52 protein-coding genes (2 of these 52 cut by a window edge) are annotated in these 56,250 nt (G+C 70.0%); 25 read left to right on the forward strand and 27 right to left on the reverse strand.

What is annotated here, in order from left to right:
- A protein-coding gene (locus tag OG972_RS21350; RefSeq protein ID WP_266983802.1) for a hypothetical protein crosses the window boundary here: on the forward strand, nt 1-51 show its end. The gene continues 855 nt to the left of window position 1, outside the view; the window shows 51 of its 906 coding nt (coding positions 856-906); the start codon falls outside the window, past its left edge; the stop codon is at nt 49-51.
- Nucleotides 52-97: 46 nt separating this feature from the next.
- Entirely contained in the window at nt 98-442 is a 345-nt protein-coding gene (locus OG972_RS21355) for a rhodanese-like domain-containing protein (protein ID WP_266983804.1), read from the forward strand.
- A gap of 52 nt (nt 443-494) precedes the next feature.
- Here OG972_RS21355 and OG972_RS21360 read toward each other — a convergent pair whose 3' ends face one another.
- From OG972_RS21360 to paaA, 6 genes are all read right to left on the reverse strand, one after another.
- Nucleotides 495-1,682 carry an acyl-CoA dehydrogenase family protein gene (locus OG972_RS21360; RefSeq protein ID WP_266983806.1) on the reverse strand — a complete coding sequence of 396 codons (1,188 nt, stop codon included), beginning with the start codon at nt 1,680-1,682 and terminating at the stop codon, nt 495-497.
- Between the two features lie 188 nt (nt 1,683-1,870).
- The gene (locus OG972_RS21365) at nt 1,871-2,929 is read right to left on the reverse strand and encodes a 2Fe-2S iron-sulfur cluster-binding protein (RefSeq protein ID WP_266983808.1); all 1,059 of its coding nucleotides are present in this window, start codon (nt 2,927-2,929) and stop codon (nt 1,871-1,873) included.
- The gene (gene paaD, locus OG972_RS21370; RefSeq protein ID WP_266983810.1) at nt 2,930-3,436 is read right to left on the reverse strand and encodes a 1,2-phenylacetyl-CoA epoxidase subunit PaaD; all 507 of its coding nucleotides are present in this window, start codon (nt 3,434-3,436) and stop codon (nt 2,930-2,932) included. It lies immediately after the preceding gene.
- On the reverse strand, nt 3,430-4,131 hold the full coding sequence (gene paaC / locus OG972_RS21375; RefSeq protein WP_266983812.1) for a 1,2-phenylacetyl-CoA epoxidase subunit PaaC: 702 nt from the start codon (nt 4,129-4,131) through the stop codon (nt 3,430-3,432). Before paaC ends, paaD begins: the two co-directional genes overlap by 7 nt.
- Entirely contained in the window at nt 4,128-4,418 is a 291-nt protein-coding gene (gene paaB / locus OG972_RS21380; protein WP_030972485.1) for a 1,2-phenylacetyl-CoA epoxidase subunit PaaB, read from the reverse strand. The genes paaC and paaB overlap by 4 nt, the downstream gene beginning before the upstream one ends.
- Nucleotides 4,415-5,530 (reverse strand): 1,2-phenylacetyl-CoA epoxidase subunit PaaA, encoded by a 1,116-nt coding sequence (gene paaA, locus OG972_RS21385; protein ID WP_266983814.1) that lies wholly within the window; start codon nt 5,528-5,530, stop codon nt 4,415-4,417. Before paaA ends, paaB begins: the two co-directional genes overlap by 4 nt.
- Before the next feature lie 115 nt (nt 5,531-5,645).
- On the opposite strand from paaA, the gene OG972_RS21390 reads away from it, so the two are divergent.
- Genes OG972_RS21390 through OG972_RS21400 form a run of 3 tightly spaced genes read left to right on the forward strand, consistent with a single transcriptional unit; the run spans nt 5,646 to nt 8,427 of the window.
- Nucleotides 5,646-6,422 (forward strand): DUF5819 family protein, encoded by a 777-nt coding sequence (locus OG972_RS21390; RefSeq protein WP_266983816.1) that lies wholly within the window; start codon nt 5,646-5,648, stop codon nt 6,420-6,422.
- Nucleotides 6,419-7,696: an HTTM domain-containing protein gene (locus OG972_RS21395; protein WP_266983818.1), complete on the forward strand. Its 1,278-nt coding sequence runs from the start codon at nt 6,419-6,421 to the stop codon at nt 7,694-7,696. The genes OG972_RS21390 and OG972_RS21395 overlap by 4 nt, the downstream gene beginning before the upstream one ends.
- Entirely contained in the window at nt 7,693-8,427 is a 735-nt protein-coding gene (locus OG972_RS21400; protein WP_266983820.1) for a TrmH family RNA methyltransferase, read from the forward strand. The genes OG972_RS21395 and OG972_RS21400 overlap by 4 nt, the downstream gene beginning before the upstream one ends.
- A 188-nt stretch (nt 8,428-8,615) precedes the next feature.
- Here the strand turns inward: OG972_RS21400 and paaN are convergent, their stop codons facing one another.
- A complete protein-coding gene (gene paaN, locus OG972_RS21405) occupies nt 8,616-10,316 on the reverse strand; it encodes a phenylacetic acid degradation protein PaaN (RefSeq protein ID WP_266983822.1) in 1,701 nt (566 codons plus the stop codon).
- 123 nt (nt 10,317-10,439) lie between these two features.
- Between paaN and OG972_RS21410 the strand changes: the two genes are divergently transcribed.
- Both OG972_RS21410 and OG972_RS21415 read left to right on the forward strand, forming a co-directional pair.
- Nucleotides 10,440-11,033, forward strand: coding sequence for a TetR/AcrR family transcriptional regulator (locus OG972_RS21410; protein WP_266983824.1), 594 nt, complete (start codon nt 10,440-10,442; stop codon nt 11,031-11,033).
- Nucleotides 11,034-11,074: 41 nt separating this feature from the next.
- Nucleotides 11,075-11,863, forward strand: a complete 789-nt coding sequence (locus OG972_RS21415; RefSeq protein ID WP_266983826.1) for a S9 family peptidase — start codon at nt 11,075-11,077, stop codon at nt 11,861-11,863.
- 6 nt (nt 11,864-11,869) lie between these two features.
- On the opposite strand, the gene OG972_RS21420 is transcribed toward OG972_RS21415, so the two are convergent.
- Entirely contained in the window at nt 11,870-12,391 is a 522-nt protein-coding gene (locus OG972_RS21420; RefSeq protein ID WP_266983828.1) for an Lrp/AsnC family transcriptional regulator, read from the reverse strand.
- A 248-nt stretch (nt 12,392-12,639) separates the two neighbouring features.
- On the opposite strand from OG972_RS21420, the gene pdhA (OG972_RS21425) reads away from it, so the two are divergent.
- From pdhA (OG972_RS21425) to OG972_RS21440, 4 genes are all read left to right on the forward strand, one after another.
- Nucleotides 12,640-13,812 carry a pyruvate dehydrogenase (acetyl-transferring) E1 component subunit alpha gene (gene pdhA / locus OG972_RS21425; RefSeq protein ID WP_266983830.1) on the forward strand — a complete coding sequence of 391 codons (1,173 nt, stop codon included), beginning with the start codon at nt 12,640-12,642 and terminating at the stop codon, nt 13,810-13,812.
- Nucleotides 13,809-14,840 carry an alpha-ketoacid dehydrogenase subunit beta gene (locus OG972_RS21430; RefSeq protein WP_266983832.1) on the forward strand — a complete coding sequence of 344 codons (1,032 nt, stop codon included), beginning with the start codon at nt 13,809-13,811 and terminating at the stop codon, nt 14,838-14,840. The genes pdhA (OG972_RS21425) and OG972_RS21430 overlap by 4 nt, the downstream gene beginning before the upstream one ends.
- Complete coding sequence (locus OG972_RS21435; RefSeq protein WP_266983834.1) at nt 14,840-16,210, forward strand: dihydrolipoamide acetyltransferase family protein; 1,371 nt, start codon at nt 14,840-14,842, stop codon at nt 16,208-16,210. Before OG972_RS21430 ends, OG972_RS21435 begins: the two co-directional genes overlap by 1 nt.
- An 84-nt stretch (nt 16,211-16,294) precedes the next feature.
- Complete coding sequence (locus OG972_RS21440; RefSeq protein ID WP_266983836.1) at nt 16,295-17,143, forward strand: NTP transferase domain-containing protein; 849 nt, start codon at nt 16,295-16,297, stop codon at nt 17,141-17,143.
- A 110-nt stretch (nt 17,144-17,253) separates the two neighbouring features.
- On the opposite strand, the gene OG972_RS21445 is transcribed toward OG972_RS21440, so the two are convergent.
- Complete coding sequence (locus tag OG972_RS21445) at nt 17,254-17,577, reverse strand: hypothetical protein (protein WP_266991055.1); 324 nt, start codon at nt 17,575-17,577, stop codon at nt 17,254-17,256.
- Here OG972_RS21445 and OG972_RS21450 point away from each other — a divergent pair.
- The 3 genes from OG972_RS21450 to OG972_RS21460 are packed head-to-tail and all read left to right on the forward strand — an operon-like array spanning nt 17,473 to nt 21,325.
- On the forward strand, nt 17,473-19,194 hold the full coding sequence (locus tag OG972_RS21450) for a molybdopterin-binding protein (protein ID WP_266983838.1): 1,722 nt from the start codon (nt 17,473-17,475) through the stop codon (nt 19,192-19,194). The genes OG972_RS21445 and OG972_RS21450 overlap by 105 nt on opposite strands.
- The gene (locus OG972_RS21455) at nt 19,152-20,282 is read left to right on the forward strand and encodes a TrkA family potassium uptake protein (RefSeq protein ID WP_266983840.1); all 1,131 of its coding nucleotides are present in this window, start codon (nt 19,152-19,154) and stop codon (nt 20,280-20,282) included. Before OG972_RS21450 ends, OG972_RS21455 begins: the two co-directional genes overlap by 43 nt.
- A 56-nt stretch (nt 20,283-20,338) precedes the next feature.
- Nucleotides 20,339-21,325, forward strand: coding sequence for an NAD(P)H-quinone oxidoreductase (locus OG972_RS21460; RefSeq protein WP_266983842.1), 987 nt, complete (start codon nt 20,339-20,341; stop codon nt 21,323-21,325).
- A 91-nt stretch (nt 21,326-21,416) separates the two neighbouring features.
- Here the strand turns inward: OG972_RS21460 and OG972_RS21465 are convergent, their stop codons facing one another.
- The 5 genes from OG972_RS21465 to OG972_RS21485 form a co-directional block, all read right to left on the reverse strand.
- Nucleotides 21,417-21,965, reverse strand: a complete 549-nt coding sequence (locus OG972_RS21465) for a bacterial proteasome activator family protein (RefSeq protein ID WP_323135886.1) — start codon at nt 21,963-21,965, stop codon at nt 21,417-21,419.
- A gap of 132 nt (nt 21,966-22,097) precedes the next feature.
- Nucleotides 22,098-24,965, reverse strand: a complete 2,868-nt coding sequence (locus OG972_RS21470) for an FtsX-like permease family protein (RefSeq protein WP_266983844.1) — start codon at nt 24,963-24,965, stop codon at nt 22,098-22,100.
- Nucleotides 24,962-25,753, reverse strand: coding sequence for an ABC transporter ATP-binding protein (locus OG972_RS21475; RefSeq protein WP_266983846.1), 792 nt, complete (start codon nt 25,751-25,753; stop codon nt 24,962-24,964). Before OG972_RS21475 ends, OG972_RS21470 begins: the two co-directional genes overlap by 4 nt.
- Nucleotides 25,754-25,853: 100 nt before the next feature.
- Nucleotides 25,854-26,471 carry a PadR family transcriptional regulator gene (locus OG972_RS21480; protein WP_266983848.1) on the reverse strand — a complete coding sequence of 206 codons (618 nt, stop codon included), beginning with the start codon at nt 26,469-26,471 and terminating at the stop codon, nt 25,854-25,856.
- Nucleotides 26,472-26,531: 60 nt separating this feature from the next.
- A complete protein-coding gene (locus tag OG972_RS21485; protein WP_266983850.1) occupies nt 26,532-26,894 on the reverse strand; it encodes a hypothetical protein in 363 nt (120 codons plus the stop codon).
- Between OG972_RS21485 and OG972_RS21490 the strand changes: the two genes are divergently transcribed.
- Entirely contained in the window at nt 26,893-27,060 is a 168-nt protein-coding gene (locus tag OG972_RS21490; RefSeq protein ID WP_266983852.1) for a hypothetical protein, read from the forward strand. The two genes, OG972_RS21485 and OG972_RS21490, sit on opposite strands and share 2 nt — an antisense overlap.
- Before the next feature lie 412 nt (nt 27,061-27,472).
- Here OG972_RS21490 and OG972_RS21495 read toward each other — a convergent pair whose 3' ends face one another.
- Entirely contained in the window at nt 27,473-29,110 is a 1,638-nt protein-coding gene (locus tag OG972_RS21495) for a protein kinase (protein WP_266983854.1), read from the reverse strand.
- Between the two features lie 302 nt (nt 29,111-29,412).
- Between OG972_RS21495 and OG972_RS21500 the strand changes: the two genes are divergently transcribed.
- Nucleotides 29,413-30,978, forward strand: coding sequence for a protein kinase (locus tag OG972_RS21500; protein WP_266983856.1), 1,566 nt, complete (start codon nt 29,413-29,415; stop codon nt 30,976-30,978).
- Between the two features lie 23 nt (nt 30,979-31,001).
- Here the strand turns inward: OG972_RS21500 and OG972_RS21505 are convergent, their stop codons facing one another.
- The 3 genes from OG972_RS21505 to OG972_RS21515 all read right to left on the reverse strand — a co-directional run bounded on the left by OG972_RS21505 (nt 31,002) and on the right by OG972_RS21515 (nt 33,278).
- Complete coding sequence (locus tag OG972_RS21505) at nt 31,002-31,985, reverse strand: phosphotransferase (protein WP_266990638.1); 984 nt, start codon at nt 31,983-31,985, stop codon at nt 31,002-31,004.
- A gap of 63 nt (nt 31,986-32,048) precedes the next feature.
- Entirely contained in the window at nt 32,049-32,477 is a 429-nt protein-coding gene (locus tag OG972_RS21510; protein ID WP_266983858.1) for a pyridoxamine 5'-phosphate oxidase family protein, read from the reverse strand.
- A 141-nt stretch (nt 32,478-32,618) separates the two neighbouring features.
- On the reverse strand, nt 32,619-33,278 hold the full coding sequence (locus tag OG972_RS21515; protein ID WP_266983859.1) for a response regulator transcription factor: 660 nt from the start codon (nt 33,276-33,278) through the stop codon (nt 32,619-32,621).
- 338 nt (nt 33,279-33,616) lie between these two features.
- On the opposite strand from OG972_RS21515, the gene pdhA (OG972_RS21520) reads away from it, so the two are divergent.
- The 3 genes from pdhA (OG972_RS21520) to OG972_RS21530 are packed head-to-tail and all read left to right on the forward strand — an operon-like array spanning nt 33,617 to nt 37,166.
- Entirely contained in the window at nt 33,617-34,765 is a 1,149-nt protein-coding gene (gene pdhA, locus OG972_RS21520; protein ID WP_266983861.1) for a pyruvate dehydrogenase (acetyl-transferring) E1 component subunit alpha, read from the forward strand.
- A 2-nt stretch (nt 34,766-34,767) separates the two neighbouring features.
- Nucleotides 34,768-35,748 (forward strand): alpha-ketoacid dehydrogenase subunit beta, encoded by a 981-nt coding sequence (locus tag OG972_RS21525; protein WP_266983862.1) that lies wholly within the window; start codon nt 34,768-34,770, stop codon nt 35,746-35,748.
- Between the two features lie 11 nt (nt 35,749-35,759).
- On the forward strand, nt 35,760-37,166 hold the full coding sequence (locus tag OG972_RS21530) for a dihydrolipoamide acetyltransferase family protein (RefSeq protein ID WP_266983863.1): 1,407 nt from the start codon (nt 35,760-35,762) through the stop codon (nt 37,164-37,166).
- A gap of 77 nt (nt 37,167-37,243) precedes the next feature.
- Here OG972_RS21530 and OG972_RS21535 read toward each other — a convergent pair whose 3' ends face one another.
- Both OG972_RS21535 and OG972_RS21540 read right to left on the reverse strand, forming a co-directional pair.
- On the reverse strand, nt 37,244-39,253 hold the full coding sequence (locus OG972_RS21535) for a PA14 domain-containing protein (protein WP_266983864.1): 2,010 nt from the start codon (nt 39,251-39,253) through the stop codon (nt 37,244-37,246).
- 118 nt (nt 39,254-39,371) lie between these two features.
- Nucleotides 39,372-40,271 carry a D-alanyl-D-alanine carboxypeptidase family protein gene (locus tag OG972_RS21540; RefSeq protein WP_266983866.1) on the reverse strand — a complete coding sequence of 300 codons (900 nt, stop codon included), beginning with the start codon at nt 40,269-40,271 and terminating at the stop codon, nt 39,372-39,374.
- Between the two features lie 172 nt (nt 40,272-40,443).
- On the opposite strand from OG972_RS21540, the gene OG972_RS21545 reads away from it, so the two are divergent.
- Both OG972_RS21545 and OG972_RS21550 read left to right on the forward strand, forming a co-directional pair.
- Nucleotides 40,444-41,118 (forward strand): GntR family transcriptional regulator, encoded by a 675-nt coding sequence (locus OG972_RS21545; RefSeq protein ID WP_266983868.1) that lies wholly within the window; start codon nt 40,444-40,446, stop codon nt 41,116-41,118.
- A complete protein-coding gene (locus OG972_RS21550) occupies nt 41,115-42,425 on the forward strand; it encodes a nitrate/nitrite transporter (protein ID WP_266983870.1) in 1,311 nt (436 codons plus the stop codon). The genes OG972_RS21545 and OG972_RS21550 overlap by 4 nt, the downstream gene beginning before the upstream one ends.
- Nucleotides 42,426-42,497: 72 nt before the next feature.
- Here OG972_RS21550 and OG972_RS21555 read toward each other — a convergent pair whose 3' ends face one another.
- Nucleotides 42,498-43,322 (reverse strand): maleylpyruvate isomerase family mycothiol-dependent enzyme, encoded by an 825-nt coding sequence (locus tag OG972_RS21555; protein ID WP_266983872.1) that lies wholly within the window; start codon nt 43,320-43,322, stop codon nt 42,498-42,500.
- Between the two features lie 182 nt (nt 43,323-43,504).
- On the opposite strand from OG972_RS21555, the gene OG972_RS21560 reads away from it, so the two are divergent.
- The gene (locus OG972_RS21560) at nt 43,505-44,305 is read left to right on the forward strand and encodes a carbon-nitrogen family hydrolase (protein ID WP_266983873.1); all 801 of its coding nucleotides are present in this window, start codon (nt 43,505-43,507) and stop codon (nt 44,303-44,305) included.
- 66 nt (nt 44,306-44,371) lie between these two features.
- Here OG972_RS21560 and OG972_RS21565 read toward each other — a convergent pair whose 3' ends face one another.
- Nucleotides 44,372-44,863, reverse strand: coding sequence for an LURP-one-related/scramblase family protein (locus OG972_RS21565; RefSeq protein WP_266983875.1), 492 nt, complete (start codon nt 44,861-44,863; stop codon nt 44,372-44,374).
- Between the two features lie 64 nt (nt 44,864-44,927).
- On the opposite strand from OG972_RS21565, the gene OG972_RS21570 reads away from it, so the two are divergent.
- Complete coding sequence (locus tag OG972_RS21570; RefSeq protein ID WP_266983877.1) at nt 44,928-46,745, forward strand: NHL domain-containing thioredoxin family protein; 1,818 nt, start codon at nt 44,928-44,930, stop codon at nt 46,743-46,745.
- Nucleotides 46,746-46,758: 13 nt separating this feature from the next.
- Here OG972_RS21570 and OG972_RS21575 read toward each other — a convergent pair whose 3' ends face one another.
- From OG972_RS21575 to OG972_RS21595, 5 genes are all read right to left on the reverse strand, one after another.
- Nucleotides 46,759-47,451, reverse strand: coding sequence for a DUF4232 domain-containing protein (locus tag OG972_RS21575; protein WP_266983879.1), 693 nt, complete (start codon nt 47,449-47,451; stop codon nt 46,759-46,761).
- Between the two features lie 208 nt (nt 47,452-47,659).
- On the reverse strand, nt 47,660-50,533 hold the full coding sequence (locus OG972_RS21580) for a BTAD domain-containing putative transcriptional regulator (protein WP_266983880.1): 2,874 nt from the start codon (nt 50,531-50,533) through the stop codon (nt 47,660-47,662).
- A 96-nt stretch (nt 50,534-50,629) separates the two neighbouring features.
- Nucleotides 50,630-50,851, reverse strand: a complete 222-nt coding sequence (locus OG972_RS21585; RefSeq protein WP_266983881.1) for a DUF6458 family protein — start codon at nt 50,849-50,851, stop codon at nt 50,630-50,632.
- 88 nt (nt 50,852-50,939) lie between these two features.
- Nucleotides 50,940-52,238, reverse strand: coding sequence for a M18 family aminopeptidase (locus OG972_RS21590; RefSeq protein WP_266983882.1), 1,299 nt, complete (start codon nt 52,236-52,238; stop codon nt 50,940-50,942).
- Nucleotides 52,239-52,692: 454 nt separating this feature from the next.
- Nucleotides 52,693-54,519, reverse strand: coding sequence for an acyl-CoA dehydrogenase (locus OG972_RS21595; RefSeq protein ID WP_266983883.1), 1,827 nt, complete (start codon nt 54,517-54,519; stop codon nt 52,693-52,695).
- 172 nt (nt 54,520-54,691) lie between these two features.
- Between OG972_RS21595 and OG972_RS21600 the strand changes: the two genes are divergently transcribed.
- Nucleotides 54,692-55,132, forward strand: coding sequence for an SseB family protein (locus OG972_RS21600; protein WP_037701899.1), 441 nt, complete (start codon nt 54,692-54,694; stop codon nt 55,130-55,132).
- Nucleotides 55,133-55,311: 179 nt separating this feature from the next.
- Nucleotides 55,312-56,250 carry the 5' portion of a pirin family protein gene (locus OG972_RS21605; protein WP_266983884.1) on the forward strand. 24 nt of this gene lie beyond the right edge of the window, so 939 of the gene's 963 nt are visible here — the first part of the coding sequence; it begins with the start codon at nt 55,312-55,314; its stop codon lies off the right edge, out of view.

Consider the following 56,250-nt stretch of genomic DNA (forward strand, 5'->3'; position numbering starts at 1 on the left):
CTGGGTGAGGTCGCGCAGCGAGAGGCAGAGTTGGCAGGCCTGGTGCAGTAGCGTTTCGGGTAAGTCCGGAGCGTATGTACGAGAGAAGGCATGACCCATGAATTTCGCCCCGCTGCCCTCGGTGGATGTCGCGGCGGTGCCGTCGGACGGCCTTGTGCTGGACGTCCGGGAGAACGACGAATGGGCGGCAGGGCACGTCGATGGTGCCCTGCACATTCCGATGAGTGACTTCGTCGGCCGCTTCGGTGAGCTGACCGAGGCGGCGGAGGACGGCCGACGCGTGCATGTGATGTGCCGGGTCGGTGGCCGGTCCGCCCAGGTCACCCAGTACCTGGTGCAGCAGGGCATCGACGCCGTGAACGTCGACGGCGGGATGCTCGCCTGGGACGGCGCCGGGCGCCCGATGGTCACGGACAACGGCAACCCGGCCTTCGTTCTCTGATCCGGCCGGGATCCTCCCGCGCTCCGGTGGGCACCGGAGCGCGCAGGGGGTCTCAGCCGAGGGGATGGGCGGCCAGCAGGTCGCCCAGTGCCTCCTCATGCATCGCTGCGGGGCCGAGCGACAGCTCGATCTGCTTCGCCCAGGCGTGGAAGCGGTGCAGCGGGTAGTCGGTGTCCGCGCCGAAGCCGCCGTGCAGATGCTGGGCGGTCTGCACGACCCGACGGACCCCGTCCGACGCCCAGATCTTCGCCACCGCGACATCGCCCGCGACGGGCAGCGTTCCCGGCGCACCGGTGGAGATCCGCCAGGCCGCCTGCCAGAGGGTCACTTCCATGGCCCGCAGATCGATGTACCGGTCCGCGGACTGGACGGCGACGGACTGAAACGTCGCGACGGGATGCCCGAACTGCTCGCGCTTCCCGGTGTATTCACTTGTCATGGCGAGCACGGCCTCGCCGAGACCCAGTGCGAGCGCGCAGGTTCCGGTGGTGAGCAGGGTGCGCAGCCACTCCCAGGCACCCGGAGTACTGATCAGCGCGCTGTCCTCGATCCGTACCGTGTCCAGCCGGACCTCGGCGAACAACTCACCGCTCGTGGAGACCTGTTCGGCGAGTGCGACGCCCTCGGCCGTGCGGCGGGCCAGCGCCAGCACGGCCAGGCCCTCGTCCGTGTGGGCGGGCACCGCAATCCAGTCCGCGGACTGGGCCCACGGCACCCCCGACTGCACTCCGTCGAGCACCCAGCCCGCGCTTCCGCCGTCCTCGCTGCTGGACCGGTCATGGTCCTGGCCGGCCTTTCCCGCAAGGTCCCGGCGGGCGGTGACGGCGAGCTCGGCCGGATCGTGGCCGGTGCGGCCGTTGGCTCCGACGGTGAGGACCAGCTCGCCCCGGCCGACGCGGGGCAGCAGCTCGGCTGCCAGGCCGGGGTCACCGTGCTGTTGGATCGTCATCGCGACCGCGCAGGTCTCCAGCAGCGGCACCCGGGCAAGCACCTTTGCCGATTCGCGCAGGACCAGGCAGAGCGCGACCGTGTCGAGCCCGGCCCCGCCGTGTTCCGGTGCCAGCGTCAGGCTCAGCAGGTCGCCTGCGGCCAGCCCCGTCCACACGGACCGGTCGAAGTCCTCGGCCACCGCTCCCGGAGTGAGCGCGGGGCTGGGCACACCGTCGGGCTCGACGCCCGAGAAGACCGCCCTTGCCGCCTCGACGGCTGCCTGCTGCTCCTCGGTGAAGGTGAAGTCCACTGCACTGACCTCCTGCGAACCGCTGTGCTCGTACCCGCACCTGACGGATCGTCAAGATAGAACAGGTTCTATGAGAAGGGAACAGGGAAAGGGCGCGGCGGTCCGCAGGATCCCGGAGATCCGAGGAGGACCGGGGGAGTTCCGAGGAGATCCGGTCGAAGCCGGTCGAATCCGTGGGATCCGAGGGGTCAGCGGTCGAAGTCGAGTTCCACCTCCGGTGTGAGCGGATGCGACTGGCAGGCGAGCACATAGCCCGCCCCCGTCTCGTCCGGCTCCAGCGCGAAGTTGCGGTTCATCCGGACCTCGCCCGAGACCAGGAACGCCCTGCACGTCCCGCACACCCCTCCCTTACACGCGTACGGCGCGTCGGAGCGGCTGCGCAAGACGGTTTCCAGCAGCGATTCGCCGTCCTGGACCGGCCAGTTGCCCGAGCGCCCGTCCAGTGTTGCGGTGAGCGTGCTGTGTGCGGGCGCCTCGATCCGCGTGCGGGCGGGAGCGGCCGGGCCGTCGTCGACGTGGAAGATCTCCTGGTGGATGCGGGCCCGGTCGACGCCGAGGCCGTGCAGCGCATCCTCTGCTGCCCGGACCAGGCCGAACGGCCCACAGAGATACCAGCCGTCCACCTCTCCCACCGACAGGAGCGCGGGCAGCAGCCCGGTCAGCCGCTTCCGGTCGAGCCGGCCGGACGGGAGACCCGCCTGCTGCTCCTCACGGGAGAGCACCGTCACCAGCTGGAAGCGGTCCGGGTAGCGGTCCTTCAGGTCGGCGACCTCGTCCAGGAACATCGTCGAGGCAGCCGTCCGGTCGCTCCGGATCAGACAGAACCGGGCCTCGGGCTCACGGGCCAGCAGAGTCGACGCGATCGACAGCACCGGGGTGATGCCGCTGCCGCCGACGATCGCCGCGTAGCGACCGGCGCGGGGGGTGAGCACGAAGCGTCCCATCGGGGGCATCGCCTCGACCTGGTCACCGACGGCGAGTTCTTTGAGGGCGTACGTGGAGAACGCACCGCCGTCGACCAGACGGATACCCACCTGCAGCTCGGGATCGGCTGGGGCATCGGCGGCCGGGGTGCAGATCGAGTACGAACGCCGGATCTCTTCGCCGTGAACCGTGTAGCGCACATTGAGGTGCTGGCCGGGCTTGTGGCGGAAAGTCTCGCGCAGCTCGGGGGGCACCGCGAAGGTCACGGCCACCGAGTCGTCGGTCAGCTGCTCGATCGCGCGGACCCGGAGCGGATGGAACATCTACAACTCCTTGAAGTGGTCGAACGGTTCACGGCAACTCGCGCAGCGGCGCAGCGCCTTGCAGGCGGTGGAGGAGAACCGGCTCAGCAGCTCCGTGTCCGTGGAGCCGCAGTGCGGGCAGCGCACCGCGAGGGTGAGCGGCACCGGTCCGCCGGACCCGGTGGCGGCATCATGCGGGCGCGGGGGTGCTATGCCGAACTCGGCGAGTTTGCGCCGCCCCTCCGCGCTGATGTCGTCGGTCGACCAGGCCGGTGCGAGCACAGTGACCACGGAGACCTCCGGTATGCCGTGATCGTGCAGCACCTGCTCGATATCGGCCGACATGGTCTCGATCGCGGGACAGCCGGTGTACGTCGGGGTGAGGCGGACGGTGACCTTGCCCGGGGCGAGCACCTCCACTCCGCGGAGCACACCCAGCTCCTCCAGGGTGAGCACAGGCAGCTCGGGATCGGGCACGGACCCGGCGAGCCTGCGCACCTCCTCTTCCAGCAGCGTGCCGGTCACCATGACGCCCCCGGGTGGCTGCGGTGCAGATGCTGCATCTCGGCGAGCATCCGCCCGAAAGGTTCCGTGTGGATGCCCTGCCGCCCTGCCCCGGCCGTCCAGGCACCGGACCCCGGGCCGGTCGGCACCGTCAGCGTCGCCTGCTGCAGGACACCGGTGACGGTGGCCAGCCAGTCGGTGTGCAGCGACGGCCAGTCGATCTCCACTCCCTCGACCGGCTGGAACAGTTCACCGGTGAACCGCCACAGCGCATCCACCCCGCGCTGCATCCGCTGGTGGCTCTCCTCCGTGCCGTCGCCCAACCGCAGCGTCCAGTGCGTGGCGTGGTCCTGGTGGTACGCGACCTCCTTGACGGCCTTCGCGGCCAGCCCGGCGAAGTCGCCCCCACCGGCCGCCAGCTGCTCGTACAGCCCCCGCTGGTAGACGGAGAAGTACAGCTGGCGGGCGATGGTGTGGGCGAAGTCGCCGTTGGGCTGCTCGACCAGCTGGACGTTGCGGAAGGCGCGCTCCTCGCGCAGGAATGCCAGCTCGTCCTCGTCCCCGGCGAGCGAGAGCAGCACCCGGGCCTGTCCCAGGAGGTCCAGGGCGATGTTGGCGAGGGCCACCTCCTCCTCCAGCACGGGCGCGTGGCCCGCCCACTCCCCCAGTCGGTGCGACAGCACCAGCGCGTCGTCGCCGAGGGCGAGGGCCGCGGTCACAGGTGCTTCACCCCTTCCGGGATCTCGTAGAACGTGGGGTGCCGGTAGGGCTTGTCGCCCGCCGGCTCGAAGAACGAGTCCTTCTCGTCCGGCGAGGAGGCCGTGATCTCCGTGGATGGAACCACCCAGATGGAGACGCCCTCGGAACGGCGTGTGTACAGGTCACGGGCGTTGCGCAGGGCCATCTCGGCGTCCGGGGCGTGCAGGCTGCCCGCGTGGGTGTGGGAGAGACCGCGCCGCGAGCGCACGAACACCTCCCAGAGCGGCCAGTCGGTCGAGCTGCTCATGCCGTCGCCTCCGCGTTCGGTGGGGTGTGCATTTCTGCCTGGTGCATTTCCGTGTGGGGTGCTTCTGTGATGTGGGCCGGTGCGTGGGCGTGGCGCGTCGGTGCGGGGTGCTTGAGCGCGTACGAAGCCGCCGCGTCCCGGACCCAGGCGCCCTCTTCGTGTGCCCGGCGCCGCTGTGTGAGGCGCTGTTCGTTGCACGGGCCGTTGCCCTTCAGGACCTCCTGGAACTCCGTCCAGTCGATCGCCCCGAAGTCGTGGTGTCCGCGCTCCTCATTCCACCGGAGGTCCGGGTCCGGGAGGGTGAGCCCCAGCGCCTCGGCCTGCGGGACACAGATGTCGACGAACCGCTGCCGCAGCTCGTCGTTGGAGTGCCGCTTGATCTTCCAGGTCATCGACTGCGCCGAGTGCGCCGATGCGTCGTCCGGCGGGCCGAACATCATCAGGGACGGCCACCACCAGCGGTTCACCGCATCCTGTGCCATCGCGCGCTGCCCCGGCGTCCCGCGGCCGAGGGTGAGCAGCAGCTCGTACCCCTGGCGCTGGTGGAAGGACTCCTCCTTGCAGATGCGGACCATGGCCCGTGCGTACGGACCGTACGAGCAGCGGCAGAGGGGCACCTGGTTGGTGATCGCGGCGCCGTCCACCAGCCAGCCGATCGCGCCGACATCCGCCCAGGTCAGCGTGGGGTAATTGAAGATTGACGAATACCTCTGGCGGCCCGCGTGGAGCTTGTCGAGCATTTCCTCGCGGCTCGTCCCCAGCGTCTCCGCCGCGCTGTAGAGGTACAGCCCGTGTCCCGCCTCGTCCTGCACCTTGGCCATCAGGATCGCCTTGCGGCGCAGCGAGGGTGCGCGGCTGATCCAGTTGGCCTCGGGCTGCATCCCGATGATTTCGGAATGGGCGTGCTGGGCCATTTGCCTGACCAGCGAGGCCCGGTACGCGTCCGGCATCCAGTCGCGCGGCTCGATGCGCTCGTCGGCCGCCACCGCGGCGTCGAAGGCTGCCTGCTGAGCCACGTCCGCCCCCGCGGGCCCGTCGGGCCCCCCTGCTGTCGCCTGCGCGGTGCCTCGCGCCTGGCCCTGCGTTGTCTGGTCCGCAGTCACTGCCGCCATCCCGGGCTCCCTACCGACCGATCGTTCGGTTCAATGACTTCAATGGTGAGTCGGTGGCCCGTAGGGTGTCAACCCTGTGGATAACTGACCGGGGATCGACGGGGATCGGGGCGGGATGGATTCGTACGACGACAGGGGCGTCGGAGACGGGAACGGGAGCGGTGGTCCGGGGGGGGATCCGGGTTCGGACCAGCCCCTCCGTGCGACACCACCCGCTGAATTCGCCGGAGCTCCCGCGCCGGTGCGTTCCGGTATCGCCGGGCTGTCCCTTTCGTACCAGATCGTTGCCGCGATCGCGTTGTCGGTCATCGGGATGATCACCTGCACCCATCTGGCCATGGTGTTTCTGCACGTCGCCCCGTCCAACACCCTGACCAAGCAGCACGGCAAAGCGGTCGACGACTGGGTCTATCCCGAGTTCGAGCAGAACTGGAAGCTCTTCGCTCCCAATCCGCTCCAGCAGAACGTCGCCGTGCACGTACGGGCCGAGATAGCCGGTCCCGACGGTCGTCGCACCACTGGGTGGATGAGTCTCTCGGTCGAGGACGGCAGAGGGATACGGGGCAATCTCCTCCCCAGCCACATCCACCAGAACCAGCTCCGCCGCGCCTGGGACTTCTATCTCAACTCCCACGACATCCAGAACCGCCCGAACGGCCTGCGCGGCAATCTCTCCGAGCGCTACATCCGCCGCATCGTGATGCTGCGCCTCGGCGAGCACGACTACGGCGGCACCGTCGAGCGCATCCAGGTCCGCTCCGAGGTGCGTTCCGTCTCCGCGCCGCCGTGGAGCACGGAGAAGATCAGCACCAAGCCGAATTACCGGGTGTTGCCGTGGTGGACCGTCACCCCCGCCGACCTCCCCGAGAACACCAAGGAGGCGGTCAAGTGAGTACGGCTTCCCCCGGCCGCAAGCTCGCCCGCGGCGTCCAGCGCATCACCTCCTCGGCCCTCGGCCCGTATCAGAGCGCCGTGATCCGGATCGGTTTCTCCGCCACGTACCTGCTGTTCCTGCTGCGCGAGCTGCCGCACCGCCATGAGATGTACGGCCCCGACGCCCCATGGCGCTGGGACATGGCGAAGCAGCTCATATCGGGCAATGAGTCCCTCTCGGTGCTCATGTGGTCGGACAGCACGGTCTGGTTCGAAACCGTCTATGCGGTCGTCCTGCTTTCCGCCGCACTGCTGATGGTCGGCTGGCACACCCGCGCGATGTCCGTCCTGTTCATGGTCGGTGTGCTCTCGCTGCAGAACCGCAGCATTTTCCTGGGCGACGGCGGCGACAACGTCGTCCATCTGATGGCGATCTACCTTGTGCTGACGCGCTGCGGGCAGGTCTGGTCGCTGGATGCGCGCCGTGCGGCGCGGGCACGCCGTACGGAGGCCGAGTCGAAGTCTGAGCGGGAGCCGGGGACGCGGTCGCAGGAGGTGGGAGGCGCCCGCCCGGCCTCGAATGTCGCCGGGACGATTCTGTGGCTTGTGCTCGGCCTGGTCCTTGTTGTGGCTACGGCGACGGACGGCCTCGGTGGCACCTGGTGGCTGCCGACTCTCTTCTGGGTGCTGTGGATCGGGCACGGTGTCTGGTGGGCCGTGAACCGTTACGCGCCGCAGAGCGAACCGCGCACGCTGCTCGATGTCCTCGCCAACCTCGCGCACAACGCCACTCTCGTCGTGATCATGGCCGAGGTCTGTCTGATCTACGCGACCGCGGGCTGGTACAAGATCCAGGGATCGCGTTGGCAGGATGGCACGGCGCTGTACTACCCGCTCAAGCTCGACTACTTCACCCCGTGGCCCGCGCTGTCGGACCTCCTCGCGTCCAATGGCGTGATGGTCATGGTGCTGACGTACGGCACGGTCATCGTGCAGGTCGCCTTCCCCTTCACTCTCTTCAACCGGCGCGTCAAGAACGTCCTGCTCGTCGCCATGATGTGCGAGCACGCGGGCATCGCCCTGCTGCTGGGACTGCCCTTCTTCTCGATGGCGATGATCGCCGCCGACTCCGTCTTCCTGCCGACGGTCTTCCTGGTCTGGCTGGGCGGCCGGGTGACGCTCGGGCGGCAGCTGCTGTTCTCGCGCACGGGCCAGGTGCCCGAGCAGCAGCGGGGCGGCGAGGAGGAGGTCCCGCAGCACAGCGGAAGCGGTGGCCATACGCTCGTCGGGTGAGCAGTGATACCGGCAGTAGTAGGAGCAGTAGCGGTGAGAGTCCGTCGGCCGATGGCCTCGGGGTCGGCGAGCAGTCCGCGGAGGCGTTGCAGTACGACGACGGATTCGGGGCGGAGATCGGCGTCGGACCGCATCCGCTGCCCTGGCCCGAGGGCGAGCGGTACGACCCCGAGCTGCTCGAGCAGGGCGACCGGCGCAATGTCGGTGACGAGTACCGCTACTGGACGCGGGAGGCGATCGTCGCCGATCTGGATCTTCGGCGGCACGACTTCCATGTAGCGGTGGAGAACTGGGGCCACGACTTCAATATCGGGTCGGTGGTGCGGACTGCGAACGCCTTCCTCGCCAAGGAGATCCACATTGTGGGCCGGCGGCGGTGGAACCGGCGCGGTGCGATGGTCACCGACCGGTACCAGCATGTGCGGCATCACCCCGACACGGCGGATCTGACCGCCTGGGCGGCGGCCGAGGGGTTGCCGATCATCGGGATCGACAATCTGCCGGGGGCGGTGCCGCTGGAGCGGACAGAGCTGCCGCGGCGGTGTGTGCTGCTCTTCGGGCAGGAGGGGCCGGGGCTGACCGAGGAGGCGCGTAAGCACGCGACGATGGTGTGCTCGATTGCGCAGTTCGGATCCACGCGGTCGATCAATGCGGGGGCTGCGGCGGCCATTGCCATGCATGCGTGGGTGCAGCGGTATGCGGATATTCCGGGGGGTGTGGGAGCGGGCTGAGGCCCAGGGGTACCCCGACTGTGCGGGCGGGGCGGCGCAGGGCGTCTGCGGCGGGTCTCTCGCGTCCCTTCCCGTAACGTGCGTACTTTCCGCGATCGGGGCTCCGCCCACCCCCGGGTCCCGCTCCTCGAGCGCCGGAGGAGCTGAAGAGGCGCCGAGGGGCTGGAGCCGGGGCGGGGCGTGCTGTGTCAGGCCTGGCGGCGGACTTCCACCATGCGGAAGCGATTTGATACGAACGCTCCGTCGCACAGGGCCGCGTTGGCCGCAGGGTTGCCGCCCGAGCCGTGGAAGTCGGAGAACGCCGCAGTCTGGTTGACGTACACCCCGCCCGTCAGATTCAGCGAGAGCTGAGCCGACTCGTCCAAGCAGACGTCTTCCACCGCGCGCTCCACCTCCGGCGACGTCGTGTACGCCCCGACCGTCATCGCGCCCTTGTCGCGGATCGTGCGGCGCAGCAGCTCCACCGCGTCCGCCGTCGAGTCGACCGCGACCGCGAACGCCACCGGTCCGAAGCACTCCGACAGATACGCCGCTTCGTCGTCCGGCTTCGTGCCGTCGAGCTTCACGACGACCGGCGTACGGACCACCGCGTCGGGGAACTCCGGGTTGGCCACCTCCCTTGAGGCCAAGGCGACTTCGCCCAGCCCTGCCGCGGCCTCCAGGCGGGCCTTCACGTCGGGGTTGACCAGCGCGCCGAGCAGCGCGTTCGCCCGGGCGTCGTCGCCGAGCAGGCCGGTGACCGCGGCGGCGATGTCGCCCACCACGTCGTCGTACGTCTTGTCGCCCGTGTCCGTCGCGATGCCGTCCCGGGGGATCAGCAGGTTCTGCGGGGTGGTGCACATCTGGCCGCTGTACAGGGAGAGGGAGAACGCCAGGTTGGACAGCATGCCGCGGTAGTCGTCGGTGGAGTCGACGACGATCGTGTTGACCCCCGCCTTCTCCGTGTAGACCTGTGCCTGGCGGGCGTTGGCCTCCAGCCAGTCACCGAAGGCGGTGGACCCGGTGTAGTCGATGATCTTGATCTCGGGGCGGACCGCCAAGGCCTTGGCGATGCCCTCGCCCGGACGCTCGGCGGCCAGACAGACGAGATTGGGGTCGAAGCCGGCCTCGCTCAGTACCTCGCGGGCCACCTGCACCGTGAGCGCCAGGGGGAGCACGGCGCGCGGGTGCGGCTTCACCAGGACGGGATTGCCGGTGGCCAGAGAGGCGAACAGTCCCGGATAGCCGTTCCACGTGGGGAAGGTGTTGCAGCCGATCAGCAGCGCGATGCCGCGGCCCGCCGCGATGTACGTCTTGTGCAGCTGCAGCGGATCGCGCTTTCCCTGCGGCTTGGACCAGTCCGCCGTCCGCGGGGTGCGGATCTGCTCCTCGTAGGCATAAGCCACCGCCTCCAGGCCGCGGTCCTGGGCATGCGGGCCGCCCGCCTGGAACGCCATCATGAAGGCCTGACCGCTGGTGTGCATCACGGCGTGCCCGAACTCATGGGTGCGGGCGCTGATCCGCGCCAGGATCTCCAGACAGACCAGCGCCCTGGTCTCGGGCCCCGCCTCGCGCCACGCCGCCATTCCCGCGCGCATCGCCGGAAGCAGCACATCGAGGTCGGCGTGCGGGTACTCGACGCCGAGCTCCGGTCCGTAGGGCGAGATCTCGCCGCCCGTCCAGCCGTCGGTGCCCGGCTGGCCGAGGTCGAGCCGGGTGTGCAGCACGGCGTCGAAGGCGGCCTTGCCCTCGGCGGCGCTCAGACTGCCCGGTGCGCCGCCCTCGCCGTACGCCTTCGGGTGCTCGGGATGCGGGGACCAGTACGCGCGCGTGTGGATCGCGTCGAGGGTCTGGTCGAGCGTGGGGCGGTGCTTCTCGGACAGCAGGTGCGGGGAGAGCTCGGCGGCCATGACGGACCAACTCCTCATCGAGCTGGGCAGGAACGGGCGGACAGAGTTAGAGTAACCGAACGATCGGTCGGGACAAGGGGCCCCACGAAACCTGTGGACAACTCGTAGGGGAGGATCGCGGACATGACCACGGCCAAGCGGGACACGTACACCCCGGAGACTCTCCTCACCGTCGCCGTCCGTGTCTTCAACGAGCGCGGTTACGACGGCACGTCCATGGAGCACCTGTCCAAGGCGGCGGGCATCTCCAAATCGTCCATCTACCACCACGTCGCGGGCAAGGAAGAGCTGCTGCGGCGCGCGGTCAGCCGGGCACTGGAAGGGCTCTTCGGGATTCTCGACGAGCCGGGTGCGACGCGGGGGCGCGCGATCGAGCGGGTCGAGTACGTCACGCGACGTACCGTCGAGGTGCTGATAGCCGAACTGCCCTACGTCACGCTGTTGCTGCGTGTACGGGGCAATACGAAGGCCGAGCGCTGGGCCATGGAGCGTCGGCGTGAGTTCGACCAGCGGGTGGCCGAACTGCTGAAGGCGGCCGTCGCGGACGGCGATCTCCGCTCCGACGTGGACATACGGCTGGCGACGAGGCTGCTCTTCGGAATGGTCAACTCTCTGGTGGAGTGGTACCGGCCGCAGCCGGGCGGCGACGCCGAGGGGGAGCAGCTGGCGGACACGGTCGTCCAGCTGGCCTTCGAGGGGATGCGTTCCGACCGCTGAAACGTTGACGGCAGGACAGGTCAAGACCACCATCCTTCGGCATGGCCGCCGTCCTTCCTGTTCCCGGGTTCCTGTGCGCTGTCACGTTGCTTGTCGCCGTGTCGCTGACCGGCTGCGGAGGGGGCGGCAGCGGCGGCACCGGTGGTAGCGGTGCCGAGAAGGGGGCGGACGCGAGTGAGGAGGCCCGGCGGCCTGACGACTTCGGCTGTCTGACATCGGCCGAGGCCGAGGCGGCGTCCATCACCTTCAAGTCCGCTGACTCCACCGAGACCGGCGGCTATATGCCCGGCGGTGCGAGCGGCGTCGGGACAGGCGCGGGGATCGTACTGGCCCACCAGTCCGACGGCACCGCCTGCCAGTGGAAGGACAAGGCCGATGAGCTGCACCGGGCCGGCTATCGGGTGCTCGCGGTCAATTCGGCGGGCCAGGAGGTCTCCGAGATCGTCGGAGCGGCCGGGTATCTGCGCGGCAAGGGCGCGAAGAAGCTGCTGCTGATGGGGGCATCCAAGGGGGGTACCGCCGTACTCACCGCGGCGCCGGAACTGGAGCCGCAGCCGGACGCGGTGGTCTCGCTCTCCGCGCCGACGCTCTACTCCGGAATGAACGCGCTGGGCGCCGTGCCCAAGCTGACCGCGCCGGTGCTCTACATGGCCGCCGAGTACGACGACTACTTCGGGGACGACGCGAAGACGCTGAACCGGGCGAGTACCAAGGCGGCGGAGCACAAGCTGATCTACGTCAAGGGCGGCGGCGAGCACGGAGTGGCGTTGCTCGACAGCCAGGAGAACTGGGCCGCGGTACAGGCGTTCCTCAAGAAGTACGGTTCGTGAGAGGCCTTAGGTCAGCTCGGTGGGGCGCTCGGGGCCCGGAGCCAGGTCTGTCTCCTCGAACACCAGCAGCGTGCGGGTGGAGAGCACCTCGGGGATGGCCTGGATCCTGGTCAGGACGAGTTCGCGCAGCGACCGGTTGTCCGGTGTGTGCACGAGCAGCAGTACGTCGAAATCGCCGCTGACCAGTGCGATGTGGGTAGCCCCCGGCAGGGCCTGGAGCTGCTCGCGCACCGTTCGCCAGGTGTTCTGGACGATCTTGAGCGTGATGTACGCGGAGGCGCCCTGCCCCGCCCGCTCATGGTCCACCCGCGCGCTGAAGCCGCGGATCACTCCGTCGTCGATGAGCCGGTTGATCCGGGCGTAGGCGTTGGCGCGCGAGACATGGACGCGGTCGGCCACCGACCGTATCGAGGCACGGCCGTCTGTCTGGAGCAGTCGGAGGATGTCGCGGTCGATGGCGTCGAGGGGCCGCGCGGGCGGAACCCGGCCGGGGTCCTCGGCTCCGTCGGCCATTTGTTCAGCTGCCATGTCCCCGTGCCTCCCTGCCCTGGACGACCTGCCCCTATCCCAGGCTGTGGAGAACCGTTTGTCCACAGGCTGACGGTGCCTGTAGCCAAAATGCGTTCGCGACCGAACAATCGGTAGGTGAGGCGCACCACACCGCGCCTCGGCGCGTGCTCGACATTTCGACATATTCAGCCACCCCTCGATATCGGGTGATCCCTCGATATCGCCAGATGCCGCTCGATACCCCTCGATGCCAGGAGGTGCTCGTCATGACGGTCCAAGAGCTGCCCGGCGCGGCCGCTTACCGGCCCACGCCGCCCCCGGCCTGGAAGCCGCTCACCGACCCCGCGCCGCTGCTCCCGGACCCCGAGCCGTACCGCGTGCTCGGTACGGACGCCGCGGCCGACGCAGACCCGGAGCTGCTCCTGCGGCTCTACGCCGAGCTGGTGCGCGGCCGGCGGTACAACGCACAGGCGACTGCCCTCACCAAGCAGGGCCGACTTGCCGTCTACCCCTCCAGCACCGGGCAGGAGGCCTGCGAGATAGCGGCGGCGCTGGTGCTGGAAGAGCGTGACTGGCTCTTTCCCAGCTACCGCGACACCCTCGCGGCGGTCGCGCGCGGTCTCGATCCGGTCGAGGCACTGACTCTGCTGCGCGGCGACCGGCACACCGGTTACGACCCGCGCGAGCACCGCATCGCCCCGCTCTGCACGCCGCTCGCTACCCAGCTCCCGCACGCCGTGGGCCTGGCGCACGCGGCGCGGCTGGCGGGTGACGACGTGGTCGCGCTCGCCATGGTCGGCGACGGCGGCACCAGCGAGGGTGACTTCCACGAGGCGCTGAATTTCGCGGCCGTCTGGCGGGCCCCCGTGGTCTTCCTGGTCCAGAACAACGGCTTTGCCATCTCCGTGCCCCTGGCCAAGCAGACGGCGGCGCCGTCGCTGGCGCACAAGGCGGTGGGGTACGGGATGCCGGGCCGGCTGGTCGACGGCAATGACGCGGCCGCGGTGCACCAAGTGCTCGGCGAGGCAGTGGCGCGGGCGAGGGCCGGAGGCGGTCCGACGCTTGTCGAGGCTGTGACGTACCGGATGGACGCCCATACGAACGCCGACGACGCCACGCGCTACCGCGTCGACAGCGAGGTGGAGGCGTGGCGGGCGCACGACCCGATTCAGCTTCTTGAGCGGGAGCTGACCGGTCGCGGGCTGCTTGCCGAAGACGGCATCGAGGAGGCGCGCGCGGCCGCGGAGCGGATGGCCGCCGGGCTCCGCGAGCGGATGAACGCCGATCCGGTGCTCGATCCGATGGACCTCTTCACCCATGTGTATGCGGAACAGACCACGCAACTGCGGGAGCAGGCGGCCCGGTTGCAGGTTGAGCTCGACGCCGAGCAGGACCACCACGGCCAGAGCGGCCCACGTGGTGCGGAGGGAGGGCGATGACGACGGCGGCGGCCATGGCCGGCGAGCAGATGGAGAGGGCCAAGCCGGCCACCATGGCGCAGGCCCTGGGGCGTGCGCTGCGCGACTCGATGGCCGAGGACCCGACGGTGCATGTCCTCGGTGAGGATGTCGGCACGCTCGGCGGGGTCTTCCGGATCACCGACGGGCTGGCGAAGGAGTTCGGCGAGGACCGCTGTACGGACACGCCGCTGGCCGAGGCGGGCATCCTCGGGACGGCTGTCGGCATGGCGATGTACGGGCTGCGGCCCGTGGTGGAGATGCAGTTCGACGCGTTCGCCTACCCGGCGTTCGAGCAGCTCATCAGCCACGTCGCCAAGATGCGGAACCGGACCCGTGGTGCCATGCCGCTGCCGATCACGGTGCGGGTGCCGTACGGCGGCGGGATCGGCGGGGTCGAGCACCACAGCGACTCGTCCGAGGCTTACTACATGGCCACGCCCGGCCTGCATGTCGTCACACCCGCCACGGTCGACGACGCGTACGGGCTGCTGCGGGCCTCGATCGCCTCCGACGACCCGGTGGTCTTCCTGGAGCCGAAGCGGCTGTACTGGTCGAAGGCGGCCTGGTCGCCGGAGGCGCCGGTGGCCGTCGAGCCGATCGGGCGGGCCGTCGTCCGCCGCCCCGGGCGCAGCGCGACGCTGATCACGTACGGGCCCTCCCTGCCCGTCTGCCTGGAGGCCGCGGAAGCGGCCGTCGAGGAGGGCTGGGACCTCGAAGTGGTCGATCTGCGCTCGCTCGTCCCGTTCGACGACGAGACGGTCGCCGCTTCGGTGCGGCGCACCGGTCGTGCGGTCGTCGTCCATGAGTCGTCCGGGTTCGGCGGCCCCGGCGGGGAGATCGCCGCCCGGATCACCGAGCGCTGCTTCCACCACCTGGAGGCGCCGGTGCTGCGGGTCGCCGGATTCGACATCCCCTATCCGCCGCCGATGCTGGAGCGCCACCATCTGCCGGGCGTGGACCGGGTGCTCGACGCGGTCGCGCGACTGCAGTGGGAGGCGGAGAGCTGATGCCCCAGGTGCTCGAATTCAAGCTGCCCGACCTCGGCGAAGGACTGACCGAGGCGGAGATCGTGCGCTGGCTGGTGGAGGTCGGCGATGTGGTCGCCATCGACCAGCCGGTCGTCGAGGTCGAGACGGCCAAGGCGATGGTGGAGGTGCCGTGCCCCTACGGAGGTGTGGTGACCGCCAGGTTCGGCGAGGAGGGCGCGGAACTTCCGGTCGGGGCGCCGTTGTTGACGGTGGCGGTCGGGTCCACTGCGGGAGAATTCACCGCTGATGGGGCTGCGGAGGCCGAGTCGTCCGGCAACGTGCTGGTGGGGTACGGGACGGGAGCACCGGCGGCGCGTCGTCGGCGGGTTCGGCCCGAGGCGGTCTCCGGTGCGGGGTCTGTGACGGTTCCGGCCCCGGTGGCGGTCCCAGCGGCGGTTCCCGGTGAGGGACCGGGGCCGGTGGCGGTCATCTCGCCCTTGGTGCGGAAACTGGCGCGGCAGCATGATCTCGATCTGCGGCAGCTGACGGGGTCGGGGCCGGACGGTCTGATCCTTCGGTCCGATGTCGAATCCGCCATCAGGGCGGCGGCGAGCGCAACAGTGGAGTCGGCTCCCGTGTCCGCAGTCCCGGCGTCGGATTCGGTGTCGTTCCCGGCATCGATGGCCCCTTCGGCCGGCCGTGAGGTCGCCGGGGAGCGGATTCCGTTGCGCGGTGTACGGGGCGCGGTCGCCGACAAGTTGGCGCGCAGCCGGCGCGAGATACCCGACGCCACGTGCTGGGTCGACGCAGACGCCACCGAGCTGATGGCCGCGAGAGCCGCGATGAACGGCGCCGGCGGTCCGGCTGCCGGGCCGAAGGTGTCAGTGCTTGCTCTGCTCGCCCGTATCTGTACGGCGGCGCTGGCCCGGTTCCCCGAGCTCAACTCCACGGTGGACCTGGACGCGCGGGAGATCGTGCGGCTGCGCGACGTCCATCTGGGGTTCGCGGCCCAGACGGACCGGGGGCTGGTCGTCCCTGTCGTGCGGAATGCGCAGGACCGTAACGCGGAGTCGATCGGTGCCGAGATCGGCCGGCTGACCGAGGCTGCCCGGACGGGGAAGCTGACCCCGGCTGATCTGAGCGGCGGCACGTTCACGCTGAACAACTACGGGGTGTTCGGGGTCGACGGGTCGACGCCGATCATCAACCACCCGGAGGCGGCCATGCTGGGTGTCGGTCGCATCGTGGCCAAACCGTGGGTGCACCAAGGCGAGTTGGCCGTGCGCCAGGTCGTTCAGCTCTCGCTGACCTTCGACCACCGGGTCTGTGACGGCAGCACGGCAGGCGGATTCCTGCGATACGTGGCCGACTGCGTGGAACAGCCTGCGCTGCTTCTGCGCGCGTTGTAGGAGAAGAAGAGAGGAAGCGGAGGAGGGCGAGGAGGAAGGGAACGGGGAGGTTCAACAGGAGCGTGTGGCACGCATACTCGGGGCATGACCGCGTATGACGCCATCGTCCTTGCCGGAGGGGCCGCCAAACGCCTCGGGGGTGCCGACAAACCAGCCCTGCGGGTGGGGGGCCGGGCGCTGCTCGACCGGGTGCTCGCCGCCTGCGCCGACGCCGCAGCCACCGTCGTGGTGGGCGGTCGGCGGCCCACCGTACGCCCAGTGACCTGGGCGTACGAAGAGCCGCAGGGCGGCGGGCCGTTGGCGGCGCTCGGCGCCGGGGTGCGGCTCACGACGGCCGGGCATCTGCTCGTGCTCTCCGCCGATCTGCCGTTCCTGGGGGAGAGCACGGTCAAGGAACTGCTGGCCGCAGCTGCTCACGGGGAGCGTGACGGGGCGCTGTGTGTCGATCAGGACGGGCGGGACCAGCCGCTGGTCGCCGTCTACCGTTCCGAGCCGCTCCGTCGCGAGCTGGCCCTGCTGACCGCCGAGCACGGCAGCCTGGCCGGGCTCCCGCTGCGCCTGCTGACGCACGAACTGGACCTCGCCCGCGTCGAGGCCGGTCCGCTCGCCTCCTTCGACTGCGACACCTGGGAAGACATTGCCGCAGCCCGGGCCCGCATCAGAGAGCATGGGACCGTGCTGGACGAATGGATCACCGCAGTCAAGAACGAACTGGGCATCGAACTCGACGTCGACACCGACGTCCTGCTCGACCTCGCCCGCGATGCCGCCCACGGTGTGGCCCGGCCCGCGGCGCCCCTGACGACCTTCCTGGTCGGGTACGCGGCGGCGAAGGCGAGCGGCGACGGCGGCGGGGCCGAGGCCGTGGCCGAAGCCGCCCGGAAGGCGGCCGCGCTTGCCCTTCGCTGGGCGGACGAGGCCGAGACGCCATGACGACACCCCGACGCAAGGTCGACAGGGGCACGGCCGACGACTGGACGCCCGTGCCCCCTCCGGGTCCGGGGAGCAGAGGTCCGGGGGCGGCCCGGCCCGCCGTCCTGACCTCAGGGGAGATAGGTGCCGCCACGGAGGCTCCGTCGGCCGGCCGTGCCACCGCAGTGGATCAGGACCGGGCTGCCGCGGGTACCGGTGTCGCAGGAGAAGCTCAGGCTGCCAGGGGGGCCGCTGTTGCAGGGGTTGCCCCAGCGGCTGGTCAGGCTCGTGCGGAGGATGAGGTCCCGAGCGCCGAGGGCGCCCGCGCCGCCGCAGAGGCTCGCGTTGCCGTGGGCGCCCGCGCCGCCGCAGAGGCCCGCGCGGCCCAGCAGGCTCGCGCCGCCGAGGAGGAGGACCGGGCCGTCGACCAGGCGCTCGCGCTGGTCGGGCGCCAACCCCCGCGGGAGCCCCGATCAGTGGCTCAGTCGCAGCCCGGGGCCGGGTTCTCGGAGCAGAGTCCCCGGCAGGGATCCGGCTCGGCACCGCGCCGGAGTCCTGACCCCAGCCCTGACCACAGCCCTGCCCACGTCCCTGGCGAAGGCCCTGGGCAGGGGTCCGGCCCGGACCCCGTTCAGAGGCCTGGTCCCGGTCCCGGCTCAAACGTTCACCAGGGCACTGACCACGGTGCCGCCCACAGCCCCGGCCGCACCCCTGGCCGGCAGCCCTCCGGCCACTCCTCCGGCCAGTCCTCCGCCCCCGAATCCGACCCCGAGTCCGCCCGCTACCCGCGCACCCGCGACCGACGGGCCGACGTTCAGCGCAGCCATGCCACCGCCTGGGGCGAGGCCCGCGCTCTCGCCGCGCGGGCCGGGCGGTCCGCCTCACCCCGCACTCTGCGGCTCACCCTCGACCGGGCCATCGGACGCGTGCTGGCCGAACCGCTTACCGCGCTCACCGATCTGCCGTCCTTCGACACCTCCGCCATGGACGGCTGGGTCGTTGCCGGACCCGGGCCCTGGACACTCCGAAGAGGCGAGGACGGAGGTCAAGGGCTGGGCATTCTGGCCGGGCACAGTGCGCCCGCTCCGCTTCCCGACGGGGATGCCGTACGGATCGCCACCGGCGCCCGCATCCCGGCCAATGGCACCGCTGTGATCCGGAGCGAACACGCTCACGCCGACGAGGCCAAGGGGCTGTTGTACGCGCAGCGCCAGGTGGTTCCCGGGCAGGACATCCGGCCGCGTGGCCAGGAGTGCCGTTCCGGCGATCAACTTCTGCCCGCCGGAACGGTGGTGACGCCCGCCGTCCTCGGGCTGTCCGCCGCCGCCGGTTACGACGAGCTGCTGACGGTTTCCCGCCCGCGCGTCGACGTGCTCGTCCTCGGGGACGAACTGCTTACCACCGGTCTGCCGCACGACGGGCTGATCCGGGACGCCCTGGGCCCCATGATCGGCCCCTGGCTCCGGGCAATGGGTGTCGAGGTCTCCGCCCCACGACGCCTCGGTGACGACCGTGAGGCCCTCCGGCATGCCCTCACCACCTCCGACGCCGATCTCGTCATCACCACCGGCGGTACCGCAGCAGGCCCCGTCGACCACGTCCATCCCGTCCTCGCCGAGATCGGCGCGGAGCTGTTGGTCGACGGCGTCGCCGTGCGCCCGGGTCACCCGATGCTGCTGACCCGGCTGACCTCCGGGGGCCCGTATCTCGTCGGGCTGCCCGGCAACCCCCTCGCCGCCGTCTCCGGTCTCCTCACGCTCGCGGAGCCCTTGCTGCGCGGGCTGGCCGGCCAGGCGGTGGAGGATTCGTATCGGGTCGTCATGCGCGACGAGGTGCACGGGCACCCGCACGACACCCGCCTGGTCCCTGTCGTGCACCGGGTCGGTGCGGGCTCCGGCCCCGAACACGTCGTACCGCTGCACTACAACGGTCCGGCCATGCTCCGTGGGATCGCCGCCGCCGACGGGCTGGCCGTCGTGCCGCCGGGCGGGGTACGGTCCGGCACCGAGGTGGAGATCCTCGATCTACCGTGGGCCTCGGCGACGCCGTGGACGGAAGGGTGTTTCACGTGAAACTTCCCGGCCACGATGCGATGGCCAGGCGGGTCGACGAGCATCTCGTCCCCACACGGATCATGCTTCCGCGCCGTGTCGTCGACAGGCCGCTCCGACAGGTCGCCAAACGGCTGTTGATGGCGCTGATAGTCCTCGCCGCCACAGTGCTGATCGTCTGGGCCGACCGTTCCGGCTACCACGACAACGCAGATGAGTCGGTGGACCTGCTCGACGCCGTCTACTACTCGACGGTCACTCTCTCCACCACCGGGTACGGCGACATCACTCCGTACAGCGACAGCGCACGACTGATCAACGTGGTGCTCGTGACGCCACTGCGCGTGCTCTTCCTGATCATCCTGGTCGGCACCACCCTGGAGGTCCTGACGGAGCGGACCCGGGAGGACTTCCGGCTGAACCGTTGGAGAACCAACTTGCGTGACCACACCGTTGTTGTCGGCTTCGGTACGAAGGGCCGCTCGGCGATCCAGACACTCTGCGCCACCGGTCTGAAGAAGGAACAGATCGTGATCGTCGACCCGGCGAACAAGGTGATCGAGGCAGCGAACGCCGAAGGTTACGTGGGCGTCGTCGGGGATGCGACGCGCAGCGAGGTGCTGCTGCGGGCCGAGCTCCAGAAGGCGCGTCAGATCATCATCGCCACCCAGCGCGACGACACGGCGGTGCTGGTCGCGCTGACGGCGCGGCAGCTCAACCGTGGCGCGAAGATCGTCGCGGCGGTGCGCGAGGAGGAGAACGCACCGCTGCTGCGGCAGTCCGGCGCCGACGCCGTGATCACCAGCGCCAGCGCCGCGGGCCGGCTGCTGGGTCTTTCCGTCCTCAGCCCGAGCGCGGGCACGGTGATGGAGGACCTGATCCAGCAGGGCAGCGGCCTCGACCTCGTCGAACGGCCGGTGATAAAGGCCGAGGTCGGCAAGAGCGTCCGGGGGACCGAGGACCTGGTCGTCAGCGTGCTGCGTGGCCACCGGCTGCTCGGTTACGACGATCCGGCGGCCAGCCCGTTGCAGCTGACGGACCGGCTGATCACCATCGTGCGTGTCTCGGAAACCCCGCCGCTGAACACGCCGCGCCAGCAAGGGGTGTGAAGGTCCGGGGTGTCTCTTCGCTCAGTGCGACGGCGTCACGGAGTAGCCTCGCCGCCATGCATGCGATCACGATCCCCGAACCCGGTGGCCCCGACGCGCTCGTATGGGCCGAGGTCCCCGATCCCGTACCCGGCGAGGGCGAGGTCCTCGTCGAGGTCGTGGCCGGCGCGGTCAACCGCGCCGATGTGCTCCAGCGGCAGGGCTTCTACAACCCGCCGCCCGGCGCGTCCCCCTACCCCGGACTGGAGTGCTCCGGCCGGATCACGGAGATCGGCCCCGGTGTCACCGGCTGGTCCGTCGGCGACGAGGTGTGTGCGCTGCTGGCGGGCGGCGGATACGCGGAGAAGGTCGCCGTGCCCGTCGGACAGCTGCTCCCCGTACCGGACGGCATCGACCTGACGGTGGCTGCGGCGCTGCCCGAGGTGACGTCGACCGTCTGGTCGAACGTCTTCATGGTGGCCCATCTGCGACCCGGCGAGACGCTGTTGGTGCACGGCGGGTCCAGTGGTATCGGCACGATGGCGATCCAGCTCGCCAAGGCTGTGGGCGCGCGGGTCGCGGTGACGGCGGGCGGGCCCGAGAAGCTGGCGCGCTGCGCGGAGCTCGGTGCCGACATCCTGATCGACTACCGGGAGCAGGACTTCGTCGAGGAGTTGCTCAAAGCGACGGACGGGGCGGGCGCGGACGTCATCCTCGACATCGTCGGCGCGAAGTACCTGGACCGGAATGTGAAGGCGCTCGCCGTCAGCGGCCGACTTGCCATCATCGGTCTTCAGGGCGGCGTCAAGGGCGAGCTCAATCTCGGCGTCCTGCTGAACAAGCGGGCCGCCGTCACCGCGACGTCGCTGCGCGGACGCCCCCTTGCGGAGAAGGCCGCCATCGTCGCCGCCGTGCGCGAGCACGTGTGGCCGCTGATCGGCAGCGGTGTGGTCCGGCCGGTCGTGGACCGTACGCTGCCGATGTCCGACGCGGCGGAGGCCCACCGGGTGCTGGAGTCCAGCGCGCACATCGGCAAGGTGCTTCTGCGGACGCCGGCAGCCTGAGCCGTACGGACAGCGGGGCCCGGCACACAGATTCGTGTGCCGGGCCCCGCTGTCCGTACGTGCGCAGATAGGTGGAGGGAACGCGTACGCGTTACAGGTACGGTCCCGAGCGGATCGCCCCGTGCGCGTCCGACGCGCCGTCATCGTCCTCGTGACCGCTGCCCGGCGGGAGGGCGCGACGCATCTGCTCCAGTTGCGCCCGGGCCGCCATCTGCTGGGCGAACAGCGCCGTCTGGATGCCGTGGAAGAGGCCTTCCAGCCAGCCGACCAACTGAGCCTGCGCAATTCGGAGTTCCGCCTCGGAGGGCACCGACTCCTCATTGAACGGCAGGGAGAGCCGCTCAAGCTCCTCCACCAGCTCCGGGGCGAGGCCGTCCTCCAGCTCCTTCACGGAGCTTGCATGGATCTCCTTGAGCCGGACCCGGCTCGCCTCGTCGAGAGGAGCTGCCCTGACCTCTTCCAGGAGCTGCTTGATCATGCTGCCGATGCGCATGACCTTCGCGGGCTGTTCGACCATTTCTGTCACTGGGACCTCACGCGATTCGTCGTCAGTACCACCGCCGCCGATCGCCATGCCGTCCTGTCCCACTACGAGGACTTGGGGGTGCTCCTGCGACCGTTCATTCCTCGGCATCTCCATGCCGCCCATTGTCTCGCACACGTCCTGCTCAACAGGGTGGTGCCCCCGAATACGGTTGATCCACCGTTTTCGGGGGCACCTTATCCGCCCGGTCGGCGCATCATCCGGCCGTCACGGTCAATCGTTCGGCCGTCATCCACCGCGCCTGGCCAGCGCCAGCCGCGAGCGGGTGAACGCCGCGGCGAGCAGCCCGGCCAGCAGCGGGACGACCACGGCAAGCAAACCGATGGTCGCCCAGGGCAGCACGATCGGCGTGTAGGCGGAGTTCATCGGTTCCACCCGCATGTCCTCCACTGCCTGGCGCAGGTCGACGAGCCGGAGCGCCACCGCCGGTACGAGACCCGCTGCCGTGCCGAGCAGGACGCCGGTGAGCGCGACCACCAGGCACTGGAAACCGGAGAGGGTGCGTCGCACGCCCGGGGGTGCACCGACCGCGCTGAGCGTGGTGAGGTCGGCCTCCGCGTCGGCCTTGGCGAGACCGGTTGTGATCGCGGCCGCGCCCAGGGTGACCACCCCCGCGAACAGGGAAAGAATCAGCAGGATCGTGTCTTCGTGCAGGTTCCTGTCGTCCCGCCCGCCCTCCGACTGGAGGTAGATCCCACCGCCGGCCAGTTCGATCGCGGCCGACACCCGCTGGTCCTCGGCGTCGGTCGGCGCGTGCGCGACCGCGTAGACGCTGCCGTACATCTCGGTGTGCAGACCGAGCCGCTTGGTCGTCCGCAGCGGCATGATCATGCGGACCCCGGGCGTGGTGGCGTACTGCTCGGGCGCCTGATAGACCTTCAGCCGGTCGGTACGGGTCTCGGCCTTGCCCGGGTGCAGCTTCCGGTTCTTCTTGTCGCGGTCGTTGTACGTGTGGACGGCTTTGAGGGTGACCTCGCCGTTCGTCGCGTACGCCGGATTGAGCAGCACGGGTGTGCCGGCCGCCAGGGCCTTGGCGGCCGCGGGGTCACGGAGCTTCACATAGGTGTTGAGGAACTTCGCGTCGCCCAGGACGATGCCGCCCGGCCCACCCTGGAACGAGGTCGTGTACCTGAACTCGTCCAGACAGGCGGGGGATCGCATCAGCTTCTTGTGCTCCTCGGCGGAGAGACTCGCAGCGAGCTCCCTGGCGCCCTTGCCCTTGAGCGGGCAGGAGTGACCCTTGCCGGTGGGCTTGATCAGCTCGACCGAGCCGCAGCCGTTCTCCTCCTGGTAGTAGACGGCGCAGTCGCTGCCCGCCCAGACCCGGCCGAGGTCGGCGTGTCCGCCGTTGACGGCCAGGTTCCGTTCGATGGCGGCGCGGGCCAGGGGGAGCTGCTGGGTGGCCCCGCCGTCGGAAGCGAGGAGAGCGACGGTGCCGGGGGTGAGCGACGGCGTGTACTCGAAGTCCGACTCGGCCAGCGTGCTGGACATATAGGTGGCGATGGCCACTGACCCCGCCACGGCCGCCATCACGGCCGCGACCGCCGGTGCCGTCCGTCCCCGGTTGCGGGCCGCGTCGCGCAGCGCCATTCGCGGGGCGAGCGGGAGCCTGCGGCCGAGCCTCCCCAGGAGGCCGACGATCATCGGGATGCAGCAGAGGAGCCCGAGTTCGGCGACGACCGAGCCGCCCGCGACCTGCGTCGAGTCGCCACTGGTGCCGCCGTGGACAGCGATGGCGATGCCGCCCAGCAGGGCGGTTGCGCCGATCAGCGGAAGCACCCGGGAGCTGCGGCGGATGCCGCGACGGCCGCTGAGCGATTCCAGTACGGACTGCCGGCTCGCCACGATCGCGGGGGCGAGCGCCGCCAGCAGACCGGTGACGAGGCCGATCACGGCAATGGTCAGCAGCTCGGACGGGTGCACGGCGAGCGAGCCGAAGCGGTGTCCGGCCCAGCCCTCGATCATCGGGCGGAACACCACGGTGAGCAGGAACCCCACCACGACACCGACGACGGCACCGGCGCCGCCGAGCACCAGCCCGCCGGAGAGGACCACGGCCCGCACATGGCGCCGGTCGCCGCCGCACGTACCGACAAGGCCCAGCTGGCGGCGGGAGCGGCGGGCACCGACCGTGAAGGCCGGTCCGGCGAGCAGGACGATCTCCAGGACGGCCATGGCGACCACGGTGATCAGTGCCGCGCTCAGTTCTCCGGAACCGCCGTACGAGCTGCCGCTCATGGACCTGGCCATCGGGACCTCGGAGTCCGGCGGCGGGTCGAGAACGACCTGTCGGGACACGACAAGCGCGCCCCGCTCATTGGCCGCGAGCACGTCGGCCCAGCTCACGCCTGCCCCATGGGCGCCCTTGACCAGCCACTCCTTCGAGCCTGTGTTCGGCGGGAGCACCTTCTTGTCGTGCTTGGCCAGGGTCCGCCACGGGGCGATGACCGCCCCGGGTTCGGCGTACAGCGCCGCGGACTTGAGGTTGTCCGGCCGCTCGACGACACCGGTGATGGTGTATGTGCGCTCGGGGCCGCGCAGGGTGGTGCGTGAGCCGACGTGCAGACCCGACTTCTTCAGGAACGGCTCGGTGGCGGCCATTTCGGAGTCGCGGCGCGGAAGGGAGCCCCGCACGAGATCGACCTTGCCGCGGACCATGGGGTCTGAGGTCCGGAGCTCGACGATGTCGGTGGTGACCACCCCGTAGGCGGTGGTGGCCGCCGCCGGGACGGTCACGATGCTGATCGCGTGCGCGCCCTCGGGCAGCGCGGTCGTCGTGTCGATGCCCGGAACGGATGTGCCGCCCGGCTGTGAGGTGTCGTCCGGCACCACGCCGTACGACTTCCCGTCGGGCATCTGCTCGATCGCACCCGCCCCCATGCCCGGGTCGCTGAACAGCGCGTCCGCGGAGCCCATCGCGGCGGTCAGCTCCTCCGCCCGGGTCGGCGTCACACTGCGGTACGTCACATCTGCGGCCGTCACACCGAGTACCGGCAGCGCGATCATCGCGACGACCAGGGCACTGCGGCCCTTGGCCCGCATCGCGTCGCGCCGGGCGATCCTGAGGGCGGCACGCCAGCCCGTGAACATGCTCACTCGGCGCCCTCGACGGCGAGCAGCGAGTCGGCGGCGGTGGACAGCGTCTGGTCGACGATCGAGCCGTCCCGGAGGAACACCACCCGGTCCGCCCAGGCGGCGTACCGCGGCTCGTGCGTCACCATCACCCCGGCCGCACCCTGGTCGCACCGGTTCCGCAGCAGGGCGAGGACGGCCTCACCGGTCTCCGAGTCGAGCGCCCCGGTCGGCTCGTCGGCGAGCACCAGGCGCCGGTCCCCGACCAGCGCACGCGCGATCGCGACCCGCTGCTGCTGACCCCCGGACATCTCGTCCGGGAACCGGTCGGCGATCTGCAGCAGGTCCATCTCCTCCAGCGCTGCCCGCGCCTCCTTGCGCGCCTTGCGCACGGAGACGCCGTCGAGTTCGCGCGGCAGGGCGATGTTCTCGGCGGCGGTCAGCGCCGGGATCAGGTTGTAGTCCTGGAAGACATAGCCGACGCTGCGCCGGCGCAGGGCGGCGACGCCCTTGCGGCCGAGCGTGGAGATGTCCTGCCCCTCGATGACGACCTGGCCGCTGCTCGCGGTGTCGAGACCGCCGGCCAGCGTCAGCAGAGTGGACTTGCCGGAGCCGGACGGGCCCATCACGGCGACGAGTTCACCGGTGTGCACGGAGAGGTTGATGCCGCGCAGGGCATGCACTTCGGCGATACCGGTGCCGTGGGTGCGTGTGAGATCGCGGAGTTCGAGCACGGGCGCGTCGACGGGCAGGGGCGCGGCGGAGAGCCGGGGTGTCGGTGACGGAGATGCGGACGGGACGTGCGAGGACATGGTGGTTGGTTCCCCCCTCGGGATCGGTTCTGCGGTCGGCGCCGCGAACCGTGGACCGGTTCTGTGGTCTGCGCCGCGAACCGCGGGTTCGGCTCTTCGGTCAGCGCCGTGGGCGCGGGCGCGCAGGGGTGCGTGCCGGGGCACGGCTGGTCGTACGCGTCTCGGGCTCCGGATCCGTGGCGGCGGCCTCGGCGAGGCGGACCAGGCGCGACTCACAGTGGTCCAGCCAGCGGGCCTCGGCCTCCGCCTGGAAGATCAGCTGTTCCAGTACGAGCAGCCAGGCCACCTCGTCACGGTTGGCCGGGACGTCGGCGAGCGCCTGCGCCTTCAGCCGGGTGTAGTCCTGCATCGCCTTGACGGTGTGGTGGCGCTGCGACTGGATGACGGCCCGGATGTCGACGCCGGGTGCACCGACCGCCATGGCGAGCTTGATCGCCAGCTCGTCGCGGGGCGGGTTGCTGCGGTCGACAGGTGTCTCGAACCAGCTGCGCAGTTCGGCACGTCCGCCGTCGGTGATCGAGTAGAGGGCGTGCCCCTGATCGTCCTCACCGTCCTGGACGACCATGCCGTCGCGCTCCAGCCGGCTCAGCGTGGTGTACACCTGGCCGACGTTCAGGGGCCAGGTGGAGCCGGTGCGGGACTCGAATTCGGTGCGGAGCTGGGAGCCGTAACGGGGACCGCGCTCCAGAAGGGCCAGGAGCCCATGACGGATCGACATACTCAGTATGTATACCGAGTATGTCGATCGGTGCAAGTCCCTGCCTTGCGCTCGCGCCCCTCAGCCGGTGCGGCGCATCCGGAACCCCAGGAAACCCAGACCCAGCCCGACCAGGGCTATTCCGGCGCCCAGCGACACCGTCTGCACTCGTCGCACGGCGGGAGTGTCGAGGGCCTGTGGCGCGAGTCGGCCCTCAGGCGGGGAGTCGCTCACCGCGGGCGTGACCGCGGGCACCGCGACGGGAGTCGTCATGACGGGCTGCACCTCGGGCTGCACCTCGGGCAGGCCGTGGGGGGTGTCGCGATGGGCGAGCTCCCCCGGAGAGAGCGGCCGGCCCGGCCGCGGGCGCCCTTCCCCGGCCTGCCGCCCGGCGAGCGGTGGCTGCGCCTCGGGGCGGGCCGACGGCTTGGCGGGCGGGCTCATGGATGACGAGGGGGAACGGGAGGGCGAGGCCGAGCGGGAGGGCGAGGCCGAGCGTGACGCCGAGGCGGAGGCGGAGGGCGAGGCCGAGCGTGAAGCCGAGGCGGAGGGGGTGGCCGGCCTGCGGGTCGACGTGGCCGGGGAGGGCGAGGACGGAAGCGTCGCGTGATCGGCCGAAGGGGTGACGGAGGGTCCGCCCGGCGGGCTGGCGGATGCATCGGAGGAGGCGGTGCCGGTCGGGGCGGCGGAGCTCGGGGGCGGGGAGTGCTCGGGGGGCGGCGGAGCGGCCACCGATTGGCCGGCCCGAGTCCGGGTCAGCCCCGGCGTACCACCGGAAGTGCGCTGGTCGGCGTGTGCCTGTCCCTGTGCCGGCCCCAAGGCCGCCCCCGCGGCTATCACCAGACAGGCCACACACCTCGACGACCATATGGAGAGGAGTGCTGAAGCCATGGGGCCAGCGTCACATGTGCCGATATGTCCGGCATCTCACATGCCTGTCCGGCGTCCCGGGCGCCCGTAAGGCGAAACGGTCCGGCACACCTCACGCGTGCCGGACCGTCACTTCTCCCTGTGCGTGCGTCTCAGGCCGGGTCGCCCGTCGAGACGCGCAGCTCGAAGTGCGCGCCCTTCTCGTCCATGGCGGTACCGGCGGACGGGAACTGTTCCAAGACCTGGTCCTCGGCGTAGGTGTTGCCGGGGACCTTGATCTTCTTGATCGTCCAGCCCGCGGCCGTGGCACATTCCTTGGCGGAGAGATAGTCCTTGTACGTGAAGTCCGGCGCCTCGATCTTGCTCGGGTCGTCGCTGTCCTCGGAGGGGTCGGTGCAGTCTTCCGTCTTCATCGTCCGGTTCCGCTCCGGATCCTTGTGCTCGCCCGCCACCGGCGAGGTGCTCGGGTCACCGCCCTTGCCCGTGTCCGAGCCCGGGTCGTTCTTCAGCGACAGCACCGTGATCAGCCCGCCGATCGCGATCAGTGCCACCACGATCGAACCGACGATCACCGGCATGTTCCGCTTGCCGCCGCCACCGGCGCCACCGCCGCCACCCACCGGCTGCGGCGAGATCGTGTACGGCGTCGGGGCCGGGGTCCGGTACGCAGGGCTCGACTGCGGGTAGCCGTAGCTCGGCGACGGCGACGGCGTGGGCGCCGGGGTCGGCGGACCGTACAGGCCGGGCTGCTGCTGGTACTGCTGCGGCTGGTACGGCATCTGCACGCCCTGCGGCGCCTGCGTGGACTGGTCGACCGGCGGGAAGACCGCGGAGCCGACGCCCGAGCCGCTGTTCGCCGGTCCGGCCGCGCCGCCGATGATCATCGGGGCGCCCGTCTGGCCGCCGGCGTTCAGCACGCGCGTGATCTCGTCCTGCATCGCCGCCGCGCTGGGGAAGCGCTCGTTCGGGTTCTTCTTCAGTGCCCGGGCGACCAGTGCGTCCATCGCCGGGGTGATCGACCGGTTGATGGAGGACGGCGCGACTGGCTCCTCCTGGACGTGCGCGTACGCGATGGCGAGCGGCGAGTCCGCGTCGAACGGGATCCGTCCGGTCAGCAACTGGAACAGCATGATGCCGACCGAGTACAGGTCGGAGCGCGCGTCCACTCCACGGCCCAGGGCCTGTTCGGGGGAGAGGTACTGCGGGGTGCCGACGACCATGCCGGTCTGCGTCATCGACGTGACGCCCGACTGCATGGCGCGGGCGATGCCGAAGTCCATGACCTTCACGACGCCGCGCTTGGTCACCATCACGTTGCCGGGCTTGATGTCGCGGTGGACCAGGCCCATTTCGTGGCTGGTGTCCAGCGCGGCCAGCACGTCGCCGGTGACCTTGAGTGCCTTGTCGGCCGGCATCGCGCCATAACTGCGGATGTCCGCCTGGAGTACGGAGCCGAGGGGCTCCCCCTCGACGTACTCCATGACGATGTACGGCATCAGCGCGCCGCCGAGCTCGTCCTCGCCGGTGTCGAAGACCGAGACGATGTTGGTGTGCTGCAGCTTGGCCACGGCCTGAGCCTCGCGACGGAACCGCTCACGGAAGGACTGCTCGCGCCCCAGCTCCGTGTGCAAGGTCTTGATCGCCACCTGACGGTCGAGCGCGGAGTCGTACGCCAGATATACGGACGCCATCCCGCCTTCGCCGAGCAGGTCGCGAAGCTGGTAGCGGCCGCCGGCGACCGAACCACCCGCGTAGCGACCCTGGGCGCCGTGTGCGCCGTCCTGGCTCATGACTTGCTTCCCCCTCGGCGCGCGTCTCACGCGAAGATCCGTATGACGGGCCAAGTCTGCCCGAGGGGTACGACACGTCAAGCCGGGTGCCCGTTCCGTGACCCTACGCACAAGAAGCGTCTCGGAAGCGTTACAGGAAAAGCATGGAATTTGCGTGAGTGGGGCGGCAGCCGGTTTGATGGCCCGTCCCTCTCAGGACCGGGTGTCCGGCAGAGCCTGTAGCGTGACGTGGCAATGCAGCAAGGCATGCAAGACACCGTGAGAACCCGCGGACGTGCGGACAGATACGACGGCGAGGACTGATGGCACCCGAACCCGAAGCAAACGGCGGCGGAGTTTCGGATGCGGCCGACTCCTGGGGCATAGGAGGTGTGGTCGGCGACGGACGTTACCGGATGACGCACCGGCTGGGCCGGGGTGGCATGGCCGAGGTCTTTGCCGCGGAGGACGTCCGGCTGGGACGTACGGTCGCGGTGAAGCTGCTCCGTTCCGATCTTGCCGAGGACCCGGTCTCGAAGGCCCGGTTCACGCGTGAGGCACAGTCCGTCGCGGGCCTCAACCACCATGCGATCGTCGCCGTGTACGACTCCGGTGAGGACGTCGTGGGCGGCCAGACCGTCCCGTACATCGTGATGGAGCTCGTCGAGGGCCGCACCATCCGCGATCTGCTGCTCAACGCCGAGGCGCCGCCGCCCGAGCAGGCGTTGATCATCGTCTCGGGGGTGCTGGAGGCCCTCGCGTACTCGCACCAGCACGGCATCGTGCACCGTGACATCAAGCCGGCCAACGTGATCATCACGAACTCCGGCGCGGTCAAGGTGATGGACTTCGGCATCGCCCGTGCGCTGCACGGCGCGCAGTCGACGATGACCCAGACCGGCATGGTCATGGGCACGCCGCAGTACCTCTCCCCCGAGCAGGCGCTGGGCAAGGCCGTCGACCACCGCTCCGACCTGTACGCCACCGGCTGTCTGCTCTACGAACTCCTCGCGCTGCGGCCCCCGTTCACGGGTGAGACACCGCTCTCCGTGGTGTACCAGCACGTTCAGGACATTCCGGTCCCGCCGTCCGAGATCATGGACGCGGTGCCACCTGAGCTGGACGGGCTCGTCATGCGGTCGCTCGCGAAGGACCCGGACGACCGGTTCCAGAGCGCCGAGGAGATGCGCGGGCTGGTCCAGTACGGCCTGCAGATGCTCCAGGTGCAGGGCGGGCACACGGGCACGTGGAACACCGGACCGGTCACCGCGCACGAGCGCGGCAACACCCCTGCCATGGGCATGCCCGGCGGGACGATGGCGATGGGGCACCCGCAGCACGGGGACACCTCGCAGAGCCCGATCCTGCCGCCGATGAATCCGGACGACGGCGGGTACGACGGCGGACACCGCAGCGGTGGCGGCCGCGGCAAGCTCTGGCTGTTCGTCGTCCTCGCGCTGATCGCGATCGGGGCGGGTGTCGCCATCGCGGTGAACGCCGCGGACAACAACGACAAAAACCACCGGCAACCGCCCCCCACGACCTCCAGCTCCCCTGCCACGAAGGAGAGTTCGGCGGAGCCGACCGACGAGCAGACGGACATCGTCCCGCCGCCGGCCGACACCACCGGTGGCGAGCAGCAGTCGAGCAAACCGCCGTCCTTCTCCTCGTCCCCCTCGCCGAGCAAGCCGTCCGAGACCCCGTCCGACACGGCCACCCCGCCGGACACCGGCACGTCCGACGGCACGACGAACGAGGGCACGACCGGTGGCGAGACCCCGGCGCCGAGTGACACGGCCACCGCTCCGGGCACGCCGGGCGGCGGCGACGTCGCCGGTGCGGACGGCGGCAGCCCCGGTGGCAGCGCGGTCGGCGGTACGCCTCAGTAGAGCCCCTGTGGCCCTGCCCGCCCTCACCCCGTGAAGGCGTCGCGCACCGCCTCGTACTCCCGCGTCCACCAGACCGCCAGGGCCGACACCGCAGGAAACTGCGGGTCGGCCCTTCGGTCGTCCAGGCGGTAGCGCCAGCGTAGTATCCAGAAGTCGTTGAGCCGCTCCCACCACACCCGGTGCACCGCGGCGGCCAGCTCGCAGGTGCCCGCCCCGACCGCACACCGGTAGGCCCGTGCGAAGGCCCGTACCCTCGCCAGGTCCAGTTTCCCGGCGGGCTGTACGAAGAAGATCGCCGCGGCTCGTACCGCCTCCTCGGCGCGCGGCTGCACCCCCAGCCGGTCCCAGTCGATGATCGCCACCGGGTCGGCGTCCCGGTACAGCACGTTCAGCGGGTGGAAGTCGCCGTGCACCCAGCCGGTCGCCGGGATGTCGGGGGTGGGCGGCCGGCGGTCGGCGTGCCGTTCCAGCAGGGCACGCCGCTCGACGAGGCGGTGCTCGGCCAGTTCGTCGAAGGAGTCCCGGGGGCGGCGGTCCCGCGCCGCGGCCAGCAGGTCGTCGATCAGCGCGAACGTGTCGACGGCGTCCGGGCTGGCATGCCCGCGCCCCCCGGTCGCCCCCGTCTCCATCACCTGCGCGAGCCCCGTGTGTACGGCTCCGAGGAGCGTCCCGAGCCGTTCCGACTGCGCGAGGGTCAGCTGGGCGCCGACGCGGTGCAGTCCGTCCACCCAGGGGTGCAGTGCGTAGCACCGGCCGTCGATCTCCGTGACCGTGTCACCCTCCGTGTCCTCGACGGGTGGGGCGACCGGAACCCCCAGCGACTGCAGCCGCTGGGTGGCGCGGTGCTGGCGGACGATCGTCGCGCGGTCGCCGGTGGAGTCGTCGAGGTGGTGTTTGAGGAAGTACGAGCCGCGGGTGGTGGAGACGCGGTAGCCGTGGTTGAGGAGGCCCTTGGTGAGGGGCTTGCAGCTGAGGGGGTCACCGGTGTCCGGGTAGCGGCGCAGCACCTCGCCGACCGGAGGAACAGGCTGGAGGATGACAGATGAGCGCGGCACTCGCCAGATGGTAGATCACGCTGCGTGTCGGTTCGCCTGACTTGCGTGGAAGCCCAGAGTGTGCACCGTGACGAAGTGCGGAGCGAGGCGGAGAAAGACCGGCTCGAAGGGTTCGCCGTTGACCTCCCGAGGTGCCGCACCGAAGCGCTCGCGCTGCTCCTCGGTCGGATGCACGATCTCGGCAGGGCCGGTGAACTGGACCGACCACAGGTCGCCGCCGTCGCCGGAGGTCACCGCGTTGAAATTGTCCGCCCCGTAGGCGACGACGGTGCCGTCGCACGAGGCGTGGTACCCGAGTCCGCTGTGCATCCGCAGGACGACGTGGCCGTCGATCACGATGTGACGGGCCACCGCCAGATACGGGAGCGCCCGCCGGGTCGTCGCCAGCCGGCCGTACGGCACCCGGGCAAGCAGCTCGATCGCTTGCAGTTCCTCAGAGGACATGCGCTCCACTCTGCGATACGGCGGCGGGTACAGAAAGAGGCCGCGGCCCCGGGTGGTCCGGGACCAAAGTCCCGAAAGTCACCGGGGGCGCGGCCCCGCCGGGGAGGAGGGAAGGCGCCCACGGCCCCGTCCCGTACCTGCTCAGCGCTGCTCGGCCTGGAGGCGCGCCACATAGGCGGCGGCCTGCGAGCGGCGCTCCATGCCCAGCTTGGAGAGCAGGCTGGAGACATAGTTCTTGATCGTCTTCTCGGCGAGATGGAGCCGTTCGCCGATCACCCGGTTCGTCAGCCCCTCGCCGATCAGATCGAGGATCTTGCGCTCCTGGTCGGTGAGGCTCGCGAGCTTGTCGTCACCCCGGCCCTTCTTTCCCTCCCGAAGCCGCTCCAGGACACGCGCGGTCGCGACCGGGTCCAGCAGCGATTTTCCGGCCGCCACATCCCGTACCGCATTCAGCAGCTCATTGCCGCGGATCGCCTTCAGCACGTATCCCGACGCGCCCGCCATGATCGCGTCGAAGAGGGCTTCGTCATCGGCGTACGAGGTCAGCATCAGGCAGTGGATGCTGTCGTCCAGGGAACGGATCTCCCGGCAGACCTCCACCCCGCTGCCGTCCGGCAGCCGCACGTCGAGCACCGCCACATCGGGCCGGGTGGCGGGGATACGCACCAGTGCGTCCGCCGCCGTACCGGCTTCGCCGACGACTTCGATGTCGTCCTCGACCGAGAGAAGTTCATGGACCCCGCGTCGCACGACCTCATGGTCGTCCAACAGAAATACGGTGATTTTTCCTTCTTCGCGCACAATCGCAGTCTCACACACTCCCCTCTTCCCTGCCGCTGAACGGCGGGATAACGTGCCGTTGTTCCGGCGGCCCGCAAGGCCGTTGCCAGTGCTGTGACCAGCGAGAGTTCCCGAATTTCTCGATTTACTTGGATATCCAAGCAAAATCGCAGGTCAGATAGGGTTTCGCAGTTGCGTGATGCACTGGGTAACGTGCCTTTGACAGGGCGCTCGCCGGGGCACCTGTCACGCCTGTTCCCGGCCGAGCGGCACCCACCCCGTGCACGGGTACGGACACAGGCGAGCCGCACTGGTCTCCCGGCAGACCCCGGGGGCCGGACCGACGGAGGAGCACGCACGTGACCGTGGAGAGCACTGCCGCGCGCAAACCGCGACGCAGCAGCAAGCGGACCAGCGCCGCGAAGACGCCACAGAGTTCCGAGCCCGAGCTCGTACAGCTGCTGACGCCCGAGGGCGAGCGCGTGGAGCACCCGGACTACACCATCGACCTGACCGCGGACGAGCTGCGCGGTCTGTACCGGGACATGGTCCTGACCCGCCGCTTCGACGCCGAGGCGACTGCCCTGCAGCGTCAGGGCGAACTGGGTCTGTGGGCCTCGCTGCTCGGTCAGGAGGCCGCGCAGATCGGCTCCGGCCGGGCGCTGCGGGACGACGACTACGTCTTCCCGACCTACCGTGAGCACGGTGTCGCCTGGTGCCGCGGGGTCGACCCGACCAATCTGCTCGGGATGTTCCGCGGTGTGAATCACGGCGGCTGGGACCCGAACAGCAACAACTTCCACCTGTACACGATCGTCATCGGCTCGCAGACCCTGCACGCCACCGGCTACGCCATGGGCGTCGCCAAGGACGGCGCGGACTCCGCCGTGATCGCGTACTTCGGGGACGGCGCCTCCAGCCAGGGCGACGTCGCCGAGTCGTTCACCTTCTCCGCGGTCTACAACGCCCCGGTCGTCTTCTTCTGCCAGAACAACCAGTGGGCGATCTCCGAGCCCACCGAGAGGCAGACCCGCGTCCCGCTCTACCAGCGCGCGCAGGGCTTCGGCTTCCCCGGCGTCCGGGTCGACGGCAACGACGTACTCGCCTGCCTCGCCGTCACCAAGTCGGCGCTGGAGCGGGCCCGCCGGGGCGAGGGCCCCACCCTCGTCGAGGCGTTCACCTACCGGATGGGCGCGCACACCACCTCCGACGACCCGACGAAGTACCGGGCGGACGAGGAGCGCGCCTCCTGGGAGGCCAAGGACCCGATCCTGCGGCTCCGTACGTACCTGGAGAAGCAGGAGCTCGCCGACGAGGCGTACTTCTCCGCGCTCGACGAGGAGAGCGAGGCTCTCGGCAAGCGGGTCCGCGAAGCGGTACGGGCCATGCCCGACCCGGACCGAATGGCGATCTTCGACCACGCGTACGCCGACGGGAGCCCCCTCGTCGACGAGGAGCGCGCCCAGTTCGCCGCCTACCAGGCTTCGTTCGCCGAGGAGGGCAACTAGTCATGGCCCTGGAAAAGATGTCCATCGCGAAGGCGCTCAACGAGTCGCTGCGCAAGGCCCTCGACACCGACCCCAAGGTCCTCATCATGGGTGAGGACGTCGGCAAGCTGGGCGGGGTCTTCCGGATCACCGACGGGCTCCAGAAGGACTTCGGCGAGGACCGGGTCATCGACACGCCGCTCGCCGAGTCCGGCATCGTCGGCACCGCGATCGGTCTGGCCCTGCGCGGCTACCGGCCGATCGTGGAGATCCAGTTCGACGGTTTCGTCTTCCCCGCGTACGACCAGATCGTCACGCAGCTCGCGAAGATGCACGCCCGCGCGCTCGGAAAGATCAAGCTGCCGGTCGTCGTCCGGATCCCGTACGGCGGCGGCATCGGCGCCGTCGAGCACCACAGCGAGTCGCCCGAGGCGCTGTTCGCGCACGTCGCGGGGTTGAAGGTGGTCTCGCCGTCCAACGCCTCGGACGCCTACTGGATGATGCAGCAGGCCGTCCAGAGCGACGACCCGATCATCTTCTTCGAGCCGAAGCGGCGTTACTGGGACAAGGGCGAGGTCGAGACCGACCTCATTCCCGGCCCGCTGCACAAGGCCGCGACGGTACGGGAGGGCTCGGACCTCACCCTCGCCGCGTACGGCCCGATGGTGAAGGTCTGCCTGGAGGCCGCCGCGGCCGCCCAGGAGGAGGGCAAGTCGATCGAGGTCCTGGACCTGCGGTCGATGTCCCCGATCGACTTCGACTCCGTCCAGGCCTCGGTCGAGAAGACCGGCCGGCTGGTCGTCGTCCACGAGGCGCCGGTGTTCTACGGCTCCGGTGCCGAGATCGCCGCCCGCATCACCGAGCGCTGCTTCTACCATCTGGAGGCACCGGTGCTCAGGGTCGGCGGCTACCACGTCCCGTATCCGCCGGCGCGTCTCGAGGACGAGTATCTGCCGGGCCTGGACCGGGTGCTCGACGCCGTCGACCGCTCGCTGGCGTACTGAGGAGAGGGGTCGTGACGACGATGACCGAAGCGTCTGCTCGCTTCCGTGAGTTCAAGATGCCCGACGTGGGCGAGGGACTGACCGAGGCCGAGATCCTCAAGTGGTACGTACAGCCGGGCGACACCGTCACCGACGGCCAGGTCGTCTGCGAGGTCGAGACCGCGAAGGCGGCCGTGGAGCTGCCGATCCCGTTCGACGGCGTGGTGCACGAGCTGCGCTTCGCCGAGGGCACGACCGTCGACGTCGGCCAGGTGATCATCGCGGTGGACGTGGCGCCGGGCAGCGGTGACGCGGCTGCACAGGCGGCTCCGGCTCCGGCCGAACCGGAACCGGCCGCGGAACCGGAGGCGCCGAAGGGCCGCCAGCCGGTGCTGGTGGGCTACGGCGTGGCCGAGTCCTCCACCAAGCGCCGCGCCCGTAAGGGCGCCGAGCAGCCGGCGGCCGCGACTGCCGCGATCCAGGGCGAGCTGAACGGCCGCGGACCGGCCGTCCCGGAGAGCCGCCCGCTCGCCAAGCCGCCGGTGCGCAAGCTGGCCAAGGACCTGGGCATCGACCTGGCCACGGTCGTCCCGACCGGTGAGGGCGGGATCATCACGCGCGAGGACGTGCACGCGGCGGCCATGCCCGCACCGGTGCAGGCGCCCGCACCCGCCCCGGTTTCGGCCACGGTCCCGGAACCGGCGGTCACCGCCACCGTGCCCGCCCCGGTGCCGGGTGCCCGGGAGACCCGAATCCCGGTCAAGGGTGTGCGGAAGGCCATTGCGCAGGCCATGGTCGGCAGTGCGTTCACCGCACCGCATGTCACCGAGTTCGTGACGGTCGACGTCACGCGCACGATGAAGCTCGTGGCGGAGCTCAAGGACGACAAGGACATGGCAGGGGTCCGGGTCAACCCGCTCCTGATCATTGCCAAGGCGCTCCTGGTCGCGATCAAGCGGAACCCGGAGATCAACGCTGCCTGGGACGAGGCCAACCAGGAGATCGTGCAGAAGCACTATGTGAACCTGGGCATCGCGGCCGCAACGCCGCGCGGTCTGATCGTGCCGAACATCAAGGACGCGCAGGACAAGACCCTGCCGCAGCTCGCCGCCGCACTGGGCGAGCTGGTCGCCACGGCCCGGGACGGCAGGACGTCTCCCGCCGCCATGGCGGGCGGCACGGTGACGATCACCAACGTCGGCGTCTTCGGCGTCGACACGGGTACGCCGATCCTGAACCCGGGCGAGTCCGCGATCCTCGCCGTCGGTGCGATCAAGCTGCAGCCGTGGGTCCACAAGGGCAAGGTGAAGCCCCGTCAGGTCACCACGCTGGCGCTGTCGTTCGACCACCGTCTGGTCGACGGCGAGCTCGGTTCCAAGGTCCTGGCGGATGTCGCCGCGATCCTGGAACAGCCCAAGAGGCTGATCACCTGGGCCTGATGGCCGTGTGAGACGGAAGAAGCGGGCCTGCGCGGAAGGAATCTTCGCGCAGGCCCGCTTCTTTCTGCCGGGTCAGGTCACTCGGCGGGGGCCAGGATCACCCAGTCCCCGGCGGGCGCCGACCGGGTGTCGTCGGCGTACACGGCGGTCACCCGGTAGAAGTGGGTGGTGCCGGTCGGAGCGGTGGCGTCCGTGTACGACACGTCCGTGACAGGGTCGGCGGTCAGCTTCTCGTACGCGCCCGCGGTCGGGTTCCACCGTTCGACCAGGTAGCCCCTCGCATCGGCGACCGTGTTCCAGGACAGGTCCACCGAGGTGCCGGTGGTGCCCCGGGTCGCGGTGAGCGTGAGCGGGGAGCCCGCCGGTGTCTCGACGGACGGGGTCAGGTCCAGCTCGGTGACGACGGCGACCTCGGCGCTGTGCGTCATCCGGAAGCTGGAGTTGCCGGAGGTGTCCTCGACGTCGATGAAGTAGCACCGCTCCTCACCGTCGGGCAGCCGCTCGTCGGTGTAGGACGTGGTGGCCGCGTCGAGGTACTCGGACGAGGTGCCGTAGCAGACCCGCTCGTCCTCGCCGTCGATCAGCTCTCCGCGGTACACCACGTACCGCTTGAGATCGGGCTCGGTGTTGGCGTTCCAGTGCAGCTCGATGCCGTACTCGGTGGCCTTGGCGGTGAGCCCGGTGACCGGCGCGGGCGGGGTCACGTCCCTGGCGAGCGTGGTGACCTCGACCGTGGCCGAAGGAACCGACTCCCTGCCCGAGTTGTCGTAGGCCTTGATCACGTAGTGGTAGGTGAGGCCGCCGGCCGGGGAGGTGTCGGTGCAGGTGTACTGGAGCCGCCCGTCGCCGAGCGTCTTCCAGGTGGTGCTGCAGCGGACCGGCGCGGCCGAGGTGTCCACGGGGAGCGTCTCGGAACGGTAGACGTGGAAGTCGTACACATCGCCGTCGACGGAGTGATCGGTCGTCCAGGTGAAGGTCGCACTGCTGATCCCCGGCGTTGCGACGATGTCCCGCGGCGCCGCGACCGGACGGTAGGCCGCGACGGCGGGGCCGTACGCGGAGGCGCGCCCGGCGCCGTCCACGGCGGCCACCTGGTAGGTCCACTTCTCGGAGCGCTTCACCGTGGTGTCGGTGAAGGCCGTGGCGGTGACGGAGCGGACCGACACGTGACCGTGCTGGTCGTCGCGCTTCAGGTGGTAGCGGACCGCGCCCGGGACCGGTTTCCAGGTCAGCGCGATCCCGGCGTCGATGCCCTTCGCGGCGAAGTCCGCCGGGGGGGTGACGGCGACGGTGGTCAGCGGTATGTCCGTACTGCCGGTGGAGACGTTTCCGGCCTTGTCATAGGCGCGGACCTCGAAGTAGTACGTCTTCCCGCCCTCGGGCGGGACCCCCGCGTACGAGGTTGCGGTGGTCGTCTTCACGAGGGCGAAGGTGCTGGATCCCTTGAGCCGGCGGTAGACGCGGTAGCCGGCGAGGTCCATCTCCTTGTTCGCGGACCAGGTCACCTTGGCGTTCGCCGTGGCGTTGTCGAGGACCGCCTTCACCCCGACCGGGCTGAGCGGCTTGACCTTGTCGACGGTGGCCGACGTCCTCGGTGCGTAACCGAACGTGACGTTGGCCGAGCCCGTCCAGTTGACGAAGTCGATGCGCAGGGAGTGCTTCCCGGCAGGGACGGTGACGTTGACCGTCTTCTTCTGGGTGGTGGAGACGTTCTTCCAGATGTCGATCTTGCGCACCCCGTCGACGTACACGCGAATGCCGTCACGGGTTGCCGCGGTGAAGGCGAAGGGGCCGCCGGAGCCGAAGTCCCGGGTCAGGGACCAGCGGACACCGAAGTTGTCCTTCGGCAGGCCGGAGGCGGGGGCGCCGGTGCCCCAGTTCTGGTCGATGACCGAGTCGCAGTCGGTCTTCTTCGGCGTACCGGAGAACGACGTGTTCGCGAAGAACTGCCGCTTGAAGACCGGCGAGGTGCAACTGGTCGCCGCAGCAGCGGGCGTCGCACTCACGGCGGTGAGCAGACTGCAGGAGGTCGCGGCGACCGACAGCGCGGCGACGCTGCGGAGCCTCCCACGAGGAATGGTGGTCAATGTGTGCATTGCCCTTTCAGGCCGAATGACGGTGGGGAGCCCGCGGCCGGGTGCAGGAAAGGGCCCGCCGTACTGTGCGGCGGACCCCTCCTCGTGGCCCCGGGAGCGGGGCGGGGAACTACTTCGAGAAGCCGTAGTCCATGAGCTTCTTCGCGTCCGCCGTCCGGGTCGTCTCGGAGGTGGACGCCAGGACGGTGCCGATGACCGTCTTGCCGTCACGGGTCGCGGCGAACACCAGGCAGTACCCGGCCGTCGGACCGGAACCGGTCTTCACGCCGATCGCACCGGTGTAGCTGCCGAGCAGCTTGTTGGTGTTGGTCCACGACATGTAGCGGTAGCCACCGCTGCTCGTGGTGACCTTCTGCGTGGTCGACTTGGTCTTCACGACCGTGCGGAACGTGGAGTTCTTCATCGCACTGCTGGCGATCTTCGTCAGGTCGCGCGGCGTCGAGTAGTTCGAGCCATTGCTTATGCCGTCGAACGAGTCGAAGTGGGTGTTCGTCAGACCGAGGGACTTGGCGGAGGCGTTCATCTTCCCGATGAACGACTTCACACGGGCCGCGCGGGTGGTGCCGGTGCCGAACTTGTCGGCGAGCGCGTACGCGGCGTCGCAGCCGGACGGCAGCATCAGACCGTAGAGGAGCTGGCGGACGGTGACCTTGTCGCCGACGATCAGGCGTGCCGACGAGGCGCCCTTGGCGACGATGTAGTCGCTGTACGCCTTCTGGATCGTGACCTTGGAATCCAGGTTGAGGTTCGTCTGAGCCAGTACCACCTTGGCCGTCATGATCTTGGTGGTCGAGCCGGTGGCGCGACGGGTGTCCGCAGCCTTCGAGTAGAGGGTCTTCGCGGTTCCGTTGTTCATCACGTAGCCGCCCTTGGCGGCAATCGTGGGGGTGGGCAGCGTGGCAGCCTGCGCCGCGGAGGCGAAGACGCTGCCCGCGATGACGGCACCCGCAGTGAGGGCCACGGTGGCAGTGGCGGAAACGCGGTGTATGCCCTTAATGCCGATTTTCAACTTGAACGCTCCAAATGCCCCTGGAATGCGGCCGCATGACGGTGCCGCTCGGTGGTGAGACTCACGAGGTGCGTGAATGGATGTGCTGAATCCCGGGGTAATTTCCGGGGTTTTACCGTCCAGATTCCGGACGGTGCCACGCATGCGTTCATGTTGTATCTATGCTGTGTGCATGCCTGCCGCACCCCCTGTCGTGACGCACCCGCCCGCCAAGCAGCCGCCCGCCGCCGAACGCGTCTACACCCACATCAAGCAGGCGGTCCTCGACCGCCGTTACGAGGGGGGCACGCTCCTCACCGAGGGCGACCTCGCGGAGGCCGTCGGCGTCTCCCGTACGCCCGTGCGCGAGGCGCTGCTGCGGCTGGAGGTCGAAGGGCTGATCAAGCTCTATCCGAAGAAGGGGGCCCTGGTGCTTGCCGTCTCCGCGCAGGAGATCGCGGACGTGGTGGAGACCCGGCTGCTCGTGGAGGAGTTCGCCGCCCGCAAGGCAGTGCCCGCCTCGGCGAAGCTGATCGCCCGCCTGGAGGAACTGCTCGACGAGCAGCGGCGGCAGGTGGCGGCCGGGGACCTGGCCGCCGTGTCGGTCGCGGACCGCTGCTTCCACGCCGAGATCGTCCGCAACGCGGGCAACGAGATCCTGTCGCGCCTCTACGACCAGCTGCGCGACCGGCAGTTGCGGATGGGCGTCGCCGTGATGGAGGCGCATCCCGGCAGGATCGCCGCCAACATCACCGAGCACACCGAGCTGCTGGAGGCCATCAGGGCCGGGGACGCGGACGGTGCCGCGCAGGTCGTACGACGCCATGTCAGCCGGGTCAAGGTGCTGGTCCGGGGTGAGGACCGGTGAGTTCTGCTGCCGCTCCCACCCTGTCCCTGCCCGGTGATCCGCCCGGCGGCCGGCGGGCCGCCCGGGTCTGGGGCATCGGCGTCGCCGTCTACTTCGTCGCCATCATCTTCCGTACGAGCCTCGGGGTCGCCGGTCTCGACGCCGCCGACCGGTTCGACGTCAACGCCTCCGCGCTGTCGACGTTCTCCATCCTTCAGCTGCTCGTCTACGCGGGCATGCAGATACCTGTCGGCCTGATGGTCGACCGGCTCGGCACCAAGAAGGTCCTCACTCTCGGGGCCGTCCTGTTCACCGTCGGGCAGCTCGGCTTCGCGCTCTCCCCGTCGTACGGCATGGCGCTGGCCTCCCGGGCGCTGCTCGGCTGCGGCGACGCGATGACGTTCATCAGCGTGCTGCGGCTCGGCGCCCGCTGGTTCCCGGCCCGGCGCGGACCGCTGATCGGCCAGATCGCCGCGCTCTTCGGCATGGCGGGCAACCTCGTCTCCACACTCTTCATCGCCCGCGCCCTGCACGGCTTCGGCTGGACCGCCACGTTCGCGGGCAGCGCGGCCGCCGGGGTCGTGGTCCTCGTCCTGCTCCTCCTCTTCCTGAAGGACCACCCCGAGGGGCACGAGCCGCCGCCCGTCGAACACGCGGGCGCCGCCTACGTACGCAAGCAGATCGCCGCCTCGTGGCGGGAGCCCGGCACCCGCCTCGGGATGTGGGTGCACTTCACCACGCAGTTCCCGGCGATGGTGTTCCTGCTGCTGTGGGGGATGCCGTTCCTGGTGGAGGCGCAGGGGCTGAGCCAGTCCACCGCCGGGGAGCTGCTCACCCTGGTGGTGCTCTCCAACATGGCCGTCGGCCTCGTCTACGGACAGGTCATCGCCCGCCACCATGCCGCGCGCGCCCCGCTGGCCCTCGGCACGGTCGCGGTGACGGCCGTCATGTGGGCGTCGACGATCCTGTACCCGGGCGACCATGCGCCGATGTGGCTGCTGATCACGCTCTGCGCGGTGCTCGGCGCCTGCGGACCCGCTTCGATGATCGGCTTCGACTTCGCACGCCCGGCCAACCCGCCGCAGCGCCAGGGCACCGCATCGGGGATCGTCAACATGGGTGGTTTCATCGCCTCGATGACGACCTTGTTCGCCGTCGGTGTGCTGCTCGATGCGACGGGGGACAACTACCGCATCGCGTTCGCCTCGGTCTTCGTCCTGGAGGCTCTCGGGGTCGTACAGATCCTGCGGCTGCATGCCCGCGCCACGCTTCGCGAGCGGAACCACCATGTGGTCAGCCGCGTGGAGGCCGTGCACGTGCCCGCGTGACACCTGCAGCGGCCGGTCCGGCGGCGCGCCCGTCTCTTCGCCTCACGAGGACGGGCGCCGCCGACCGTGCCGTTACGGCGTGACGGCGAAGTTCTGCAGGATCGCCGTCGCCAGCTCCTGGTCGCCCTCGACCTTGATCCGGTCCTCGACCGCCGTCGCCCGGACCCGCCCACAGGCCAGCCGGACGTACGTCTCCCAGTCCATCGCCAGCGTCACCGCGGGCCCCAGCGACGGCGAACCGTCCACCGAACCACGGCCGTCCGCGTCGACCCTGACCGTGCGCAGGAACTCCATCGGTCCGTGCACATCGAGCACGACCGCCGAATTCGGCGGTGCGCCCGCGTCCTTGGCGACCACCTTCGGCAGCGCGGCGAGGAGCGTGTCCCGGGTGATGGTGGCGCCGGGGGAGTCGAGATTGCCGGGCCTGCCCAGCGCCGTACGCAGATCCTGCTCGTGGACCCAGACGTCGACGGCCCGCATCCGCAGTGCCAGTTCGAGGGTCTGCTCGGCGCCGAGTGGCGCGCGGGTCATGGTCTCCGGGGCACGCGACTCGTTCCGCAGCTGACGCGAGCGGCGGATGATCGTGTACTCCAGCTCGGAGGTCATCTCGGGTGCGGTGTGGTGGCGCCGCACATCGACCTGCATCTCCATGTAACGGGTGAAGTCGTTCTGTACGTGGTAGAGATCGCGCGGCAGCGTGTGGATCGGCCGCGGATCGCCGAGCTGCTCGCACTCCATGCCGATGATGTGCGAGACGATGTCGCGCACCGACCAACCGGGGCACGGTGTACGGCGATTCCACTCCCCCTCGGCGAGCGGCGTCACCAGCTCGGCTATCGACTCGATGGAGTGGGTCCAGGCATCGGCGTAGGTCTGGAGGCTGGGATGGACGGTCACGGGACCCCTCGTGCGGTTCTGCGGTGCATGGGCTGGACTGCTGGCGCGGTCGGCGGGCGGCGGCTGTGGGCTGCGTGGGAGGTTCGGTCGCTAAGTTACGCTGCGAGCAGGCACCCCGGCAGTGCTTTCGTGTGACGATCGTAGGCCCGTGTTGACGGCTCGAATGCCAGGACGGTGGTAGTGTGCGCGCCTCCCTCATCCAGATCGCAGTAGAACCGGACGAATCCGTCAATTCCCGTAGGGATCGAGCCGCTTCCCTGGTCGCGGGCCAGCGCGGTGCCGATCTGGTGGTCCTTCCCGAGCTCTGGCCGGTCGGCGCGTTCGCGTACACCGCCTTCGCCGACGAGGCGGAACCGCTCCAGGGGCCCACCCACGACCTGATGGCGAAGGCCGCGGCCGACGCCGGCGTCTGGCTGCACGCGGGCTCCTTCGTGGAGCGCGCCGACGACGGCACGCTCTACAACACCTCGCTGGTCTTCACGCCCGAGGGCGAGCGCGCTGCCGCGTACCGCAAGATCCACCGCTTCGGCTTCGACAAGGGCGAGGCGGTGATGATGGGCGCCGGCGAGGACCTGGTCACGGTCGCCCTGCCACAGACCACGCTCGGCCTCGCCACCTGCTACGACCTGCGCTTCCCCGAACTGTTCCGCGGCCTTGTCGACGCCGGTGCGCAGACGCTCGTCGTCCCGGCGGGCTGGCCGGAGCGGCGCCGCGCCCACTGGACGCTGCTCGCCCAGGCGCGTGCCGTGGAGAACCAGGCGTATGTCCTGGCCGTCGGCACCGCCGGCACCCACGCCGGGGTCCAGCAGGCCGGGCACAGCATCGCCGTCGACCCGTGGGGCGAGGTGCTCGCCGAGGCGGGCGCGGACGAGGAGGTGCTCACCGTGGAGTTCGACCCGGCGAAGGTCGTTGCCACCCGCGAGCAGTTCCCGGCGCTCAAGGATCGGCGGCTCGGTCTCGCCCCGCCGTCGAGCGGCTGCTGACGCATCGGTCGGACCGGACTTCGCACCACCGTCGGGCGGGGCCCGGTTTCACGTGAAACGTCCCGGTCAGCTGTCGTGCTCCTTGTCCGCGAGCACGATGACGCACACCGAGACGGCGATGAGCAGTGCCGCGTCGGCGTCCTCCCGTACGACATCGATGCCGTACGTGTCCCGCACGGTCAGCCACCGCCGTGAGATCTGGGCCAGGAGTTCGCCGTCGTAGTCGATGGCGAACTCGCGGTCCAGGATCTTGCCGCTGACATCGAGCTCGGTGCCGTCGACCAGCGTCACCCGGTAATGGTTGCGCAGCAGCGAGAGCCGCTTCCGCTTGACCTTGGCGAGCTGCTCGCCGTCGCGCTCGATGAGCATCGTGTCGCGCAGGCTGAGCAGCTTCTGCCGGATCTCGACCAGGGTCCGGCCCTGCGTGTCCTTCAGCTCGAAGGTGTCGCGCACCCGCATCGCCTTGCCGTCGACGAGGAAGACCTTGCGCCCGTCCACGTCCTCGATCCAGTAGTCGTCGCCGACGGCGAACAGTCGCTCACGCACCAGGAATCTCATGGCTCACAGATTCCCCCACGACCCTCCGGAATGCGGACGCACCACGGTGATGTTGACTGTTCACATGGCAACACGTGCGCGCGTCAGGGCCCCCGAGCTGGTCGGCAAGGGCGGCTGGCTCAATACCGGCGACCAGCAGTACACCCTCGCTGACCTGCGAGGGCGCATCGTCATTCTGGACTTTTGGACGTTCTGCTGTGTGAACTGTCTGCATGTCCTCGATGAGCTGCGCGAGCTGGAGGAGAAGCACCGCGACACCGTGGTGATCATCGGCGTGCACTCGCCGAAGTTCGTCCACGAGGCCGAGCACCAGGCCGTCGTCGACGCCGTCGAGCGGTACGAGGTCCATCACCCCGTCCTCGACGACCCCGAGCTCGCCACCTGGAAGCAGTACGCCGTACGGGCCTGGCCGACGCTCGTCGTCATCGACCCCGAGGGCTATGTCGTCGCCCAGCACGCCGGCGAGGGCCATGCGCACGCCATCGAGAAGCTCGTCGAGGAGCTGGAGGCCGAGCACGCCGCGAAGGGCACGCTGCGCCGCGGCGACGGCCCGTACGTGGCGCCCGAGCCCGTCGCCACGCATCTGCGCTTCCCCGGCAAGGCCCTGCTGCTGGCCGACGGCGGCTTCCTGGTCTCCGACACCACCCGGCACCGCCTCGTCGAGCTCGACCCCGACGGCGAAACGGTGCGCCGTCACTTCGGCACCGGGGACCGCGGGTTCGCGGACGGCGGGCCCGACGAGGTCAGGTTCAGCGAGCCGCAGGGGCTGGCCGTGCTGCCCGACGGCCGGATCGCGGTCGCCGACACCGTCAACCACGCCCTCCGCGCCCTCGACCTCACGACCGGGGTGACGACGACCCTCGCCGGCACCGGCCGCCAGTGGTGGCAGGGCTCTCCGACGACCGGCCCGGCCCGCGAGGTCGACCTCTCCTCCCCGTGGGACGTCGCCTGGTTCGCGGACCGGCTGTGGATCGCCATGGCGGGCGTGCACCAGCTGTGGTCGTACGACCCCGAGTCCGCAGCCGTGCAGGTCGCCGCGGGCACGACCAACGAAGGACTGGTCGACGGTCCGGCCGACGAGGCCTGGTTCGCCCAGCCGTCCGGACTTGCCGCCTCGGCCGACGGCGACCGGCTCTGGGTTGCCGACTCGGAGACGTCCGCGCTGCGGTACGTGGACCGGGACGGGACCGTGCACACCGCCGTCGGCACCGGACTCTTCGACTTCGGCCACCGCGACGGTGCCGCCGGCCAGGCGCTCTTCCAGCACCCGCTGGGCGTCACCGCGCTGCCGGACGGGTCCGTCGCCGTCAGCGACACGTACAACCACGCCCTGCGCCGTTACGACCCTGCCCGTGGCGAGGTCACCACGCTGGCCACGGATCTGCGCGAGCCGAGTGACGCGGTGCTGGTCGACGGCGATCTTGTCGTCGTCGAATCCGCCCGGCACCGGCTGACCCGGCTGCGGCTGCCCGAGGAAGCCGTGCGCGTCGCCGACCAGGCGCACCGCACCCAGCGCGCGGCCACCGAGATCTCCCCCGGCACGCTCCGGCTCGACGTGGTCTTCCAGGCGCCCGCCGGGCAGAAGCTGGACACCCGGTACGGCCCTTCGACCCGGCTGCTGGTCTCGTCGACCCCGCCCGAGCTGCTGGCGGAGGGTGCGGGGCCCGGCACCGACCTCTTCCGCGACCTGGTCCTGGCCGACGGCGTCACCGAAGGTGTCCTGCATGTGTCCGCCATGGCGGCGTCCTGCGACGACGACCCGGAGAACGAGTACCCGGCCTGCCATGTCCACCAGCAGGACTGGGGCGTCCCCGTCCGCGTGAGTGCGCAGGGAACGCCGCGGCTGCCGCTGGTGCTCGCCGGAATGGACGAGCAGGCCTGAGAGTCTGTCGGGCTCAGAAGTCGTCCGCGCCGTTGCGCAGCTCGTACGTCCAGTAGCCGGTCGCCGACTTCGCCGGGTCGACGGCGATGCCCTCGCTGCCGGGCGCCTTCACGGTGGCCATGCCGCCGCCTCCCGTGAGCGTGACGGAGAACGCGGTCACGGGCTCGTTGTCCTCGTCGACGCCGCCGTCCGACAGCTTCACCAGCGCATAGGCGGGGGCGCCGGAGGTGAGCACGACGGGCGCGGCCGGCTTGCTCTTGGCGACCGCCGGCACGTTCTCCTTGTGGCTCTCCAGGAACTGGATCTCCGGGAAGCCGTTCAGCCGGCAGCTGTGACCCGAGGTGTTCTTCGCGGTCAGGACGATGTGCGTGTAGGGCGGGCCGCCCCGGTAGGCGGCGCTGATGGTCACGTCCTTGGTGGTGCAGGTGGCGGCGGACGAGGAGGCCGTGCCGGTGGATCCCTTCGCGGTACTTCCCTTCGCGCTGCCGGTTCCCTTCGCGGCGGCGGTGTCCTTCACGGCACCACTGGTCCTCGCGGTGCCGGTGGACTGCGAGGACCCAGCCGATTCCGCGGTCGGTGCGGAGCTGTTCGCCGGGTCGGCGGACTTCGTGCCGGTGTCCTCCCCGCCGCAGGCGGTGAGTGCCAGGGCGAGCACGGCGGTGGCGGCGGCGCTGAGGACCGTGGTGCGGCTGTGGAACGTACGCATGGAGATTCCCCCGAATATGACAGTGATGCGAAGACCAGGGTTCCTACGGCGAACTGCCCCTGACCTGCTGACATCCCTCAGTCTTCCGCCTGGCGCTCACGTTCCGCTGCCGCGCCGCTAACGTCCCGCTGACGTCCGCGCCCGGCCCTCGGCGCGGGGTGCGCCGCCCGCCTCGGGAACGCGCTGCCGTGCCCCTGTGGCGCGCGGCTCACCCGTCGTCGCTGAGCCGTTGTGCCGCCCGCTCGTACCGTTCGCGGTACTCGGTCTCCGCCGTCACCCGCAGCAGCGCTTCGAGGGCCCGTACCGCGCCCTCGTCGTAACCGGCGCGCTCCGCCTCGCCGGCCGCCCGGTCGAGCAGCCGGATGCCGTCGCTCTCCTCGCCGAGGGCCAGGCGCGCCCGGCCGCTGACGGTCAGCAGCAGTACCCGGCGTGCGGCCTCCTCGTGCTCGGGCCCCAGGTCGAGCGCCGTCCGTGCGGAGTCGAGGGCGTCCTGCGGGCGGTTCGCTTCGAGCTGCATCCGGGCGAGGTGTTGCAGGGCGAGCATCTCGGTGTGCGCGTCGCGCTCCTCACGGGCCAGGCCGACGGCACGCTCGCAGTCCTCCAACGCTGCTTCGAGTCCGCCTTGTTCGGCCTGGACGACGGCCAGGTTGATCAGCGCGGTCGCCTCACCGAGCCGGTCACCTGCCTGCCGGGCGAGGCCGGGAGAGCGTTCCAGCAGGGCGAGGGCCTCGGCGGTCCTGCCCTCCTCGGTCAGCACCCAGCCCAGCAGGTTGATCACCCGTGACTCGGCGTACGGATCGCTGCGGGCACGAGCGGCGTCCAGCGCGAGCTCCAGGAGCGGCGTCCAACTGTCCCGGACCCGCCAGACCACTTGGGGCCACTGGAGCAGGATGATCCGCCAGGCCCGGTCGTCGAGCCCGGCGGTCCGGGCCGCGACGGCCGCCTGCGCCAGGTCGTCGCGTTCGGTGGCCAGCCAGTGCATCGCCGCCGCCCGGTCGGTGAAATCCTTTACGGCGGCGGGGTGGTGGTAGTCGTCCGGCAGGACGAAGCAGGGCTCACCGCCGGGTTCGGCCGTATCGGCGGCGGCGAGCGCGGTGGCGATGTAGTGGTCGAGAACACCGACGAGGGCCTCGGTTCCGGACGCGGGATCGAGACCGCGGGCGTAGAGGCGTACCAGGTCGTGCAACACCCAGCGCCCGGGCGCCGTTTCGGTGACGAGATGGGCGGCGGCGAGCCGTTCCAGCGCGGCGGCGGCCGTGACCGGGTCCGTACCGGCGAGAGCAGCCGCGGAGTACGGGTCGAAGTGGCTGCCGGGATGGTGGCCGAGCCGGGTGAACTGGTGGACCGCGTCGGGCGGCAGCTGCTGCACGGTCAGCCGCAGCGCCGCCGAGACCCCGGTGTCCTCCACATCGAGGTAGCTCAGCCTGCTGCGCTCGTCGGCCAGTTCGGTGGCCATCCGGGCGAGCGTCCACTGCGGACGCCCCGCCAGCCGGGCCGCCGTGACCCGCAGGGCGAGCGGCAGCCCGCCGCAGAGTTCGGCGAGCCGCATGGCCGCCACGGGTTCCGCGAGGACCCGCTCCTCCCCGAGAACACCGGCGAGCAGGGCCGTGCTGTCCGGGGACCCGAGAACGTTCAGCGGGACGGGACGGGCCGCGTCCGAGGCGATGAGGCCCTCCAGCCTGTTCCGGCTGGTGACGACCGTGACGCAGTCGGTGCCGCCCGGCAGCAGCGGCCGGATCTGGGCGGATTCACGGACGTTGTCGAGGATGACGAGCAGACGGCGCCGGTCGGTCAGGGAACGGAAGAGCGCGGCGGCGGCCGCGACGGACTCGGGGATGCGGCGTGGTGCGACGCCGAGCGTGAGCAGGAACTCACGGAGGACTTCGATGGGGGTGGGCTCGCCGGTGTCGCTGAACCCGCGCAGGTCGGCGAAGAGCCGTCCGTCCGTGAAGGCCCCGGGGCTGCGGTGCGCCCACTGCAGGGCCAGCGCGGTCTTTCCCACCCCGGCGGGTCCGGTGATCAGGCAGACCGGTGCCTCGCCCGCCGTGGCCCGGGAGAGCGCGGCCAGTTCGGCGACGCGCCCGTGGAAGCCGCGGGGCGCGCGGGGCAGCAGGTCCGTGTGGTGCGTCACGGTCATGGGGTGCCTGCCGGTCCGGCCGGTGCCCTGCAGGGTCTCGGCCACCGCAGGGACGGGGCCGGACCCGCCACTGGGGGCGGCACGGTCCAGGTCCCGGGCCGGGGCGGGGGCCTGATCACCGTTCCGGGCCGGCCGCCCGGCCGTGCCGACTGCCGGCGGCCTGTCACGACCGGTCGCTCGATCCGTCCCGACATCCTCCGCAGGCATCTCGCCCTGCAGGATCAGCGTGTACGCGTCGGCCAGTTCCCGCCCCGGGTCGACCCCCAGCTCGTCGGCGAGCAGCCGACGTGTGCGGTGGAACCAGTCCAGTGCCTCCGACTGCCGTCCCGCCCGGTACAGCGCCGTCATCAGGGCCGCAGCCAACGATTCCCGCATCGGATGCATGACGGCCTGGGCCTTCAGCACGGCGGCGGCCCGGTGGTGTTCGCCCAGCGTGGCGTACACGCGCGCCATGTGCTCGACCGCCGCCAGCCGCGACTCCTCCATCGCCTGCGCGGCCGCCTGCAGCGGTGGACTGGGGAACGCGCCGGTGAGCGCGGGCCCCTGCCACAGCGACAGGGCCTCCTTCAGCATCACTATGGCGTCGGCGGGGCTGCGCTGCTCCCGCGCCAGCATGAGCAGTTCCTCGAACCGGTGGGCGTCCAGCAGACTTTCCGGCATCCGCAGGACGTACGAGGACCCGTGGGTGTCCAGGACGACCCCGTACTCGTCCGCACGGTTGCCGGTGAGCAGGGCGCGCAGCCGTGAGACATGCCCCTGTACGACCGTGCGGGCATGTGCCGGTGGTTCGTCCTCCCACAGGGCGTCCATCAAGTGGCTCATGGGGACGGGAGCGTTGGGTTGCAGGAGCAGCGTGGCGAGCAGACTGCGGCGCTTGGCGGGGCCGAGCGGCAGATCACCGGTTTCGGTGGCTACGGACACCGCACCGAGCAGGCGGAACTCCACTGGTACTCCTCCCCGGGCAAAGAACTGAGATTACCGCCCGGGGTTACGAGGAACCGCCGTGAGCTGCGCCGCAACAGAAAAGAGGCCGGAATCGGTTCAGAGGCCGCGGCGGTCGTCGTCGGACACGACCGTGGTGCTGGGCGGTACGACCAGTCGGCGGCGCCGCGCGATGCTCGCGTAGACGAAAACGCCGATGACGCCGACGATCATCATGATCCAGCCGACCAGGTCGACATTGACGGTGTCCATCTTCCAGTCGGTGGCGAAGGTGAGTACCGCCCCGACGGCGATGAGGATGATGCATCCTCCGAGTCCCATGGGTCACGCCTCCTCGGCGGCCCGGAGGCTCCGGGCCGGTGTACGGATCGCGTACCCGGCCCGGCAACAACCATGTGTGGAAGGCCGATCAGCCCGCCAGGAACGATGCCAGCGCGTTCGCCAGCAGATACGGGTCGTCCGCGCCGCACAGCTCACGCGCACTGTGCATCGACAGGATCGCGACGCCGATGTCCACGGTCTGGATGCCGTGCCGGGCCGCGGTGATCGGGCCGATCGTCGTGCCGCACGGCATCGAGTTGTTGGAGACGAACGTCTGCCACGGCACGCCCGCCTTCTCGCACGCCGCCGCGAACACGGCACGGCCGCTGCCGTCCGTCGCGTACCGCATATTGACGTTGACCTTGAGGATCGGCCCGCCGTTCGCCACCGGGTGGTGCGTCGGGTCGTGGCGCTCCCCGTAGTTGGGGTGGATCGCGTGACCGGTGTCGGAGGAGAGGCAGACGGTCCCCGCGAACGCCCGGGCGCGGTCCTCGTACGTACCGCCGCGGGCGAAGACGGAGCGCTCCAGCACTGTGCCGAGCAGCGGGCCGTCGGCGCCGGTGTCGGACTGCGAACCGTTCTCCTCGTGGTCGAACGCGGCCAGCACCGGGATGTACGGAATCTGGTCGTCCGGCTGTCCGGCGACGGCGGCGAGCGCGGCCGTCGCCGCGTGCACGGAGAGCAGGTTGTCCATTCGCGGCCCGGCCAGCAGCTCGCGGTCGCGGCCCAGGTAGGCCGGCGGCTCCACGGCGTGCGGCATCAGGTCCCAGCCGGTCACGTCGTCGGCGGCGACGCCGGCCTCCTCGGCGACGAACCGGATCAGGTCGCCCTCCTCGACGTCCCCGAGCCCCCAGATCGGCTGCATGTGCTTCTGCCGGTCGAGCTTGAGGCCGTCGGTGTTGGCCGACCGGTCCAGATGCACGGCCAGCTGAGGCACGCGCAGCAGCGGCCGGTCGATGTTGACCAGCCGGTGCGTGCCGTCGCGCAGGCTGATCCGGCCCGCGAGACCGAGGTCCCGGTCCAGCCAGGTGTTGAGCAGCGTGCCGCCGTACACCTCGACGGCGATCTGCCGCCAGCCGTACGAGCCCGTGTCGGGCAGTGGCTTCACCCGCAGATTCGGCGAGTCGGTGTGCGCCCCGGCGATCCGGAACGGGGTGTGCGCCCCGGTGCCCTCCGGCACGTACCAGGCGATGATCGCCCCGCCGCGCAGCACGTACTTCCCACCGGTGGAAGCGTCCCAGGCCGCGGTCTCCTCGACCTGCCGGAAGCCGGCCTTCTCCAGCCGCGCCGCGGCGGTGGCCACGGCATGGTACGGGGAGGGGCTGGCCATCAGGAAGGCCATCAGGTCGTCGGTGTGACCGCGGTCGAAGCGGAGGGAAGAACTCATGTTCTTCACTGTAACGACGATGGTGCGGTAGAAATCCGGGGTACCGCCGCCCTGGCGTGTGGCTGTCCCGCGGGCGGTACGGACGCCCACACAGCGGTCGGCTCCTCGCCGTCCTGCGCCTGCCGCGCACGCTGGGCGAACACGGTGGCCAGAGCGGTGAGCCGCTTGTCGGTCGGAGCGGTCCGGCTGTGCGTGGTCCGGATCCCCAGCACGGTCGATCCGACGCGGATCACCGTCATGGTGGTCGGGCCAGGACGGAACTGTTACCGCGCTGGGCGAAGCGTGCGTTGCCGAGGATTCTCGGCCGTGCGCTCAGCGTGCCCAGCTGATACGACAGCGCCGCCACCCGAACGAATTCGAGTGGCGGCGCCTCGTTGACCAGTGCTGCGGGCCGAAGGCCGGTGCCTCTCCCGGCAAGCTTTGCCCTGTCGGGCAAACATTGCCGGTCACGACACTAGAACGCGGCCTCGTCCAGCTCCATCAGCGAACCGTCGACCGCCTCGGCGAGCGCGCGCTCGGCCGAGACGCCCGGCAGGACGTTCGCGGCGAAGAACTTCGCGGCGGCGATCTTGCCCTGGTAGAAGGCGACGTCCTTCGCGGAGGCGGTCGGCAGCTTCTCGGCCGCCACGGCCGCGCCCTTCAGCAGCAGGTAGCCGACGACGACATCGCCGGAGGCCAGCAGCAGGCGGGTGGTGTTGAGGCCCACCTTGTAGATGTTCTTGACGTCCTCGCCGGTCGCGGTGAGGTCGGTGATCATCGTGCCGACTATCGCCTCCAGGTCCACGGCCGCCTTGGCGAGCGAGTCCAGCGCGCCGGACAGCTCCTCGTTGCCCTGGGCGCCCGCGAGGAACTTCTTGATCTCCTCGGACAGGGCGTTGAGCGAGGCACCCTGGTCACGGACGATCTTCCGGAAGAAGAAGTCCTGGCCCTGGATGGCCGTCGTGCCCTCGTAGAGGGTGTCGATCTTGGCGTCCCGGATGTACTGCTCGATCGGGTACTCCTGGAGGTACCCGGAGCCGCCGAACGTCTGGAGCGACTGCGCCAGCTGCTCGTACGACTTCTCCGAGCCGTAGCCCTTCACGATCGGGAGCAGCAGGTCGTTGAGGCCGTGCAGCGCCTTCGCGTCCTCGCCCGCGGCCTCCTTCTCCTGGATCGCGTCCTGGACGGAGGCGGTGTACAGCACGAGGGAGCGCATGCCCTCCGCGTACGCCTTCTGCGTCATCAGCGAACGGCGCACGTCGGGGTGGTGCGTGATGGTGACCTTGGGCGCGGTCTTGTCCATGAAGTTCGCAAGGTCGGTGCCCTGGACGCGCTCCTTGGCGTACTCCAGCGCGTTCAGGTAACCCGTCGAGAGGGTGGCGATGGCCTTCGTGCCGACCATCATCCGGGCGAACTCGATGATGCGGAACATCTGGCGGATGCCGTCGTGCTTGTCACCGATCAGCCAGCCCTTGGCGGGGTGCTGGTCGCCGAACGTCATCTCGCACGTGTTGGACGCCTTGAGGCCCATCTTGTGCTCGACGTTCGTCGCGTACACGCCGTTGCGCTCGCCCAACTCGCCGGTGGTCCAGTCGAAGTGGAACTTCGGGACCATGAAGAGCGACAGGCCCTTCGTGCCGGGGCCTGCACCCTCGGGGCGGGCCAGCACGTAGTGAATGATGTTCTCGGACATGTCGTGCTCGCCCGAGGTGATGAAGCGCTTCACACCCTCGATGTGCCAGGAGCCGTCCTCCTGCTCGACAGCCTTCGTGCGGCCGGCGCCGACGTCCGAACCGGCGTCCGGCTCGGTCAGCACCATCGTCGAGCCCCACTGCTTCTCGACGGCGATCTCGGCGATCTTCTTCTGCGCCTCGTTGCCCTCGTCGAAGAGGATTCCGGCGAACGCCGGGCCGGAGGAGTACATCCACACGGCCGGGTTCGAGCCGAGGAGCAGCTCCGCGTAGGACCAGATCAGGGAGCGCGGCGAGGTGGTGCCGCCGATCTCCTCGGGCAGACCCAGGCGCCAGTACTCGGAGTCCATGAAGGCCTGGTAGGACTTCTTGAAGGAGGCCGGGACCGGTGCGGTGTTGGTCTCCGGGTCGAAGACCGGCGGGTTGCGGTCGGCGTCGGCGAACGAGTCGGCGAGCTCGTTCTCCGCGAGGCGGTTGACCTCGTCGAGGATGCTCTTCGCGGTCTCGACGTCCATCTCCGCGAACGGTCCGGTGCCGTACAGCTTGTCGCGCCCGAGGACCTCGAAGAGGTTGAACTCGATGTCGCGGAGATTCGACTTGTAGTGCCCCATGGGAAGGCTCCGTAATCAATAGCAGTGGCGCACAGCGCCCCGGGGAGGGGTGAGGGCCGGGCGGGCGACGAGCTGGCGATGCGTATATCAGCTGACCTCTCCGATGATGCTACCCGTCAGTAATAAGACGCAACCCCTCAAGGGCCTGATGTGTCCGATTACTCTTTGCGGTATGTACGGCTACGACCAGAACCAGGGCGCACAGCAGCAGATGGGTGGCGGCTACGGCGAGCAGCCGCTGTATCCCGAGCCCTCGCCGCCCTCCCTCGGTGATGCGGTACGGGCCTTCACCACGGGTTCTCTGTCCGCCGAGGACTTCCAGCAGATCTTCGCCTCGTCGAAGGTCTACTGCCCGCGCGGCGACAACCCCGGCTTCCTCGCCCTGCACAACACCCAGCAGCCGGTGATCCCCATGTTCACCACGCTCAAGGAGCTGCGGCTTTACGCGGGCAAGGAGTCCAAGTACTTCGTGATCACCGGTGCCGAGGTGATCGATCTGCTGCCGACCGGCTACGGCTTCGTCCTCGACATGGAGGGCGAGCACCGCATGGTCTTCGACGCCAAGGCCGTGGAGCAGATGGTCGACTTTGCGATGCGTCGCATGTACGGCTAGACGCCGTTGCTTCGCAGATGTCTGATTCCTGACCTTCGAGAAGGGGTCCGTACCTGTCGGGTGCGGACCCCTTCCCGTTGTCCGGGGAGAGCCTGTGGCGGTGCGGGAATACCGCGGCCCTTGCAAGATGTTCACTGTTCAACTAAATTGAGATCAGAACAATCCCGGAGGTGGCTCCCATGCCCGCAGTGACCGTCGAAAACCCACTGACCCTGCCCAAGGTCGCCGTCTCGGGCGACGCCACGGCCCGTCCCGTGCTCGCCGTCACCACGGCGCCGAGCGGATTCGAGGGCGAAGGCTTCCCGGTTCGCCGCGCGTTCGCCGGGATCAACTACAAATACCTCGACCCGTTCATCATGATGGACCAGATGGGCGAGGTGGAGTACGCGCCGGGCGAGCCCAAGGGCACTCCCTGGCACCCCCACCGCGGCTTCGAGACCGTCACGTACATCATCGACGGCACCTTCATCCACCAGGACAGCAACGGTGGTGGCGGCACCATCCGCAACGGCGACACCCAGTGGATGACGGCCGGATCCGGCCTCCTCCACATCGAGGCCCCGCCGGAGTCCCTCGTCATGTCGGGCGGCCTCTTCCACGGCCTCCAGCTCTGGGTGAACCTGCCCAAGGCCGACAAGATGATGGCCCCCCGCTACCAGGACATCCGCGGCGGCCAGGTCCAGCTCCTCGCCTCCCCGGACGGCGGCGCGCTGCTCCGCGTCATCGCCGGTGAGCTCGACGGTCACGAGGGCCCGGGCGTCACCCACACCCCGATCACGATGGTCCACGCCACCGTGCGCCCCGGCGCCGAGGTGACCCTGCCGTGGCGCGAGGACTTCAACGGACTCGCGTACGTGCTCGCCGGTCGCGGCACGGTCGGTCAGGAGCGCCGTCCCATCCACATGGGGCAGACCGCCGTCTTCGGCACCGGCTCCTCGCTGACCGTCCGTGCGGACGAGAAGCAGGACGGTCACACCCCGGACCTGGAGGTCGTCCTGCTCGGCGGCCGCCCGATCCGGGAGCCGATGGCGCACTACGGGCCGTTCGTCATGAACAGCCAGGCCGAACTGAAGCAGGCCTTCGAGGACTTCCAGGCCGGCCGCCTCGGCACCGTGCCC

The sequence above is a fragment of the Streptomyces sp. NBC_01669 genome (assembly GCF_026339735.1).
GTDB classification, from domain to species: Bacteria; Actinomycetota; Actinomycetes; order Streptomycetales; family Streptomycetaceae; genus Streptomyces; species Streptomyces yanii.

Excerpts from the sequence above, each read along its gene's own strand:
- OG972_RS21355 (WP_266983804.1), top strand. The coding sequence starts at position 98 with ATGAATTTCGCCCCGCTGCCCTCGGTGGATGTCGCGGCGGTGCCGTCG.
- OG972_RS21365 (WP_266983808.1), bottom strand. The coding sequence starts at position 2,929 with ATGTTCCATCCGCTCCGGGTCCGCGCGATCGAGCAGCTGACCGACGAC.
- paaD (WP_266983810.1), bottom strand. The coding sequence starts at position 3,436 with ATGGTGACCGGCACGCTGCTGGAAGAGGAGGTGCGCAGGCTCGCCGGG.
- paaB (WP_030972485.1), bottom strand. The coding sequence starts at position 4,418 with ATGAGCAGCTCGACCGACTGGCCGCTCTGGGAGGTGTTCGTGCGCTCG.
- paaA (WP_266983814.1), bottom strand. The coding sequence starts at position 5,530 with ATGGCGGCAGTGACTGCGGACCAGACAACGCAGGGCCAGGCGCGAGGC.
- OG972_RS21390 (WP_266983816.1), top strand. The coding sequence starts at position 5,646 with ATGGATTCGTACGACGACAGGGGCGTCGGAGACGGGAACGGGAGCGGT.
- paaN (WP_266983822.1), bottom strand. The coding sequence starts at position 10,316 with ATGGCCGCCGAGCTCTCCCCGCACCTGCTGTCCGAGAAGCACCGCCCC.
- OG972_RS21410 (WP_266983824.1), top strand. The coding sequence starts at position 10,440 with ATGACCACGGCCAAGCGGGACACGTACACCCCGGAGACTCTCCTCACC.
- OG972_RS21415 (WP_266983826.1), top strand. The coding sequence starts at position 11,075 with ATGGCCGCCGTCCTTCCTGTTCCCGGGTTCCTGTGCGCTGTCACGTTG.
- OG972_RS21420 (WP_266983828.1), bottom strand. The coding sequence starts at position 12,391 with ATGGCAGCTGAACAAATGGCCGACGGAGCCGAGGACCCCGGCCGGGTT.
- pdhA (WP_266983830.1), top strand. The coding sequence starts at position 12,640 with ATGACGGTCCAAGAGCTGCCCGGCGCGGCCGCTTACCGGCCCACGCCG.
- OG972_RS21430 (WP_266983832.1), top strand. The coding sequence starts at position 13,809 with ATGACGACGGCGGCGGCCATGGCCGGCGAGCAGATGGAGAGGGCCAAG.
- OG972_RS21435 (WP_266983834.1), top strand. The coding sequence starts at position 14,840 with ATGCCCCAGGTGCTCGAATTCAAGCTGCCCGACCTCGGCGAAGGACTG.
- OG972_RS21440 (WP_266983836.1), top strand. The coding sequence starts at position 16,295 with ATGACCGCGTATGACGCCATCGTCCTTGCCGGAGGGGCCGCCAAACGC.
- OG972_RS21460 (WP_266983842.1), top strand. The coding sequence starts at position 20,339 with ATGCATGCGATCACGATCCCCGAACCCGGTGGCCCCGACGCGCTCGTA.
- OG972_RS21465 (WP_323135886.1), bottom strand. The coding sequence starts at position 21,965 with ATGGAGATGCCGAGGAATGAACGGTCGCAGGAGCACCCCCAAGTCCTC.
- OG972_RS21475 (WP_266983846.1), bottom strand. The coding sequence starts at position 25,753 with ATGTCCTCGCACGTCCCGTCCGCATCTCCGTCACCGACACCCCGGCTC.
- OG972_RS21480 (WP_266983848.1), bottom strand. The coding sequence starts at position 26,471 with ATGTCGATCCGTCATGGGCTCCTGGCCCTTCTGGAGCGCGGTCCCCGT.
- OG972_RS21490 (WP_266983852.1), top strand. The coding sequence starts at position 26,893 with ATGGATGACGAGGGGGAACGGGAGGGCGAGGCCGAGCGGGAGGGCGAG.
- OG972_RS21485 (WP_266983850.1), bottom strand. The coding sequence starts at position 26,894 with ATGAGCCCGCCCGCCAAGCCGTCGGCCCGCCCCGAGGCGCAGCCACCG.
- OG972_RS21495 (WP_266983854.1), bottom strand. The coding sequence starts at position 29,110 with ATGAGCCAGGACGGCGCACACGGCGCCCAGGGTCGCTACGCGGGTGGT.
- OG972_RS21500 (WP_266983856.1), top strand. The coding sequence starts at position 29,413 with ATGGCACCCGAACCCGAAGCAAACGGCGGCGGAGTTTCGGATGCGGCC.
- OG972_RS21510 (WP_266983858.1), bottom strand. The coding sequence starts at position 32,477 with ATGTCCTCTGAGGAACTGCAAGCGATCGAGCTGCTTGCCCGGGTGCCG.
- OG972_RS21525 (WP_266983862.1), top strand. The coding sequence starts at position 34,768 with ATGGCCCTGGAAAAGATGTCCATCGCGAAGGCGCTCAACGAGTCGCTG.
- OG972_RS21545 (WP_266983868.1), top strand. The coding sequence starts at position 40,444 with ATGCCTGCCGCACCCCCTGTCGTGACGCACCCGCCCGCCAAGCAGCCG.
- OG972_RS21565 (WP_266983875.1), bottom strand. The coding sequence starts at position 44,863 with ATGAGATTCCTGGTGCGTGAGCGACTGTTCGCCGTCGGCGACGACTAC.
- OG972_RS21570 (WP_266983877.1), top strand. The coding sequence starts at position 44,928 with ATGGCAACACGTGCGCGCGTCAGGGCCCCCGAGCTGGTCGGCAAGGGC.
- OG972_RS21575 (WP_266983879.1), bottom strand. The coding sequence starts at position 47,451 with ATGCGTACGTTCCACAGCCGCACCACGGTCCTCAGCGCCGCCGCCACC.
- OG972_RS21585 (WP_266983881.1), bottom strand. The coding sequence starts at position 50,851 with ATGGGACTCGGAGGATGCATCATCCTCATCGCCGTCGGGGCGGTACTC.
- OG972_RS21590 (WP_266983882.1), bottom strand. The coding sequence starts at position 52,238 with ATGAGTTCTTCCCTCCGCTTCGACCGCGGTCACACCGACGACCTGATG.
- OG972_RS21595 (WP_266983883.1), bottom strand. The coding sequence starts at position 54,519 with ATGGGGCACTACAAGTCGAATCTCCGCGACATCGAGTTCAACCTCTTC.
- OG972_RS21600 (WP_037701899.1), top strand. The coding sequence starts at position 54,692 with ATGTACGGCTACGACCAGAACCAGGGCGCACAGCAGCAGATGGGTGGC.